This is a genomic window from Anaerofustis sp. NSJ-163 (assembly GCF_024135845.1).
In the GTDB taxonomy this organism is placed as follows: domain Bacteria; phylum Bacillota; class Clostridia; order Eubacteriales; family Anaerofustaceae; genus Anaerofustis; species Anaerofustis butyriciformans.
This window is the reverse complement of sequence record NZ_JAMYJV010000004.1, coordinates 1-57,671: the sequence shown is the minus strand read 5'-3', so window position 1 is coordinate 57,671 and position 57,671 is coordinate 1. Positions and strand designations below refer to the sequence as shown.

Here is a 57,671-nt window from a genome sequence, read left to right as displayed (position 1 = left end):
ATAGTATGTTGGAGCAAATGAAAGTTGTATATTTTTCTTATATGTTTTTTATGATTATAGAAATGATTTGTAAAATTCAGTATAATGATAATTTTTTTCTTGCAAAAGCAATAAGTACATATATTCTTGTTTTTAGTATTCCAATGTTTTTTTATACTTTTAAAAATATGTTTGGTGTAATGAATACTATTTTTTATTTTATTTTAGTTTTGATTTGTGTAGGTATAAGTCAAAGTTTTAGTTATAAAATTTTGCTTGATGAACAAAATGATAAAGTTAAAGTGAAATTAATAAGTATAATGAGTATTATTTTACTTGGAATAATACTTGTTTATTTTTCATATAATCCTTTAAATACACCAATTTTTATGGATATTTAAATTTTCATTAATTATTTGAAATAAAATAAAATAATGTTATAATTGAGTTACTAATATGTATATGTTTATTTCTCGAAAAGGAGGTACAATTATGAGCAAAAATATTGATGAAAACATTACTTTAAGAGAAACCTTAGAACAAGGTGATGAGTTAAATATAAGTGATAATGTGATAACTTCAATAGTAGGACTTGTTACAAGAGAAGTTGATGGTATAAGCGGTCTATATGGAGGTATAGATATTGGAGAAATATTTGGTAAAAAGAATGTTGGAAAAGGTGTAAAAACAATAATAAGTGGTAATAAAATTATTATTGATATTTCTTTAATTATAAAATACGGAGCAATAATACCTGATTTAACAGATGAAGTTAAGAAAAAAGTTAAACAATCTGTTGAATCTATGACAGGATACAATGTAATTCAAGTTAATATATATATTGAAGGATTAGAATGTTAAATATAATTTAAAGGGGTTAAATTTTGAAAAGAGACGTAGCAAGAGATTTAGTATATAAAATTATTTTTCAAATGAGTTTCCATGAAGATTTTAATGAAAGATATGAACAAATGATTACAGATAATGGTTTAAAAGGAACTCAAGGTGAGTATGCTAAAAAGACCATTAAAGGTATATTAGATAATCTTGATGAAATTGATGGAATAATAAAAGAAAATTTAAAAGGCTGGAAGTTTGAAAGACTTTCAAATCATGTAATAGCCGTTTTAAGACTTGGTGTTTTTGAAATTATGTATAATGACGATATCCCTGCGTTGGTAGGTTTAAATGAAGCCGTTGGTTTGGCTCACACATACTCAGATGAAAAAGAGGCAAGTTTTGTAAACGGGTTATTAAATAGTGTATATAAAAAAGTTAGTTAATATTTATTGACTTGTATATGAATATATTATAATATAGTATCCAATACCAGATGATATGGTTTTGGGTATAGTGAGGATTAAAATGATAGATAATGTAATTTTAACCGTCACGGATGTAAATAGATATATTAAGACTTTACTTGATTATGATGAATTATTGTCTAATTTAAAAGTAGAGGGGGAAGTTTCAAATTATAAGAGACATTCTTCCGGACATTTATATTTTTCAATAAAAGATAATAAAGGTAAAATAAATTGCGTTATGTTTCGAGCAGACACATATTCTCTGGATTTTGAGCCTAAAGATGGCATGAAAGTTATAATAGAGGGTAATGTGTCTGTTTTTGAAAAGAACGGTAATTATCAATTATATGTCCGTAGCATGAAAAAAAAGGGTATAGGAAGATTATATGAAGAATATAATAAATTACTTGAAGAGTTGAAGTTAAAAGGTTATTTTGATAACAGCATTAAGAAGCCTATACCTAGATTTATTAGTAGAGTAGCAGTTGTAACATCCAAGACGGGGGCAGCAGTAAGGGATATAATAAGCGTTATAAAAAGAAGAAATAAGAATATTGAAATAATTGTTTGTCCTGTACTTGTTCAAGGTGAGGGAAGCGGAGAAGACGTTGCTCAAATGATATACGATATAAATAGCCTTAACCTTGCTGATGTGATAATAACAGGAAGAGGTGGAGGAAGTATTGAGGAACTTTGGGCTTTTAATGAAAGAGTAGTTGCTCAAGCAGTATATGACAGTAAAATTCCTGTGGTTTCTGCCGTAGGGCATGAAACAGACTTTACAATATGTGATTTTGTGGCAGATTTTAGAGCTCCAACACCATCTGTTGCAGGTGAAATCGTAAGTGAACCGTTGGATAATATTATTTTTACAATTGATGAATATCAAAGAAAGGCTACAAACATTTTAAATAATTTAATTGATTCTTATAAACAAAGAATAGAAAATGTAATAAATAAACCTGTAATAAAAAGACCAAATGCATATATTGAAAATATGGAACAGTATGTTGATAATTTAAAAGATTCCATTGATTTATCATTTGGCAATAAAATTAGTTTTAATAAGCAAAAATTAAATTCTTTGGAAAAACTAGTTAAAACTCTTTCAGTTGAAAGTGTTATAGATAGAGGATTTGCGGTAGTTGAAAAGAATGATAACATAATTACTTCTGTCAGTGAAGCAAGTATAAACGATATTATAAAAATAAGGATGAAAGACGGTAAGTTTATTTCTACAATAAACAGTATTGAAGGTGAAAACAATGAGTGATAAAAAAACATTTGAAGAAAAATTATCAAGACTTGAAGAAATAAGTAAGTTAATGGAAGAATCCAAGATTACACTTGATAATAGTGTTAAATTATATGATGAAGCCGGAATTTTAATAAAAGAATTAAAAGAAGAACTTTTGGATGCAGAAAAGAAAGTAAAAGTATTTGTAGCAGAAAAAGACGGTGAAGCTGTTATAAAAAATTTTGAAGAGGCTTAAACATGGATATAAAGAAAGAATTAAAAGAAAAACAATTATTTGTTGAAGATATATTAAATAAATATACTATTAAAGAAGGTAAGCCTGGAATAATATTTGAAAGTTTTAATTATTCATTGTTTGTAGGTGGTAAAAGAATAAGACCTATTCTTTTGATTGAATCTTGTAAGGCTGTTGGGGGAGATATAAAAGAAGCATATCCTTTAATGGCTGCAATAGAGATGATTCATACATATTCTCTTATTCATGATGATTTACCATGTATGGATGATGATGAATTGAGAAGAGGTAAACCTACAAATCATGTTTTATACGGAGAGGCAACAGCTCTTCTTGCGGGAGATAGTTTATTAAATCTTGCTTATGAAACAATGATTAAAAATTGCAAAAAAGCAAATAATATAACAAGATATGTTGACGCAATGGAGGTTATCGCTGATGCTGCAGGCATAAACGGGATGGTTGCTGGACAGGTTATGGACATGATAAGCGAAGGAAAAGAGCCAAACGGTGAAACTCTTGATTTTATTCATGATAATAAAACAGGTGCACTTCTTAGAGCTTGTATATTAAGCGGAGCCATTATAGGAGGAGCAGATGAAGAAAAGATGGAATCTTTTAAGAAATATGCTGATTCTATAGGACTAATGTTCCAAGTTGTTGATGATATCTTAGATGTGGTATCTGATAGTGAAACTTTAGGTAAAAATGTAGGGATGGATGAGGAAAGAAACAAAATGACATATCCGTATGTTTATGGATTAGAAAAATCGTATGAAAAAGTAGAACAACTTTTAAATATTGCTCTTGAAAGTATTTCAGATTTTGATGAAAGTGCTGATTTTTTAAGAAATCTTGCAGTTTATCTATCAAGCAGAAAAAATTAATTTGAAAAGAGGAAAATTTATGAGTGAAGAAAAAAAAGATATAATAAAAAGATACACCCTTGGGGAAGAAATATTTAATTCGGTATCTCACGGTGTAGGTGTATTTTTTGCCGTTGCAGGATGTGCTGTTTTAATAGTGCTTAGTGCAATATATGCTAATATGTGGGCTGTAATAGGAAGCATTATTTACGGTATAAGTATGTTTTCTTTATATCTTGCATCTACTTTATACCATTCTTTTCAAAATTATCGTATTAAAGAAATTTTTAGGGTATTTGATCATTGTACAATCTTTTTACTTATAGCCGGTACTTATACACCTTTTACTTTGTATACTTTAAGAGATAGTATAGGACTGCCTTTATTCGCTATAATATGGTTAAGTGCAATAGTAGGTATAGTTTTAAATGCAATAAATTTAAAGAAATTTGAAAAAATATCTTTAGTTTTATATTTAATTATGGGATGGGCAGTTGTTTTTGCAATTAAACCTTTGGTTGCAGCTGTTTCACTTTTAACATTAGTTCTTTTAATTTTAGGAGGATTGATGTATACTGTTGGTGTAATATTTTATTGTTTGACTAAATATAAATATATGCATTCTATTTGGCACTTATTTGTTTTGGCAGGCACAATATTACATTATTTTGCAATTTTATTTAATATTATAGGTATGTAGGTAGAATATGGGGGCAAATAAAAATAAAGAAGATAAAAAAATAATTGCCAGAAATAAACAGGCAAATTTTGAGTATTTTGTTATAGAAAAATATGAAGCAGGCATTGAGCTTAAAGGTACGGAAGTAAAATCAATAAGAAACGGTAAAGTTAATTTAAAAGATAGTTATGCAAATGTTACTAAAGGAAATGAAATATATATAATTGGTATGCATGTAAGTCCTTATGAATTTGGTAACAGAAATAATGTCGATCCTTTAAGAGAAAGAAGGCTGCTTTTAAATAAAAGGGAAATAAGGAAAATAAAGGACTATCTTACAAAAGATGGATATACTTTAATCCCTTTAAATTTGCACTTTAGTAAAAGTTATGTTAAAATGGATATCGCTGTTTGTAAAGGTAAAAAGCTTTATGACAAAAGAGAAAGTCTTAAAGAAAAAGATGCGAAGCGTGATATAGCCAGAAATCTTAAAAACAGTTATAGATAAACGGGGATGCAATGGTTTCGACAGGGTTAGTGAGGTTAAATAAGCGAGTAGATGAGCTTAACATCTTTAAAATAAGCAAATTAAAAAATAAACGATAACAATAGATTATCTTTCGCTGCCTAGTTGCAGCGCGGTCGTTTATTTCTGACCTGCAAGAAATATAACGATTGTCACACTTTCGCAGGGACCTATATGTTGGGTGTCTTGACAATGTATAGTATTAATTAAGGCTCGCCTTATATAATTTTGTTTGTTTTATAGTATTAGGTTAAATTTTAAGACAAACTGCACTCGGAGAAAGTTTAATTTAGCTGGTTTTGGACGGGGGTTCGATTCCCCCCATCTCCACCAATGATAATAATATCAAGATTTATATTTTTTATTTTATATATTTTAATAATTAATTATAAAACAATGGTTTTAATCATTGTTTTTTTATTAAAAAAAAGAGATATTTTATTAAATATCTCTGGAAAAACTGTTTATGTAATTATTAAATTGTTGTAAAATCTTTTTTTCTTTTGGATTAATATAAAATTTATTTTTTATTAATGCTTTTTGTAACCTTTCATATCTATATTTCCCTGCAGTTTTAGAAATATTACATAATTGGGATAATTCTTCAGGAGAAGATATATTCATTTCTTTTAAAACGCAAAGTGGTGCTAGAATCCTTATAGCAAACATATTTGCTTCTGTTTCCATTTCGTTGTATGTTTTAGTTTTATCTTTATTGTGTTCAAGCAAAATATGCCCCAGCTCATGGGCTATTGTAAATCTATGCCTACAAGAATTATTTATGGATTTATTAAAAAAGATTATTTTTTCATCATCTTCTGTTATGCATGAAAAGCCATCTTTATAGGTTTTTGCGATATCGTTATTATTATCGTAATATCTTATTTTTATATTTAATTCCTTGCATATATGAATGATATCAACAGGAAGTTTATTTGTTTTTGTTTCTCTTAAAATATACCAAACCAGATGTTGTATACTTTTATAATTTTTTAAATCTATTTTATTCATCTTCAGTAATTAAAACAGTAGTTTCTTTTAATTTTTTTAGTTCGGATTTACTAAGAGAATTGTAACTTATTCCGTCTTCTCTTGCTATCATTTTTAAATTGTCATTTACTTTCTTTTTTCTTTTTCCAACTTCAAATTCTTCTAAGATATCATTAACATTATATATATCGCATAAATTTAAAAAAATATCAGGGTTTGGAAGTCTTTGTCCGCTTTCCCACCCGTATATTGTTTTTATTGCAACATTTATATCTCTTTTTTCCAAAAGATATTTAACTTCTTCTATTGTTAATTTATTCTTTCTTCTAAGTTCTTTTAATTTTAGTGAGATTCCTTTCTTGATCATACTGTTAACTCCTTGTTTTTCAATCATATAAAAAAGTCACTTTTTTGTCAATATTTTGTCAATAAATATTCTTCGATTTGAAGAGTATTTATTGACAAAGTTTTTGTGTAATATTATAATAAAATAAAAATTCTTCAAAACGGAGAAAAAGATGTTAAGTAAGAAATTGGATGATGGAGTAGGGAATACTGATAATGCTAGTAAAAAGTTATCAAAATATATACTGGATAATAATATTGATATTGAACAAATATGCAAAGAAACAGGTTTAAATTATAATAATGTAAAAATGAGTATTGATGAAAATAAAAAAAGTTTGGATGTAGATGAGTTTCTTGAAATATGCAGTTATATAAATAAAGATCCAAAAAATTTTAAATAAATTATGAGGGGAGAGTTTTAAATATGACAAAAGATGACATATATAATCTATATAAGATTATATATGCGATTGATGAAGATTTTCATTTTTTGTTAAAAGACGTTTTAGAACCTGACAATTTTGATATTGAAATTTTTTATTATGCTGATTATGAAAAAACACAATAATATCTAATAAATAGATATTATTGCGTTTTTTTATTTGTCAATATTTGTTTGTGTCTGATATAAATCTTCATAAGATTCTTCTTCGTCATTATTTTTAGGTATATTTTGTATTAATCCTGTACATTCAGTTGATGATATGGTTTTTGAATTGTTTAAAAAATCAGTATCGGGTGGATTTAAATCTTTTTTGTTTATTTTCATAATAACCTCCTTAATATTTATTTTCCCAAATATTAAATAAAATATTAAAAAAAGAGCCTTAAGGCTCTTTTTATTCTTCAAATTGAGAATTATAAAGGTTTGAGTAAAATCCGTTTTCTTTCATTAATTCATCATGTGTACCTTGTTCAATAATATTTCCTTCATTCATTACAAGTATTAAATCTGCGTCTTTTATTGTGGATAATCTATGTGCAATTATAAAACTTGTTCTTCCTTTTACTAAGGTATCCATGGCTTTTACAATTAATTTTTCTGTTCTTGTGTCGACGGAGCTTGTTGCTTCATCTAAAATTAAAATTTTAGGGTCTGCCAGCAATGCTCTTGCTATTGTTAGAAGTTGTTTTTGTCCGCTTGAAATATTGCTTGCTTCTTCGTTTAATATCATCTGATATCCATCAACATTTGTTTTTATAAAATGATCAACGTGAGTAGCAATTGCAGCTTGTTCTACGTCTTCATCAGTTGCGTTTAAATTACCATATCTAATGTTATTCATTACTGTATCATTATATAGCCATGTATCTTGTAAAACCATACCAAACATTTTTCTCAAATCTCTACGTTTGTAATCATTTATATTTACACCGTCAACTTTTATTGAACCGCTGTTTATATCATAAAATCTCATTAATAGTTTTACTATTGTAGTTTTGCCAGCTCCTGTAGGTCCTACTATTGCAATTTTTTGACCTGGTTTTACTTTAGAAGAAAAATCTTTAATGATAGGTTTATTCTCATCATATCCAAAATATACATGTTCAAATTCAACGCTGCCTTTAACATTATTTAGATTAACTTCTTTAGGTGCGGTTGTAGTTTCTTTTTCATCTTCTTCATCTAAGAATTCAAAAACTCTTTCAGCAGCAGCTGCTGTTTGCTGAAGTATGTTAGAAACATTTGCAAGTTGTGTTATTGGCTGAGTAAAGTTTCTTACATATTGTATAAATGCTTGTATATCACCAACTGTTATAAATCCTTTTGTTGCTCTATATCCTCCAAGGATACAAATTGCTACATATCCAAGGTTACTGATAAAGCTCATGATAGGCTGCATCATCCCTGATAAAAATTGTGATTTCCATGCTGAATGGTATAGAGTATCGTTATATTCATTGAAATCATTGATTGATTGTTTTTCTCTATTAAATGCTTTAACAATAGAGTGTCCTGAATACATTTCTTCAATATGACCATTAACGTGTCCAAGGTATTCTTGTTGACTTCTAAAATACTTTTGTGAGAAGTGTATTACAGTCATAATAAATATTGAAGAAATAGGAATGATAAGCAAAGCAATAATAGTCATTGTGATATCTATGCTTGCCATCATTATTAAAACACCTATTACCGTTGTAATACTTGTTATTATTTGTGTAAGTCCTTGGTTTAAGTTTTGGTTTATTGTATCTACATCATTTGTTATTCTTGATAAAACTTCACCTGTTTGTTGTTTGTCATAGTATTTTAAAGGCAGTGTATTTATTTTATGAGAGATATCTTTTCTTAAGTTGTAAGTTAATTCAGTTGTAACACCGGTCATGATATGTGATTGTAAATAAGAAAATATGGCAGATACTACATATAAACATACTAATATAATAAGTATTTTACCAACATATACAAAGTCGATTCCGGCTGTTGTTCCTGCAATTTTTCCCATTACTCCTTCAAATACTTTTGTAGTTGCTTTACCAAGTATTTTAGGTCCTACTATATTAAATACCGTTGAGATTACTGCAAATATAAAAACAATAAATATTTGTATTTTTTTTGTTCCGAGATAATGAAGAAGTTTTTTCATTGTTCCTTTAAAATCTCTTGCTTTTTCTCCGCCTCTCATTGCAGGCATTCCTCTCATCGGTCCTCTTTTATGATTACTCATTGTTTCTTACCTCCTCTTCTGATAATTGAGATAAGGCTATTTCTTTATATACTTCACAATTTTGCATTAATTCTTTATGTGTGCCCTTTCCTACGATTTCTCCATCGTCAAGTACTATTATCTGTTTTGCATGCATAATTGTGCTGATTCTTTGAGCAACTATAATTATTGTAGCATCTGATAATTCTTTATTTATTGCACTACGAAGATTTTTATCTGTTTTAAAATCAAGGGCAGAAAAACTATCATCAAAAATATATATTTCTGCATTTTTTACGATTGCTCTTGCTATTGATAATCTTTGTCTTTGACCTCCGGAAACGTTAGTTCCTCCAGACGCAATTTCAGTTTCAAAACCATCCGGTTTTCCTTTTATAAATTCACTTGCTTGTGCAATATCACAAGCTTTCCATAATTCCTCATCTGTTGCATTTTCTTTTCCATATTCAAGATTAGATCGTATTGTTCCTTTGAATAAGACTCCTTTTTGAGGAATGTATCCTATTTTATCTCTTAAATGTGCTTGATTAATATCTTTTATGTTTACTCCATCAATTAATATTTCACCTTTACTTGCTTCAAAAAGTCTCGGTATTAATTGTACAAGTGTTGATTTACCGCTTCCCGTAGAACCTACAATTGCGGTAGTTTCGCCTTTACTTGCGGTAAAGTTTATATTGTGAAGCACATATTCACTAGCACCCGGATAAGCGAAAGAAACGTTTTTAAATTTAACAACTCCTTTTTTGTTATCATCAAAAGGTTTTTCTTCCTTAGGGTCTTTTAGTTCTAAAGGTGTTTGTAAGACTTCATTTATTCTATTAGCAGAAACACTTGCTCTTGGAACCATAATAAACATCATTGAAATCATTAAGAACGCCATAATTATTTGCATTGCGTATTGAATAAATGCCATCATATCTCCAACTTGAAGAGTACTTGCTTCTATTTGGTTTGCGCCAACCCAAACAATAAGAAGCTGTACAAGGTTCATAACTAACATCATAAAAGGCATTAAGAACATCATGAACCTATTAACAAACAAGTTGTTTTTTGTTAGTGTTTTATTTGTGTCATCAAATCTTTTTTCTTCAAAATCCTCTGTGCCAAATGCTCTTATAACCATAAGTCCTGATAAATTTTCTCTTGCAACAAGGTTTAATTTATCTGTTAATTTTTGTATTTTTTTAAATCTTGGAAGTACGATGCTAAAGGATATCATCATAAATCCTAATATTACTATTACTGCAAGAAGAATTATCCAACTCATTGATGTGCTGGAGCTAAGGGCTTTCATTATTGCAATAACTCCCATTATAGGTGCATAACATAATATTCTAAGTCCCATTACAATAAGCATTTGAATTTGTGTGATATCATTTGTTGTTCTTGTTATAAGAGAAGATACCGCAAATTTATTAAATTCAACATTAGAAAAACTTTCAACTTTTGCAAATACATCTTTTCTTAGAGCTCTTGCAACTCCTGCTGCGGTTCTTGATGCAAGAAAACCTACAGCAATCGCACAAACGGCAGAAATAAATGCAATTAAAAGCATTTTTATTCCAATATTTAAAATGTAGGATGATTGGACATTTTCAAGATTTAGTCCTACTTGTTGATATTCACCTTTTATATAAGTACAAGCAATTTGCGATATGCTTGTTTCGGGAATGTTATCAAGTTGAGAGTTTATTTTATTTAAAAATTCATATCTGTTTTCTTTTGGCATATTTTTTATTAAAGAAAACATATCTGTATTACTTGACATCATTAAACTCATATCAGCTGTTTTATTGTCACCTTCGTTTGTATCGATATCAAATAAATTTTGTTTTTGCATTTTTTCAGGATTATCAATAAAACTTACGATAATTTCGCTTTTCCCAACTGCTAAGTCTAATGAATTAATAATATCTTTGTTTACATTGTTCTTAAGAACATATACGTTTTCTTTTTCAAGAATAGAATATTCTTTTTTGTATTTATCATAATCACTGTTTTCTTTTGTGATTTTTGAATAAATGCTGTCAAGTTGTTGTTGTTCATTTTCTTCTAAGAAAAATTTAACTTTTTCATATTCATTTTCTCTTATTACATTTGGAAGGTTGTTCTCAATGCCACCGTTTTGTATTCCGTAGTCTACTATCTTAGACATATAATCAGGTAGGGATAGTTCACAATTTGCCTGTATTAATAGAAATACAATTGAAAAAATAATAGAGAAGATGAAAGGTTTTAAATATTTTCTTAATTTAATCATTATAGGTCATTTCCTTTCTGTTTATTTTTGGATATTTCTACTATTTCTTTAAAAATATCCGTAAGTTGATTTACTTTTTCTTTCCCCAATTTTTCGATAATATTCATAAGTTCACTGAATCTGGATTCAAAGGTTTCATTAAAAATTTTTATTCCTTCTTGGGTTATTTCTACTTTGAATTTTCTTCTGTCTTTTTTATCCATTATCCTTACTACATATCCTTTTTTTTCAAGGCTGTTTAACGTTTGTGTTACTGCCGGTCTTGATAGTTTTGTCTTTTCGCTTATTGTTGAAGGTAAAACACTGTCGATATTTTTTTCTTTCTTTTGTTTAATTAAAAAAGCGAGAAGGAAAAATTCAGATTTCGGGAGTTTAATGTCACATTCCGTTTTTGAACCTAAGATTTTACCGATAGAGTGCAGATAATAAATAAATTCTTTGATTTCTTTTTTTTCAATTTTATCATGCATTTCTTTATCCTCTCTAAAATAAAAAAAGCAACAAATAGTTAAGTTGCTTAATTATTTTGTTGCTTAATTATATTACTGAAATTTTGATATGTCAATATAAAATAATTTTTATAATGAAATTTTAATAATTTGCATGTCTAAGTAAAGTTCTTATTTCTCCTATAAGATATAATGAACCTACAAAAGCATATATATTTTCACTATTTTTTTCTATTAATTCAATTGATTTTGCCGTATCAGTGATATATGATACATGGGCATTTTTATCTATTTGTTTAATTTTTTCATACATATCTTTGCTTGAAAAAGCACGGTTATTATTTGGCGTCAGAGTATAAATTTTTTCTGCTTTTGGCAAAAGTTTTTTTAATGAACTATCTATATCTTTATCTGCTAACATTCCAAAAAACAGTATTATTTTCTTATTTTTAAAATAAATATTTAAGTTATTTACAAAACTTTCAATTCCTTCTTTATTATGCCCTCCATCTAATATTATTATTGGATTTTTGGAGAAAATTTCAAATCTTCCATTAAAATGTATATTTTCTAATGCAGTTAGTATATCTTCTTTTTTTATTTTATATCCAAGTGAATAAAGTACTTCCAAAGTTTGTAAAACTGTTAATGCATTATACACTTGATTTTTACCAAGTAAAGAAAGTTTGAATTCATTCATATTAAAAGGGTTTGTTTTTTTATATTTAATTTTGCTTCCGTCAAAACTGCTTTCTATTAATTCAATATCTTCTTTTTTGGGTAAATAAAAAGAAGTATTTTTTTCTTTAGATATTTTTATAAGCTCATCTACAGCTTCTCTATCGGAAGGATATATTACGACATTTGAATTTTCTTTTATGATTCCGCCTTTTTCATATGCTATCTTTTTTAAGGTATTTCCAAGTTGCTCAACATGGTCAAAACTTATTGATGCTATAACACTTATTAGAGGATTGTTTATAACGTTTGTAGCATCTAATCTACCTCCAAGCCCTACTTCAAGTATAACTATATCAACATCTTTTTCTTTGAAGTAAAGAAGGGCTGCTGCAGTTATTATTTCAAATTCTGTAGGATGAGGGAAATTATTTTTTATCATTTTATCTATTTTATCTTTAACTACTGATACGTAATATGCTATATCCACATTTGAAATGTCTATACCGTTTATTTTTATTCTTTCATTAAACTTTTCCAAAAAAGGTGAAGTGTATAGACCTGTTTTGTATCCAGACTTTGATAAAACTGCATTTAACATTGTTGAAATAGAGCCTTTTCCGTTTGTTCCTGCTATGTGAATTACCTTTAAATCATCTTGAGGGGTTCCTATAAGTCTAAGTAATTCATTGATATTATCAAGTCCAAGTACAGATCCGAATTTATTTGTAGAATGTATAAAATTTATTGCTTGTTCGTAGTTCAATTTGTATCTCCTTAATATAAAAACTTGATTAAAATTATATCATATTTTTGAAAAAAATCGGGAGTAATATATAATATTTTGAAATATTCAGAAAATTGTATCATTTTACTTGACAAAAGAAAATAGTAAGGGTAAGATAATAACAATTATTAATATATTTTTATATTAATTAAAAAAATTAGTTAGGGGTATAGACAATGAAAAAGACAATGAAAAAAGCTGCTGCTTTACTTTTGTCTGCAACAATGCTTGTAGGATTTAGTGCATGTGGAGGAAGCAGCGCAGAAAATTCAGACACAATTAAAATAGGGGTTAACTATGAATTGTCAGGTGACGTTGCAACATACGGACAATCTTGTACAAAAGGCATTGAAATGGCCGTTAATGAAGTAAACGAAGCTGGCGGAATTAATGGTAAAAAAGTTGAAATTGTTAAAATTGATAACAAATCAGATAACAATGAAGCTATGAGTGCTGCAACAAAACTTGCAAGTAAAGAAGGCGTAAGTGTTATGATTGGACCTGCTACTTCAGGTGCTTTCAAAGCAACAATCGCAGCTGCAAATCAATATAAAGTTCCTGCAATTACATGTTCAGGTACATCAGATGATATTACAGTAGATTCAAACGGAAATGTACAAGAGTACATATTTAGATTATGTTATACAGACTCATTACAAGGTAGTAAAATGGCTGAATTTGCAACTAAAAAATTAAATGCAAAATCAGCAATCGTTTTAGCTGATACATCAAATGATTATTCAAACGGACTTGCAAAAGCATTTGAATCAGAATTTAAAGCAAACGGAGGAACAATCGTATCAACAGAAACATTTACAGCTCAAGATAAAGATTTCTCTCCTGTACTTACAAAAATCAAAGATAAAAAAGCTGATGTAATTTACTTACCAGGTTATTACACAGAATGTTCTTTAATTATCAAACAAGCAAGAGAATTAGGTATTGATTTACCAATCTTAGGTGCTGATGGATATGATTCTCCAACAATGCTTGAAACAGCAGGTGCCGAAGCACTTGAAAATGTATATTATACAAATCATTATGCAGTAGATGATGAATCAGAAGTTGTTCAAAATTTCGTAAAAGCTTATAAAGCTGCAAATAACGATGAAAATCCTGGTGCTTTTGAAACATTAGGTTATGATGCAGGTAAACTTGCTTGCGATGCAATCGCTAGAGCGGGAAGTGCTGACCCTCAAAAAGTTTCTGAAGCTTTAGCTGCAACAAAAGATTTCCAAGCTGTAACAGGTACTTTAAGTATTGATGAAAAACATAATCCTGTAAAAGAAACAGTAGTACTTGAATTTAAAGATGGAAATGCTGTATTCAATACAAAACTTTAATTGAATAAAATATTTGAAATTTATTAACAAATAAAATAAATTTTGGTAAAGTGGTGAGAAAAACTCACCACTTTACTGCAGTTTTAAGGATATGATTAAAACAATATATGAATATAATATGGTTTTAACAATATTTTTAAAATAATAAAGATACTGGGGGTACATAATTTGGAACAATTTATTCAGCAAATTATCAATGGGATTTCCATTGGTAGTATTTATGCCTTGATTGCGCTTGGATATACTATGGTTTACGGAATTATAAACCTTATTAACTTTGCGCATGGAGATATTTTAATGATAGGAGGATATGTAGGATTTTTCTGTTCATATACGCTAGGAATAGGCTTTATACCTGCAACTATTATTGCAGTTATAATTTGTTCTATACTTGGAGTTGTAATTGAAAGAGTTGCATATAGACCACTAAGACATGCACCAAGAATTACACTTCTTATTACAGCTATTGGTGTAAGTTTCTTGCTTGAATATGCAATGATGTATTTTGTAGGTCCGGATGTTAGAACATATCCTTCAGGATTTTTTGGACTTGGTTACATTAATTTAGGCGGGATTTCAATTCCAAGTGACAAATTAATGGTTACATTGATTACACTAGTATTAATGGTTTTATTACAGTTATTAATTAGTAAGACAAAAATGGGTAAATCAATGAGAGCTGTTTCATCTGATCCAGATGCTGCTCAACTAATGGGTGTAAGTGTAGATAAAGCAATTTCATTCACATTCCTTATTGGTTCTGCTTTAGCAGCTGTTGCCGGTGTAATGTATGGTGCTATGTTTACTGTAAATCCATTATCAGGTATGACACCTGGTTTAAAAGCTTTTATCGCTGCCGTATTTGGTGGTATAGGAAGTATACCGGGAGCTATCGTTGGTGGTGTATCACTTGGACTAATTGAAACTTTGGTTAGTGGTTATCTTTCAAGTGCATATAAAGATGCGGTTGCCTTCGCAATCCTTATAATTATTCTTATTGTTAAACCGTCAGGTTTACTTGGAAAGAATAGAAAGGAAAAAGTATAGGAGGTAACGTTTAATATGAAAAAGATTTTAGATATGTTTAAAAAGCAAGATCCAAGTAAGATACTTGGATTAAAAGGAAATATTCCTACTGTAATAGCTTTTGTTGCTGCATATATAATAATAAAGTTATTAATTTTTGTTGGAATTATTTCTCCATTCTATGAAACTATTGTATTAAAACTTTGTATAGATATTATTTTAGCTCTTGGTCTAAACTTAATTACAGGTATTACAGGACAGTTCTCATTAGGGCATGCGGGATTTATGGCAATAGGTGCATATACAAGTGCTCTTATGACTCTTAGAATGTCAGATAGCATTGTTATGGTTATCCTTGCGTTAATTTTAGGCGGAATTTTATCAGGATTTTTAGGATTTTTAATTGGTATTCCAACTCTTCGTTTAAGAGGTGACTACCTTGCAATTGCTACATTAGGTCTTGGTGAAATTATCAGAATTGTTATTCAAAACGTAGACCAAACTATCCTTGGTGGAGCTGCCGGATTGTCTTCAATCCCTTTATATTCTTCACTTGAAGTATGTTTTATATGTATGTTTATTTGTTATTTTGTAATAACAAATGTTTTAAAATCATCATATGGTAGAGCATGCGTATCTGTAAGAGAAGATGAAATAGCGGCTGAATCAATGGGTGTAAATGTAACTAAAGCAAAAATTCTTGCTTTTATTATAGGAACATTCTTTGCAGGTGTTGCGGGAGCATTATATTCGGGTTATGTAGGCGTTATTCAACCAAAGAACTTTGGTTTCATGAAGTCAATTGATATTTTAATGATTGTTGTACTTGGCGGACTAGGAAATATTAATGGAACAATTATTGCAGCATTTGTTTTAAATATTATTTCTTTTGCTCTTCAAGACTTCTCAGAAATCAGAATGATTTTATATGCGATTATGTTAATTGCCATAATGCTTATTAAATCAGGTGAAACTCCTTTCTTTGTTAAATTAAGAGAAATGTTTTCTGTTGAAAAGTTTAAAAATAAAATAAGAAAGAATAAAGATGTAGTGGGGGAATAGTTTATGGCAATATTAAAAATTGAAGACTTAAGTAAAAGTTTTGGCGGCTTAAAAGCTGTTTCTCATGTAAATATAAATGTTGAAAAAGGTGAATTAATAGGTCTAATAGGACCTAATGGGGCAGGAAAAACTACAATATTTAACTTGCTTACAGGTGTGTATACTCCAACATCAGGTAAAATTGAATTAAAAAATGATAAAACTGGAGATACAATTTTAATTAACGGTTTAAAGCCTTATATAACAAGTAGCTTTGGTATAAGCAGAACTTTTCAAAATATCAGATTATTTAATGAACTTAGCGTACTTGATAATTTAAGAATTGCAATGCATAAAAGAGTAAAATATAATATTTTCTCTGCTATTTTTAGAACTAAAGCATACAGAGAATGTGAAACTATTTTTTATGAAAATGCAATGAATATTCTTGAATTTGTTGGTCTTGCAGATAAAAGAGATGAACTTGCTCAAAATCTTCCTTATGGAGAACAAAGAAAACTTGAAATTGCAAGAGCTGTTGCTACAGGGGCAAGTGTAATATTCCTTGATGAACCTGCAGCGGGAATGAATCCAAGTGAAACAGATGAACTTAGAATTTTAATAGAAAATTTGAGAAAGAAATATGAATTAACAGTTATCTTAATTGAACATGATATGAAATTCGTTATGGAAATATGCGAAAGAATATATGTTTTAGACTTTGGTACGATTATTGCTGAAGGGAAACCGGAAGAAATAAAAAATAACGAAAAAGTAATTAAAGCATATTTAGGGGAGGAAGTATAGAATGTTTTTTAAAATTGAAAATTTAAATGTACATTATGGTGCTATTCATGCCCTAAAAGATGTTTCTTTGGAAGTTAACGAAGGAGAAATTGTAACTTTAATCGGTTCAAATGGTGCCGGAAAGACATCTACTTTGAGAACAATATCAGGTCTTGTTCCAAAAACAAGCGGAAATATTGAATTTATGGGAGAAAGTCTTGATAATGTAAAAGCTACGGATATCGTAAAAAGAGGTATTTCTCATGTTCCTGAGGGAAGAAGAATCTTTGCTGATATGACTGTTTATGAAAATCTTGAAATGGGTGCTTATTTAAGAAGAGACAAAGATAGTATAAAAAAAGATATTCTAGAAATATACAATAAGTTCCCAAGACTAAAGGAAAGAAAAAATCAGCTTGCCGGAACACTTAGCGGCGGAGAACAACAAATGCTTGCTATTTCAAGAGCATTAATGTCCAGACCTAAGTTTTTACTTTTAGATGAACCTTCAATGGGGCTTGCACCTGTTATCGTTCAAGATATTTTTAAATTAATTAAACAAATAAATAAAGAAGGTACCACAATATTCTTGGTAGAACAAAATGCAAATATGGCACTTTCAATATCAAATAGAGCATATATACTTGAAACAGGTGAAGTTGTTATGAGCGGAGACGCAAAAGAATTACTTCAATCAGATGATGTAAGAAAAGCATATTTAGGTGGCTAAAATATAAAAGTGAAATTAACTTCCCATTAAGTTTTTTAATGGGAAGTTTTTGCAAATATAAGATGTATTTATTTTGTTAAATTATATAAAAATTCTGAAAATTCTTAATAATTTAGTTTAAATACTTGTACTTTTTTGATAAAATTTATATAATTAAAAAATCAATAAAAAAAATAATAATAAATAATAATAAATAATTAGATAGAAGAGGATGATGCGGTATGAAATTAACAGGTTCTGAAATTGTAGCAGAAGTATTATTAGAGCATGGGGTAGATACGGTGTTTGGTTACCCGGGAGGTGCAGCTTTAAATATTTACGATGTATTATATAAATATAGTGATAAAATTAAGCACGTCCTTACGGCACATGAACAAGGTGCAGCACATGCAGCAGATGGATATTACAGAGCAACAGGTAAAACAGGCGTTGTTATTGCAACAAGCGGTCCTGGGGCAACAAATCTTGTAACAGGTATTGCTACAGCATTTATGGATAGTATTCCTATGGTTGCCATTACAGCTAATGTTCCGGATAATTTAATTGGCAGAGATTCTTTCCAAGAAATTTGCATAACAGGAGTTACTTTACCTATAACAAAACATAACTTTTTTGTTAATAGAGTAGAAGATTTAGAAGATGCTTTAAGAGAAGCTTTTAGAATTGCCAATAGCGGAAGAAAGGGACCTGTACTAGTTGATATTACAAAGGATGTAACAGCAAATTTGGTTGAGTATAAAAAAGAAGGACCACTTCCTTTATATGAAAATCCTATTGCAACAGATAAAGAAGTTGAAGAAGTTGCAAAAATGATTAATAATTCAGAAAAACCGGTTATATATTTTGGTGGAGGTATAGTTGCATCTGATTCAATAGCAGAATTAAACGAGTTACTTGAAAAAGGTGACATACCTGCAACTAATACTTTAATGGCAACAGGTGTTCTTGGATACAACAATAAAAGAAGACTTGGAATGATTGGTATGCACGGAACTGTTGCTGCAAATAAAGCTATATATAATGCGGATTTGGTTTTAGCTCTTGGAACTAGGTTTAGTGACAGAGTTGCACTTAATCCAAACAAATTTGCAAGCAATGCAAAAAAAATACAAGTTGACATTGATAAAAGCGAAATTAACAAAAATGTTTTTGTACATAAGAGCATAATAAGTGATGTAAAAAATTTCTTACAAAGATTAATTCCTTTAATTGAAAAGAAATCAAGAAAAGAATGGTTGGATACAACATTAAAATGGAGTAAAACTCCTGTAGAAGATACATATTACAAAGGTAACTTACATCCTGGTGATATTGTAATGACAAGTTGCGGTATGATGGATAAGAAACCTATTTTTGTTACTGATGTAGGTCAACATCAAATGTGGGCTGCACAATATTTAAAAAATGTAAAACCGGTTAAATTTTTAACAAGTGGCGGACTTGGAACTATGGGATATAGTTATGGTGCTGCCATTGGTGCCCAAGTAGGATGTCCTGATAAAAGAATAGTTCAATTTGTAGGAGATGGTTCTTTCCATATGTGCTTAAATGAAGCATGTACGGCTGTTAGTCAAAATTTACCTATTATAACAATTATTATGAATAATGGCGTTCTTGGTATGGTTTATCAATGGCAAACAGTATTTTATGATAAAAGATACTCTCAAACTGTATTAAACAGAAAAACAGACTTTGTTAAATTAGCTGAAGCTTTTGGTTTAAAAGGTTATAAAGCAGAAACATTAGAAGAATTTGAAGATGTATTTGAAGAAGCTTTAAAACAAGATGGTCCTGTATGGATTGATTGTAGAATAGAAGAGCTTGAAAGAGTTCTACCTATGATTCCTAATGGTGGAACCATTGATGATATGATAATAAATTAAAATAAGGAGAATGTAAGATGGCTGATAGAAAAGAAGTTGTAAGTATTTTAGTTGACAATCAATCTAATGTTTTAACTAGAATTGTAAGTTTGTATGGAAGAAGAGGTTTTAATATTGATTCGTTAACTGTTTCAGCGACAAATCATCCTAATATTTCAAGAATTACGATTGTTTTTAACGGTAGTGATCAATCTTTATATCAAATTATTACTCAAACACAAAAACTTGAAGTTGTAAGAGATATATTTGTTTTAGATGCAAGCAATTCTCTTTACAGAGAACTTTTACTTGTGAAAATTAAAACAGATAAAACAGAAAGAACATCACTTAAAGAAATTGTTGATATATACAGAGGTAAAATAATCGATTTATCTAAAGAAAGCATGATTATTGAATTAACAGGTGCTCCTGAAAAATTAGATGGATTTATGAAAATGATAGATTGTTATGATGTTGTAGAAGTTTGTAGAACAGGTATAACAGGAATTTCAAGAGATTTAAGAGAAATACATTAATAAATAAACGACAAAGGGAGAAGACAATGAAGTTAAGAAGCGAAAATGTAACAAAAGGCTTAGAAAAGGCGCCTGCTAGAAGTCTTTTCTATGCAATGGGATATACAAAAGAAGAGTTAAATAGACCTCTTATAGGGGTAGTAAACGCAAAAAGTGAAATTGTTCCGGGTCACATTCATTTAGATAAAGTTACGGAAGCTGTAAAAGCCGGAATAAGAATGGCAGGGGGAACACCTATAGAAGTTCCTTCAATTGGTGTTTGTGACGGTATAGCAATGGGACATGCAGGAATGAGATATTCTCTTCCAAGTAGAGAGTTAATTGCAGACAGTGTTGAAACAATGGCAATTGCTCATTGCTTTGATGGTCTTGTATTGGTTCCTAACTGTGATAAAATCGTTCCTGGAATGATTATGGCAGCTGTAAGATTAAATATACCAACAGTTGTATGTTCAGGTGGTCCTATGATGTCAGGACTTGTAAAAGGAGAAGAAACTTCTTTATCTAAGATGTTTGAAGCAGTAGGAGCAAGAAAAGCAGATTTAATAAATGATGATGAACTTTTAGAATATGAAGAAAATACTTGTCCTGGATGTGGTTCATGTTCTGGTATGTATACAGCAAACAGTATGAACTGTCTTGCTGAAGCTATTGGGATTGCTTTACCTGGAAACGGAACAATTCCTGCTGTTGAAAGCGGAAGAATAAGACTTGCTAAAAAAGCAGGTATGGCAATCATGAATTTAGTTGAAAAAGATATTAAAGCAAGAGATATTATCAATGAAAAATCAATAAGAAATGCACTTGCTTGTGATATGGCACTTGGTTGTTCTTCAAACAGTGTACTTCATTTGTTGGCAATAGCAAATGAGGCAGGTGTTGAATTAAACCTTGAAATATTCAATGAATTTAGTGCAAAAGTTCCAAACTTATGTCATCTTGCACCAGCAGGCGGAACTCATATGCATGATTTAAACAGAGCCGGTGGATTAATGGCTGTTTTACATGAACTTGATAAAAAAGGATTAGTTGATAAATCATTAATCACAGCAAACGGTAAAACAGTTGGTGAAAATATTGAAGGTCATGAAATTAAAGATATTAACTTAATTAAAACAGTGGCTTGTCCATATAGCGAAACAGGCGGTATCGCAGTTATGTGGGGTAATATCGCTCAAGAAGGTTGCGTTGTAAAGAGAAGTGCTGTTGATGAAAGCATGCTTAAACATAGCGGTCCGGCAAGAGTATTTAATAGTGAAGAAGAAGCTATTGATGCAATATATAATGGAAAAATCGTTGATGGTGATGTTGTTGTTATCAGATACGAAGGACCTAAGGGTGGACCAGGTATGAGAGAGATGTTAAATCCTACAAGTGCACTTGCAGGAATGGGACTTGATAAAACAGTTGCATTAATAACTGATGGAAGATTCTCTGGAGCATCAAGAGGTGCTTCAATAGGTCATGTTTGTCCTGAAGCTTTTGCGGGTGGAAACATAGGTTTAATTGAAGAAGGGGATATTATTGAAATTGATATACCAGCATCTAAGATTAATGCTAAAGTAAGTGATGAAGAATTTGATAAAAGAAGAGAAGCTTACGTTTGTCCGAAAGAACCTGTTAAAAGCGGATGGCTTGCAAGATATCAAAGAAATGTGTCTTCAGCAAGCAAAGGTGCTGTAATGAAATAAGAAATTAAATTAAAAAGAGATATATTTGATATATCTCTTTTTTTTATTATACTTTTAAATTTTTTAAAATTAAGAGCAAAAAAAGAAACCATTTAGGTTTCTTTTTTTATACTCTTTCACTTACTATTCTAAATCCGTTTTCTGTAAGTTCTTTTTCAATTTCTTTTGCTTGTTCGCTGTCTTTTGTTTCCATTGTAATCTTAATGAAACAACTGTTTATAGGCATTTCAGGATCTCCATTGTCGTATTGAACTCCTACAACGTTTGCTCCACATTTGCTTATTATGTTACTTACTCCAACAAGTTGTCCAGGTTTATCAGTAAGAGCAATTGTAAGAGCACTTTTTCTTCCGCTCATTACAAGACCTCTGTCAATTACTCTGTTTAAAATGTTAACATCGATATTACCACCGCTTACGATACAAACAACATTCTTGTTTTTAAGTGGAATTTTATTAAACATTGCTGCGGCAACAGATACGGCTCCTGCGCCCTCTGCAACAAGTTTTTGTTTTTCCATTAATGTTAGTATTGCTGCTGCTATTTCATCTTCTGTTACAGTTATAATTTCATCTACATATTCGCTTACTAATTCGTATGTTAAATCTCCAGGTTCCTTAACTGCAATACCATCTGCAAATGTATTTACTGTTTCTGTTGCTTGTCTTTGATGTTCTTTTACAGATTTATACATACTTGGAGCACCTGCAGCTTGTACGCCATATATTTTGCATTCACGTTTTAGGTGTTTTATGGCATAAGCAACACCACTTATAAGTCCGCCACCTCCGATAGGAATTACAACTGCGTCTACATTTGCAAGTTGGTCTAAAATTTCAAGTCCGATTGTTCCTTGACCTGCTATTACATCTTCATCATTAAAAGGATGAATGAAAGTATAGCCTTCTTCTTTTTGTAGTTCTAATGCCTTATTGTAAGCATCATCATAAGTATCACTTACAAGACAAACTTTTGCACCATAGCTTTTTGTTGCTTCTACTTTGCTTATTGGTGCGCCATCAGGCATACATATAATGCAAGGTATATTGCTTTTTTCGCTGGCTAACGCAACGCCTTGTGCGTGGTTTCCCGCAGAGCAAGCTATAATGCCTTTTTCCTTTTCTTCATCTTTTAATTGGCTTATTTTATAATAGGCACCTCTAATTTTGAAGCTACCTGTTGTTTGTAAATTTTCTGTTTTTAAATATATATTATTTTTGTCACTAAGAGCGGGTGCAATAATTAAGTCTGTTTTCCTTATTACATCTTTTAGTGTAAATGCTGCATGATAAACTTTATCTAATGTTAACATTTTAACCCTCCTTATAAATAAAAATCTATTAAATTACATTATATATTATTTTCTGAAAATTTCAAATATTTTTAATTAAATATTTAAAAAAGAAAAATTTAGTGATATACTCTTATTATATTTTTTTATAGGAGAAGAAAAATGCAACACACATTAAAAGGTTTAAATGAAAAACTGGATTCATTGGCAGTTTTTAGAAATATTTTAAATACAGATGTTATAAAAAATTTAAGAATATTATTAGATACTATTCTTGAATATGAAGATGATGAATCAATGGTATTCGCATATAGTGAATTTGTTTCATGTCTTTATAATTATGATTTTGATTTTTCAAAATACATATTTAATTTTATATTAAATGATGAAAATTTTTATATAAAAGCTAAGGCTGCAGGTAAGAATGTTCCTGATTTTATAGAAAACTGTGTTGATGAAGAATTAAATATTCTTGATGATTTAAGTAAGTTAACACCTATTGAAATAAAAGAGTTTATTTCTTATGATGGTTTCCTACCAGCATGGGAAAATACTATGCTTGATTTAAAAGAAAAATATAAGGAAAAAGTAAATTCTTTAACTGTTACGGGTTATGGAATATATGCAAAATATACGGCTTTTGTTCTTGATGACGATAAAATAGTTCCTGTAAAATATCCTGATTCTCAAAGACTTGAAGATTTATTTGGTTATGAAAGAGAAAGAGATTTGATAATTAAAAATACTAAAGCTCTTCTTGACGGTACAGGTGCAAGTAATATGCTTTTATATGGTGATGCCGGAACAGGAAAAAGTTCAAGTGTAAAAGCAGTCTGCAATCATTTTAAAAATGACGGTTTGAGACTTCTTGAAATAAAGAAAAATCAGTTATATAAAATACCTAATATAGTAGATGAGCTTGCGGCAAATCCATTAAAATTTGTTATATTTATTGATGATTTAAGTTTTACCGGTAATGACGACAATTTTTCGGCTCTTAAAGCTATATTGGAAGGCGGGGTATCTGCTCTTGGCAATAATGTTGCTATTTATGCAACAAGCAACAGACGTCATTTGGTTAAAGAAACAATGTCAGAAAGACAAGGCGATGAAATTCATAGAAATGATACACTTCAAGAAACAATGAGTCTTTCTGCGAGATTTGGACTTACCATAACTTTCCAAAAACCTGATAAAAAAGCATATTTGAATATAGTTGAAAATCTTGCTAAACAATACGGCGTAGAGATGGATTTTGATGAGTTATTTACAAAGGCTGAGGCTTTTGCAATAAGACACGGTGGAAGGAGTGCAAGAACTGCAAAACAATTTGTAGAGCTTGTAAAAATAGGAATATAAAAAATACCCTTATGGGTATTTTTTATTTATGAATTATATAATCAACTGGAATGTCATATTCATTATAAGGTACCTTTTCAATTATTTGCTCATTAAAGCATACTCCTATTTTTAATGCATTTAATTCTTTGTTTGCAAAAAATTTATCGTAATATCCTCCGCCGTATCCTATTCTGTAATTATCTTTTGCGAATACTATTCCTGGAGTTATTACAATGTCTAAAATATTTGGATTTGTAATTCTTATAAATTCTTTCTTTGGTTCGAGGATTCCATAAAATCCTTTTTCAAGCTCATCAAAGGATTTAAGTTTAGAAATATTCATTATTTTATTTTTGCTATCTATTATTGGTATATATATGTTTTTATTATTTTTTAACATATATTTAATAAATTTATGTGTATCAACTTCATTTTTAAAACTCACGAAACACATAATATTTTTAGAATTTTTAATATCTTTATTATTTATTAATTCTTCAAATATTAATTTGTTTTTTTCTTCTCTACTATGTAGGTCTTTCAATTTAAGTTGAATTTTTTCTCTTAAATCTTTTTTATTCATTTTTACTCCTTGTAATTTCCTCTTAATAATTCTATTTCTTTTTTATACCCATCCATATCGTTTGGGGTTTCCAAAAAGAATGGTAAATGCTTTAATGCGGGATGATTAACAAATCTTATTATTGGTTCTAATTTTAAAAAGCCTTCTCCGATTTTGGCATGTCTGTCTTTATTTGTATTGAAGTCATTTAATGTATCATTTAAGTGAATTGCTTTTAATCTATCAAGTCCAATGATTTTATCAAAATCGGTTAAAACTTTATCTAAATTATTTACAATATCATAACCTGCGCAGTAAACATGACAAGTATCCAAACATACTCCCATTTTATCTTTCAAGTTTACTCTGTCAATGATTTCTCTTAGTTCCTCAAAACTTCTCCCAATTTCGCTGCCTTTTCCTGACATTGTTTCAAGTAAAATAAATGTATCGTCATCTTCCTTTATACATTCATTTAAAATATCGGTAATTCTTGTTATTCCTATTTCAACGTTATCTGTTGTGTAGCTTCCAGGATGAAAGTTATATAATTTTGAAGGGATTTGATTCATTATATCTAAATCCATTCTAAATATTTCTTTTGCAGCTTCTCTTACATCTTCTTTTGCTGATGCCATATTTAGAGTGTATGGAGCATGGGCAAGTATTGGGGCAAAATTATTATCTTGTATTATTTTTGTTAAATCTTCAACATCTTTTTCGTTTAAATCTTTTGATTTTCCTCCTCTTGGATTTCTTGTAAAAAACTGAAATGTATTTGCGCTTATTTTTAAAGCTTCTTCTCCTGCTTTTTTATATCCTTTTGCTATTGATATGTGTGGTCCTATATTTAACATTTTTTTCTCCTAAAAATTTTATTATATTTAAGTATAAGAAATTTATAATAAAAATCAAACAATTATTATAAAATTAATGTGGTTTTATTTTAAATAAGTAATTATAGGAATTTAAATTATTTGAATATTCTGTAATTTTTTGATATAATGTTATAAGTATATTTAATTGGGAGGTACGCTGTTTTGAAGTTATCAGAAGAACAAAAAAAAGTTTGTAATAACATAATAGAATATTATGATAATAACCCATCGAATTTGCTTCAGATTTTACTAAAAATTCAAAGACAAATTCCTGGGAGATTTATAAACTTGGATACAGCTGAGTATATAGCAAGCAAGATGAACATTCCTCTTAGCAACGTATCAGAAGTTGTAACATATTTTGATGCGTTAAGCACTGAAAAAAGAGGTAAATACATACTTGGTTTATGTAATGCAACTGCTTGCAGTTTAAACGGTAAAGATGAAATAAGAGAAATTTTTGAAAGAGAACTTGGTATTAAAGCAGGTCAAACTACTGAAGATGGTTTGTTTACATTGGAATTGGTTCCTTGCTTTGGTGCTTGCGACATTGCTCCTGCCGTTAGGGTAAATGACAATGTTGTTGGAAAATTAAATGAAAAGAAAGTTAAAGCTTTAATTGCTAAATTAAGGGAGGCTAAATAATGGGACAAGTAAAATATATTTCTAAAGATTATGGAACATATGATGCCTTCAATATTGATGAATATATAAAAAGAGGCGGTTTTAGCGGACTTAAAAAAGCTATTGAACAAGGATATGAAAAGACTACAGATGATGTAGCTAAAAGCAGACTTCAAGGAAGAGGTGGTGCAAACTATCCTACAGGGAAAAAACTTGCTCAGGCAAGAGAAGCTGTTGGAGATGAAGAAAGATATGTTCTTTGTAATGCAGATGAAGGAGAACCGGGAACATTTAAAGATAAGTATTTACTTAAAAACGGTATATATAAAGTAATCGAAGGTATTATAATTGCAGCTTATTGTGCAGGAGCAAATACCGGACATATTTATGTAAGAGAAGAGTATACTTTCATGCATAAAGATATTGAATATGCAATAAAACAAGTTTATGATAAAGGATTTTTAGGTAAAGATATTTTATCAAGTGGTTTTAATTTTGAATTATCTCTTTTCTCAGGCGGTGGCTCTTATGTTTGTGGGGAAGGTTTCGCAATGTGCGAAAGTATCGAAGGAAAGAGCGGAAGACCTAGAAGTAAACCACCTTATGTAAAACAATGTGGTTTACATAGTAAACCTACTCTTGTAATAAATGTTGAGACAGTCAGTGTAATAGCTACATTAATGCAAAACGGATATGAAACAGTATTAAAATACGGTGTTGAAGACTGCCCTGGAACAAAGATGATAAGTGTAAGCGGAAAGGTTAAAAATCCTGGTGTTTATGAAGTTGAGTTTGGTACAACCGTTCAAAATATTATAAAAATCGCAGGTGGAATAAGAAACGATAAACAACCTAAATTCGTACAACTTGGGGGTGCCAGCGGAACTATAGTACCTTATGAAAAACTTAATATTCCTTATACATATTCGGGAATGAAGCAAGTAAAAGGAAGTATTGGTTCAGGGGCTATTGTAGTCGGAGATGAAGATGATAGTGTAATTGATTATTTATCTGTTGTTGAAGATTTCTTCTATCATGAAAGCTGCGGTAAATGTGTTCCATGTAGAGAAGGTAATAGACAGCTTAAGATGATTATGGATAGATTCAAGAAAAAAGAAGGCACTTTAAAAGATTTAAAAAACTATGTAAGAATAGTTAATGCTTTGGATGCGTCATTATGCGGAAGCGGTAGAACTCAGATTACACCGTTTATCAGTGCATATACTTATTTTTCTGATGAATTTAAGGGTGCGCTTAAAGGGGAGGAATAGAAGTGATAAATTTAACTATTGATAATAAACCAGTAAGTGTAAAAGAAGGTACAACAATTTTAGATGCAGCAAAACAAGCCGGTATTGAAATTCCTACACTTTGTTATTTGAAAGATGTAAATAAACCTGCTTCATGCAGGATGTGTATGGTTGATGTATCAGGCAGACTTTCTCCTTCATGTGTAACACCTGTATGGGAAGGTATGGATGTAAAGACTCAGACAAAAAAATTGAGAAATATAAGAAAAACTATACTTGAATTAACTCTTGCAAATCATAATTGCGATTGTACAATATGCGATAAAAGCGGTAATTGCAAATTACAAACTTTAGCAAATACATATTTGACAGGTCCAAGTGATTTTGAAACTTGTTTTGAAAAAGGTTTTGATGATTCTTCAAACTGTGTAACAAGAGATTATAGCAAATGTATTAAATGCGGAAGATGTGTAAGTATTTGTAAAGATAAAGTTGGTGCAAAAGCTATTTCTTTTGTAAACAGAAGTGACAGTACAACTGTATCCACTCCTTTTGATATTCCTGTAATAAACAGCGATTGTATAGGATGTGGTCAATGTATTTCAGTTTGTCCGACAGGTGCATTGGTAGAAAAAGGAACAACTGAAGAATTATATTATTTGTTAGGTGAAGATACTTATTACAATATTTGCTTATTGTCATATGGCACATATGAATCTTTATCAAAAGGTTTAGGTGTGGATGATGCACTTATTAAAGCAAAAGTTGTTGATGTTTTAAATAAACTTGGTTTTAGCGAAGTAATTGATTATGAAGAATATTTAATAAAAGAAATGAATGCTATTGCATATATTTTAAAAGAAAATATGGCTGAAGGAAAATCTTTAATATATGCTTGTTCACCTGGAATAAGAAAAGAAATAGAAGACGCTTATCCTGAAGCTGATAATTACTTTGTAAATCTTCCAAAAATAAGAAAAGATATCAACATGAAATTTAAAGAAGATTACTTAGATAGAAACATAGATAAAGATGTTCATTTAACAAGAGTTGAAAATTGTACTGCTTTCTTAAATGAAAATGAAGAAACAAGCGGTATTGATATTTCAATTACTACAAATCAACTTGTTAACTTAATTAAAACAAGCTGTATTGATTTAAATAAAGCAAATAACAAGCCTCTTGATACTCTTGATTATACAGGAATATTTAATCCTTATTTCTTAAGTGTAAATACAGCATATGCTATTATAAGACTTGGAGATAAGTCTTCAATAAAGAATGATAAAGGTAACATAAAGGAATTTTCATTTGAATTGTCAGATGGTAAAGAAATAAAATGTGCTGTTGTAAATGGATTAAAACAGTCTAAAGAAGAAGTTGAAAAGATTATAAATAAAGAAAGCGAATACGATTTTGTATGTGTTATTCCTTGTGAAGGCGGATGTGTTAACGGTGGAGGAAGACCAGTAGACGTTAAGTAGTTTAAATAATAAAATAAAAAGATTATTCATATATATGAATAATCTTTTTTTATTTGGAGGGAAAATATGCAAATTCATTTTTTAAGAGAAAATGAAAATATTGATGATTTAAGTATATTATATTCGGTAGAAAAAAATAAAATAATGGAAGCAAATAAATTTAGAGGGGATAAGCTAAGAGATAAGCAAGTAATTATCCCCTGTGATGATTTTTATTATTTTAAAAAGTATGAAGAGAGTATAGAAAGTATACTTAGTAAATTTGATATAGCAAAAGAAGAATTATATTCTTTAAATAAAAGTCCATTATGCTTTAAAGACGGAGGAATAAGGTTAAAATTAAAGCAAAAGAAAAAAAATATAAAAGTGTATTCTTTGGTAGATTTAACAATGGGAAGTAATAGTTTTATCGAAGCAGACTTGGAAAATTCCTATGTAAGTTCTTTTATGGGATATAATGTAGCTTATGATGATAATGATGATATTGAAGATTTTTATTTGAAGAAAATATCAGAAATAGAAAATAAGGAGGTCAGTTTAATTATTCATAATAAAGTTTTTTATTCTGTTAAAACTTTCATGCAATATATAGATTTGAAATTTGATAAAAAATATTATAAAGAAGTAAATATTTATTATGACATCACTAAAGTAGATTTTGATGAATTAATTGCAAATATTAATCATTCTTATTTTAAATTTAATATTGTTTTAGATATATATTTATTAAATAAAGTATTAGAGAATGAAGATATTGTGAAAAAGATAAATGATAACTTTAATAAACTTTTTATTTTACCTACATATATAAGCGATAAAAAGAGTTTATCCTATGATGAATATAAAAAGTTTATAGAAAAAATAAATGTTTTTAAAAGGGATAAAATTGCAGTAGGACTTAATTTAAATGATTATGATAATATAAATTTAATTGAGCTTATGAAAATAATTAATTTGATTTATAACAAAGATATACCTTCTTTGATAATATATTCTTGTTCAAACAGATTCTTTCAAATAAGTTATATTTTAAATCATTTTTTTATAATAAATAGTTAAATAATATATTTTGATATTTGAGTAAAATATATTATAATAATATGGAATATACTGAATTTAAAAATATTTCTAACATAAGATACAAAAAAAGGAGATTTTATGGAAGGGTTAATATATAAAATAGATAAATATTCTACTCAAAATGGTCCTGGTTTTAGAACTGTTGTATATATGAAAGGATCATCTTTAAATATCCCATGGGGAGAACATCCTGAAGCTTTAAGTAAAAATATTGAAATGCTTTATGACAAAGAAAAATGCAATATGTGCTATAAATGTATAGAAGCATGTAATGAAAGAATGCTTGCAGAAGAAGAAAACAGAGTTTTTGAATGCACAAAATGCGGTAAATGTGTAGATGCTTGTCCAATGGGAGCAAGAAAACTTATAGGTGAGAAAATTTCTGTTGAGGAATTGATTGAAAGAATAATTCCGGAAATACAGTATTATAAAGCAAGCGGAGGCGGAGTTACTTTTGCCGGTGGTGAACCTATGCTTCAAGAAGAATTTTTACTTGAGGTTATAAAAAAACTTAAAGAAAAAGATATTAATGTAGCTGTTTCCACAAGCGGTTTCATAGATTATAAAATAATGGAAAAATTTATTCCTTATGTTGATTATTTTATTTATCACTTTAATTTGGTAAATAAAAAAGTACATGAAAAATATACTGGACAAAGTAATGAAATAATAATTGAAAATTTAAAGAAAGTATGTTTTATGTCTAAAGTTATTATTTCAATTACGTTTATTAATGAAGTAAATTGCAATATGAACGAATTAAAACAAATTGTCGGCTTTATGTCTAAATTAGAACTGTATGGAATTGTAATAAAAGGATATAGTAATAAAAATGAACATATGTATCGTTTGCTTGGAAAAGAGCAGAAATATACATTCCATCGCCCGGAAAAGAAAACATTAACCAATATCGGTAATTTATTTTCAAGACTTTGTGATAATATACAAGTTGTTTCTTAAAATATGACAAAGTAGTATAAATTTATTCCATAGCTTACTTGTTTTTTATAATGGGAAATATATATAATATGTATATGATTAATGTATAATTAAAGCTAAATTTTTATATTTATACATTTGAATATTAAAAATAAAAAGAATATTAGCAGAGATTATAGTTATATCATTACAGGTTGTCAAAATGAATTTCTTTTACTATTCTTTTTATTTTCTTTTAAATTTAATTAGGAGATAGGGGATTATGGCTAAGAGTGAAAATTATAAGATTTTTGAAAAAAGATTAAAGGGAATGAATTTTAAAAGAAAAAGACTTGTATTAATTGAACAACTTGAAATGTGCGACGAAGAAATTATGAACGAAAAAAGAGCAATTGAAAAAGAATTATCATTTTTTGAAAGTGCACTTGATTCTTTGGAAGAGATGGATAGAAATATTATTGAGTCTAATTATTTTGAAAAAATGAGTATGGTTAAAATTGCACAGGAAACTAATTATGATGCAAGTGTATGTTCTAGGAAAAAGGTAAAAGCAGTTAAGCATCTTATGTATCTTATGACGGGAATAAAAGAAGATTAAAAGAAGGTTTATCCTTCTTTTTTTAATCTTCCATGTTTAAAAGAGTATTTGCAATATTATCAAAAATTTCAAGAGCAGCTCCCGAACCATATCCTCCGTTTTCAATAAATACTGTCATTGAATATTTAGGGTTATTATATGGAAAATATCCGCTAAACCAGGCGTGAGGAGTTTCTTTTGTATTTTCTGCGGTTCCTGTTTTCCCTGCAAGTCCACCATAATTATCAAGAGAATTATTCTTTGCAGTTCCTTTTGTACATACCATTCTTAGAGCTTTCTGTAGGGTTTTTATGGTGTTATCACTAAGCTTCATATCAAATATCGTATTTTCTTTTATTTCTTTTATTTCTCCATTTTGAGATGTTACACTTTCCACAATATATGGGTAATTGGTTTTTCCTCCGTTTGCTATGGCTGACATTATTGTATTCATCATTAGAGGTGTCGCTTGAACGTTTCCTTGTCCCAATGCAAGATTAAACGTATCTAGGTTGTTGTATATATTATCTGGAACAAATGAATAATAGTCATTATATTCCAATATAAAGTTTTTGTTTTTATTTGTTTTATCATTGACGCTTCCAAATCCAAGTTCTTTTGCATAATCTATAATTTTATTTGAAGTAATGTTTCCGTTTTTATCTTTTATATTTAATCTTGTTGCAAGAGTATAAAAAACTTCATTGCATGATTTTGCAAAACCATCTAAAACTGTTAATTTCCCATGCCCCTTTCCTTCGTTACAATATCTTGTTACTCCGTCAATATTTATTTTACCGCTGCAATTAAACTCTTCATCTAAATCAACTACATTATTTTCAAGTGCAAGAGCTAATGTTAAAATTTTAAATACACTTCCGGGCTGATATGAAAGTACGTTTTTATTTAAGGTTTCATCGCTTGAATACATTGTAATTATTTCACCGGTTGTGATGTCTGTTATTACTACACTGGCACCTTTTAAGTTGTTTTTTGTTAAATATTCTTTTACATAAGATTCTGTATATTTTTGCACATGATAATCTATTGTTGTATTAATATTATAACCTTCGTTTATATGGTCGTTAACTGCTAAATAATTATTTTGGTTTATTGTTTGTCCCGTTGCATCTATTTGTGAAAGTATTTTAATTGCCTCCCCTCCGTTTAGCTGCTTATCATAATATAATTGAAGACCGCTTACTCCACTAACTGCTTGATTTGTTGTAGTTTCCTCGTTTATTTGAATATTTCCGATAAACGTTTTTCCAATGGTAAAATTTATGTTGTTTTGAATATTTAATTTTAAGTTTTCAAAAGAGCTGTTATCAGAAAAGTTTATTCCGTTTTTATCAAGTATTGCACCACGAGGATAATAAGTTTGTATAACTGTTTCGTATTGAGATGAAAGTTTATTTATGTTATCTTTATCTTGAAACATGAATGCTTTTATTACAAAAATTGTTAACAGAGTAAATAATATAATAATAAATATGGATAAAATTTTAATTCTTTCTTGTATTATTTTTTGAAACATATTATAAGTATTGCTATAATATGGTTTTTTATACTATTTTTAATGATTTTTAGAAAAAAAGTGATATAATATTTAATTATACATGACATTTAAATGTAATAAATGGGAGTTTAGATATGGAAAAACAAAGGAAGCTTGAATTAGCTACTGATTTTTATCAATTAAGCGTAAGTAACGTTTATGAAGCAAAGGGTTTTAAAGACAGAAAAGCCGTTTTTGATGTCTTTATAAGAAGAAATCCTTTTGAAGGAGGATATTCTGTTTTTGCAGGATTAGAACAAGTAATAGATTATATTAATAATTTAAAGTTTGATGATGATGACATAAAAATGTTAAAAGAAAATCATCCTGAACTAACTGATAGTTTTTTAGAATATTTAAGAAACTTTAAATTCAGCGGTGAAATATATGCAATGGAAGAAGGAGAAATATTCTTTCCTTCAGAACCTGTTTTAAGAGTAAAGACAAATTTAATTGAAGCTCAGATAATAGAAACTGCAATTTTAGCGATAATTAATCATCAAAGTTTAATTGCAACAAAAGCTTCAAGAATATGTTCTGCTGCCGGAACTTATGACCCTGTACTTGATTTTGGACTTAGAAGAGCTCATGGAACAGAAGCAGGCCTTTACGGTGCAAGAGCATGTATTATAGGCGGTTGTGTAGGAACTAGTAATGTAGAGGCTGAATATTGCTGGGATACAGTTTCTAAAGGAACTATATCTCATGCTTTTATTATGGCTTTTGATAAAGAGATAGATGCTTTTAGAGCATATGCAAAATATAATCCGGACAATTTAATACTTCTTGCGGATACTTATGATACACTTAACAGCGGTGTTAAAAATGCAATACAGGTATTTACGGAAGAAAGAGAAGCAGGAAGATTAAAAGGTGCTTATGGTATTAGACTTGACAGCGGAGATTTAACATATTTATCTGTAAAAGCAAGAGAAATGTTTGATGAAGCAGGATTTGAAAGTGCTGTTATAAGTGCATCAAATGATTTAGATGAATATATTATTTCTGATTTAAGAAATCAAGGTGCTAAGATTGGAATGTACGGAGTAGGGACAAAAATGATTACTGCAGACGGTACTAGTGCTTTGGGTGGAGTATATAAACTTGCTGCGATAGAAAGAAACGGAAAATTATCACCAAAAATAAAAGTATCTAATGATCCAATTAAGATAACAAATCCGGGATATAAGAAAGTTTTAAGATTTTATGATAATCGTACGAATATAGCTATTGCTGATTTAATAACATTAAATGATGAGGTTATAGATGAAACAAAACCTTTAACAATATACCATCCTGTTCATACATGGAAGAAAAGAACTTTGGAAAATTTTCATGTAAAAGAATTGTTAAAACCTATTTTTGTTGATGGGAAACAGGTTTATGAGTCTCCAAAATTATCTGAAATAAGGGAAAATCATTTAGTTGCCAAGAGTACATTCTGGCCAGAATATTTAAGACTTATTAATCCAAGCGAATATCACGTAGATATTTCTGATAATTTATTTGACATTAAAAAAGACTTACTTGCATCTGTGCAAAAATAATTTTTAAGGAGTATTAAATGAATAATAAAAGAAATGTAGGTATTATATTCGGTGGTAAATCCGGAGAATATGATGTCTCTTTGTTGTCTGCATATAATGTTATAAACGGAATCGACAAAGAAAAATATGATTTAACTTTGATTGGAATATCACTTGAAGGTAAATTTTATATTTACAAAGGTGATGTTGAAAAAATAAAAAACAATGAATGGATTAATGATAGCGAAAATTTAATATCTGAATTCTCACTTTTTGATGATGAAATAATTAAAAACATAGATATAATTTTCCCTGTTCTTCATGGACAAAACGGTGAAGACGGAAGAATTCAAGGTTTATTTGAAATGATGAATAAACCATATGTTGGCTGTGAAGTAATGACTTCTGCAGTTTGTATGGATAAAGATATTGCCAAAAGAGTATTTAAAAGCGTAGATATACCTGTTGTTGACGATGTTTTAGTATTTAATACGGATATTGAAAGTGATAAACTTTTAAATGAAACGATAGAAAAATGTGAAAAAAATCTTCCATATCCTATGTTTGTAAAACCTGTAAACATGGGCTCAAGTGTTGGTATTTCAAAAGCAAAGGATAGACAAGGTTTAATAGATGCTCTTAAAAAAGCCGTTCAGTTTGATACAAAAATATTGGTTGAAAAGGCAATTAATGCAAGAGAGATAGAAGTTGCTGTTCTTGGGAATTCTCATCCAGAGGCTTCTTATCCGGGTGAAATTGTTTCATGTAAAGAATTTTACGATTATGAAGCAAAATATTTATCAGGTGATGACAGCAGAATAGATATACCTGCAAAGGTTAGCGATGATATTATAGAAAAAATAAGAACTTATGCCGTTAGGGCTTTTAAAGCTGTTGGAGGAAGCGGTTTATCCAGAGTAGATTTCTTCCTTGATAAAGATAACGGTAATTTATACTTAAATGAAGTTAATACACTTCCCGGTTTTACAAATATAAGCATGTATGCAAAAATGTGGGACTATATGGGAGTTAAATATTCTGATTTAATAGATAAGCTTATTGATTTAGGTTTTGAAAGATATGAAATAAAACATAAACTAACAATAAAAGAATAATAGGAGAAGGTAATGTTCGGAAAGAAAACAAGAGAAAAAGAAATTATAGCATTAGTAAAAGATTCAATAAATAAATGTATAGATGAAAAATTAATAGAAATAAGTAAAGAAGATATTCCATCTATAAAAGTGGAAGTACCAAGAGAAGAAAAATTTGGTGATTTTAGTGTTAATACTGCAATGCAACTTGCAAAAAAGGCAAGATGTAATCCTAGACTTATTGCCGAAAATATTGTAAAAAATATTGATACAAAAGATTCATATGTAAAAGATATTTCAATCGCAGGTGCTGGATTTATTAACTTTACATTAGACAATAAATGGTTATATGATGAAATGGAAAAAGTAATTTCATTAAAAGAAAAATACGGTAAAATCGTTGAAGAAAATCCGAAAACTGTTGATGTTGAATATGTAAGTGCAAATCCAACTGGTCCTCTTCATATAGGAAATGCAAGAGGTGGCGCAATAGGTGATGTTATAAGTAATATTTTTACTTGGGCAGGATATAAAGTAACAAAAGAATTTTATTTGAATGATGCCGGAAATCAAATTATAAAATTTGGTCAATCTTTACAAGCAAGATATTTACAGGCTTTAGGACATGATGTTGAGTTTCCTGAAGATGGTTATAAGGGTGACGATATAATTGAACTTGCCAAAATGCATATTGAATTATATGGAAATAAACTTGAAAACGTTGATGAAGAAGAAAGACAACATGAACTTGTTGAATTTGCTCTTGACAAGAATGTTACCAATATGGTTAATGACCTTAAAAATTATGGTATAAATTATGATGTATTTTTCAGTGAAAAAACACTTCATAATTCAGGTGCAATAACTGATGTTATTGATAAAATGAAAGAAATGGGAAGTGTATATGAAAAAGATGATGCAGTATGGTTCAAAGGTACTGATTACGGACTTGAAAAAGATGAAGTTTTAATAAGACAAAATGGGGTACCTACTTATTATGCTGCTGATATTGCATATCACTATGATAAATTGGTAAAAAGAAATATTGATTATGCAATAAACGTATGGGGCGCAGACCATCATGGACATGTTGCAAGACTTAAAAAAGCTATGGTTGCTCTTGGAGTAAGTGAAGATAGATTAGAAGTAATTTTAATGCAGCTTGTTCATCTTGTTAAAGGTGATGAACAAGTTAGAATGTCTAAGAGAAAAGGTAATATTTTTACATTATCTGACCTGGTTGATGAAGTAGGAAAAGATGCTGCAAGATTTATTTTTAACTACAATAAACCAAATACACATATGGATTTCGACCTTGATCTTGCTATTAAAAAATCAAGTGACAATCCTGTATTTTACGTTCAATATGCACATGCAAGAATTTGCAGTATTATAAGAAATATCAATAAAGAAGTAAAAATAGAAAACTTTGATTTACTTGATAAAAAAGAAGAATTAAACTTACTTAAAGTTATTGCAAACTTTAGTGATGAAATCATAAAAGCAAGCAAAGATTTAGATCCAAGTAAAATAACAAAATATGCTATGGATTTAGCTTCTGCTTTCCATTCATTCTATAATGCTCATAGAGTAATTGTAGATGATGAAAAACTGCTTAATGCGAGACTTGCTTTGGTTGTTGCAACAAGAGAAGTATTAAGTAATACTTTAAGTATCTTAGGTGTAAGTGCTCCTGAAAAAATGTAGGAGAGAGAAAATGATAGAAAAAAGTGTTGTTGATATAATCGCTGACATCAAAAAAGAAGAGAATTCAAAGATTGATGAAGAAAAACCTTTATATCACAAAAACTGCGGTGAGACGCTTATTGAAGCTCTCTCATTGAAGTATGAAATAGATATAGATACTAAAGCTTTTAAAATGCTTGCTCCTTACGGGTTTGGTCTTAATAGCGGCAAAACCTGTGGAGCTTTTGCAGGCGGGATTGCTGCTATTGGATTAATGTTTACGGAGGATAAACCATCCACTAACGATAAAATGAAAGAAATTGTGAAAAAATGGGTTGAAATATATACCAAAAGATTTGGCTCAATAGACTGTGAATATATAAGACCAAGACATAAAGATCCTGTAAGAGGTTGTCTAAAGGTGCAAGAAGAAGCCGGGAAACTTTTTGAAGAATTTATAAAAGAATATATTTAAAAAAGCACTGCAAAGCAGTGCTTTTGTTTTACCAAATATGAAGTAAATGTTGTATTAATAAACTTACAAATGCTATTCCTACCCAACAGCAGGCTCCCATAAATATAGGTTTTGCTCCTGATTTGATAAGTTTAACGATATGTGTATTTAGTCCAATTGCTGACATAGCCATTACTATAAAGAATTTACTTAACTCTTTTATTGGGTCTGTTATTGTAGGAGATAAGTTAAATACAGTTGTGATTACGGCAGCAAGTACAAAGTAAAGAATAAAGAAAGGGAAAATTTTCTTTATGTTTACTTTATTTCCACCTTCATTTTTTTCTCTTTTTGTTCTTACAAAAGCAAGTACCAAGGTTATGGGTATAATAGCAAGAGTTCTTGTTAATTTAACTATTGTTGCTTCAGCAAGAGTATTGCTTCCATGAATTCCATCCCAAGCAGATGCTGCAGCCGTAACTGAAGATGTATCATTTATAGCTGTACCGGCAAATAAACCAAAACCTTCGTTTGAAAGTCCGAGCATTGAACCAAGTGCAGGGAATATTAAAGCTGCAATTACATTAAATAAGAATATAACGGAAATTGCTTGTGCTATTTCTTCATCATCAGCATCTATTACAGGTGCAGTTGCTGCTATTGCAGAACCACCGCATATTGACGAGCCAACACCTACAAGTGTAGATATTTTTGATGGTATTTTTAATAATTTACATAATACGTATGAAATAATAAGTGATGTTGAAATTGTAGCTATGATGATAGGTAAAGATTGTTTACCTTTCATTAAAATATCAGTTAAATTCATACCAAAGCCAAGTAAAATAACGGCATATTGAAGTATTTTTTTTGATGTAAATGTAATACCGGGTTGAAGAGTTGATTTATCTTTAATAAATAATGTTATAACCATTCCCGCAATAATTGCAAATACAGGTCCACCAACAACAGGAACAAGTTTTCCAAGATACCAAGCAGGGATTGATATTATAAGACATAAAATTAAACCTTTGATGTTTTGTTTTATAAATTCCATAATTTCTCCTTTATTAAATTTAATACTTATGTATTCTATCATCTTTTATAAATAATTTAAAATTATAAATATTTATTTATATATAAAAATATGTTATAATGTGTAAAATAGATTTAAAAGGAGAACTGTAATGTTAGATTTTAGGGTAGATACTTTTTTAGAAGTTTGTAAATGCATGAATATAACAAAGGCTTCAAAAAATCTTAATATTACTCAACCTGCCGTAACTCAACATATAAAATACCTTGAAAAAAGTTATGGAGTAAAGTTATTTGGGTATAAATCAAAAAAACTATATCTTACAAGAGAGGGAGAGGTATTTTTAAACTACATTACAACTCTCAAACATGATGATTTAAAACTTAGAAATGAAATATCTCATATAGATAATAAGAGTAAATTTATTATTTTTGGTGCTACGTTAACTGTAGGTGAATATTTAATGCCGGATAAATTGGATAAATATTTAAAGTTATATCCGAACACAAATATCAAGATGATTGTTGGAAATACTGATAAACTACTTAAATACTTAAATGACGGTAAAATAGATTTTGCAATTATTGAAGGGTATTTTCCTAAAAGTGAATATGAATATATTACGATATTGAATGAAAATTATGTAGGTGTATGCAGCTGTTTAAGTGATTTAAAAGATAAAGAACTTTTTCTTGAAGACTTGCTTGATTATAGACTTATAATAAGAGAAAAAGGTTCCGGAAGCAGAGAACTTATTGAAAGATACTTAGAGAGTAAAAGTGTTTTAGTTTCTGATTTTAAAAATAAAATGGAAATAAACAGCATTGATATAATAAAAAATTTCATAAAAAAAAATATGGGAATAACTTTTTTATATGAACTTGCAGTAGAAAAAGAATTAAAAAGTGAAGAGTTTTGTAAACTCAATATAAAAGATATGAAAATAGATCATGAATTTAGCTTTATTTGGAGAAAAAACAGCCAATATAGAAATTATTATAATGATATATTTGATAAATTATTAAAAAAAGAATAAAATTATTTTAAGTAATATAAGGAGATAAAATATGGAAAAATCAAGAGTAGAAATAGCAGTTGAAAAATTTAAGAATGGATATAATTGTTCACAAGCGGTTGTTTGTACATATTGTGATCTGCTTGGAGTTGATGAAGCAACTGCATTTGCTTTGGCAGAGGGGTTTGGAAGCGGTATTGCAAGAACACAGGAAACTTGCGGAAGTGTTTGTGGAATGGTAATGCTGGCAGGACTTTTAAACAGTGATAAAAATCTACAAAAACCTAAAACAAAAATTCAAACTTTAAAAATTGGCAATGAACTAATGGAAAAATTTAAAGAAATGAATACTACCGTAAAATGCAAAGAATTAAAAAATATCGGTAATGATGCTCCGCCTATAAGAAGCTGTTCAGGATGTGTTAAAGATAGCGCAATGATAGTAGAAAAATATTTATTAAAAGATATGTTTGAATAAAAGAAGTCCTTTATGGACTTTTTTTATTTAACCCTACAGGTCGTATAAAGTAGTATAAATATAGTATTAGAATAAAATAAAAAGGATATCATCTTGGGATTAGGACGAAATATAGTTATATGTAGTTTCATTTATTTTTGTTTGATTTATGCTTTTCATTATAATTTTATAAAAAAAATAAATATTTATTCTTTCTCCGTAAATATATTTCCTTATTTTTGGAAAAAAACAAACGGAGGTATTTTTTATGAAAATTTATGGTTATGTGAGAGTATCAACCAAAGAACAAAATGTTGCAAGACAGTTTGAGGCTATGAGGAAGTTTCCGGTGGAAGATAAAAATATTGTTGTTGATAAATTCAGCGGAAAAGATTTTAATCGTCCTAATTACAAAAAACTCTTAAAGAAGATGGAAAAAGGAGATGTACTTGTTGTTAAAAGCATTGATAGGCTTGGAAGAAATTATGATGAAATTTTAGAACAGTGGAGACTTTTAACAAAAGAAAGACATATAGATATTGTTGTTATTGATATGCCTTTACTTGATACAAGAGAAGGACGAGATTTAACAGGTACACTTATTGCCGATATTGTACTTCAGCTTTTAAGTTATGTTGCTCAGTCCGAAAGAGAAAATATAAAACAAAGACAAAAAGAAGGGATTATGGCAGCAAAAGCAAGAGGAGTAAAGTTTGGCAGACCTAGAATACATATTCCCGATGAATTTTTTGAGTTTTATGATTTATGGCAAAATGGTAAAATATCATCAAGGAAAGCAGCAAAACATTTAAATGTGTCATATCAAACATTTATAAGGTGGACAGACAGAATGGTAAAAGGAGATTTATTTGTATAAAAAAAGCGTCTTTAAAGACGCTTTTTATTCTTCATTATTTTCTTTATCTTCTATTATAGAAACAACAGCATTTCTGTTTAATTTTACTTTTACTCCTTCAGGATCAAGTGCAATTAATATATCTTCATCATAAACTTCTAAAATAGTTCCATAAAGGCCGCTAACTGTCATTATTTTATTACCTTTTTTAATGCTATCAAGTAGTTGTTGATGTTCTTTAAATCTTTTTTGTTGTGGTTTTATTGATGAAAAATATACTACTACAAACATAACAATAATAATAACTAGCATTGCAAAAACATTATTCATTCCCATATTTTTTTCTCCTTGAATTGATTTTTAAATTATTCCATAATCACTTTCAAATTGGTGTTTGAACTCCAAAAATCTATCTTCCATAATGGCGTTTCTCATGTTTTCCATTAATTTCAAAGTAAAGTATAAATTGTGATAGCTTACTAACATACTTGCAAGAATTTCTTTGCATACAACTAAATGTCTTAAATAAGCTCTTGTATAGTTTCTACAAACATAGCAGTCACATTTGTGGTCAAGAGGTGTAAAGTCTTCTTTGTATTTTGCATTTTTTAAAGTTACTCTACCGCTGCTTGTAAGGGCTGTACCGTTTCTTGCCATTCTTGTTTGTAAAACACAGTCGAACATATCTATACCGCTTTTTACACCTTCTAATAGAGCATCAGGACTTCCTACACCCATTAAATATCTTGGTTTATCCTTTGGAAGCAGCGGAGTTGTATAATCAAGTAAGTCAAACATCATATCCATAGGTTCCCCTACGCTAAGACCTCCGATTGCATATCCAGAAAAATCAAGATCAATAAGCTGTGTTGCAGATTCTTTTCTTAAATCTTTAAACATTCCACCTTGTATAATTCCAAAAAGTCCTTGTTTTTCTGTGTTCTTATGAGCCTCTTTACATCTTTTTGCCCATCTCGTAGTCATTTCAAGAGAGTTTTTTGTATAAGTTTTATCTGCTCCATAATGTACGCATTCATCAAAAGCCATCATTATATCAGAGCCTAAATTATTTTGAATTGCCATAGATTTTTCAGGTGTAATAAAGTGTCTGCTTCCATCAATATGACTTCTGAATGTAACACCTTCTTCTGTTATATCGTTTGTTTTACTTAAAGAAAAAACTTGAAATCCGCCACTATCTGTAAGAATTGGTCTATCCCAGTTCATAAACTTATGAAGACCACCAGCTTTTTTTACTATATCATCTCCTGGTCTTAAATATAAGTGATATGTGTTTCCTAATATTATTTTTGCATCTATTTCTTTTAAACTTTCCGGAAGCATTGCTTTAACTGTAGCTCTTGTTCCTACAGGCATAAAAATAGGAGTAGGTATTTCTCCGTGAGGAGTTATTACTTTACCAACTCTTGCACCGCTTCTTTTATCTGCTTTTATTAGTTCATATTTAATTGCGCTCATATTTTATAGTTCATCCTTCTTGTTATATCCGAGAGAATTTAAAATGTTTGGTTTATCTCTCCATTCGTCTTTTACTTTAACCCATAATTTTAAATTAACTTTACAATCAAGCATTTGTTCAATTTCTTTTCTTGATTCACTGCCAATTTTCTTTAGCATATTACCGCCTTTACCAATGATAATTCTTTTATGATTTTCTCTTTCAGTATATATGTTTGCTTCAATATCATAAATTTCCTTATCGTCTCTTTTTTTCATCTGCATTACTTCAACGGCAGTTCCATGAGGTATTTCTTCTTTAAGAGATCTTAATATTTTTTCTCTAATAAGTTCACTTACAACAAATCTTTCACTTCTGTCTGTTACCATGTCTTCAGGGAAGTACATAGGTCCATAAGGTAGATATTTTTCTATTATTGTAACTAAAGTATCGATATTTTCTCCTTTAAAAGCACTTATAGGAACAATATCTTTTATAAAGTCATATTTTTCATATAGTTTTATTTTTACAAGAATATCTTCTTTTTTTATTTTATCGATTTTATTTATTACCAAAACTACCGGTGTTTTTTCATTTTTTAATTTTTCAAGTAAAAATTCATCGCCTTTTCCTATATTTAAGTCTTCCTCAACAAGGAAAAGAATTAAATCTACTTCTTTAAAAGATTCACCTGCAACTTCTACCATATAATCAGATAGTTTGCTTTTAGGTTTATGAAAGCCCGGTGTATCTATAAAAACCATTTGAGATGTATTTGTAGTTCTTATACATCTAATATTGTTTCTTGTTGTTTGAGGTCTGTTTGATATTATTGATATCTTTTGACCTATTAGTGTATTGAGAAGTGTTGATTTTCCTACATTTGTTCTTCCTATAATTGATATAAATCCACTTTTATAATTATTGTTCATTTTTCTTATCCCCATATTAAATGTATTATTTTAGGTATATATAGAGCTATACCCATTATTACAGCCATAAATGCTCCGATTAATACGGCACATGCTGCTGAATCTTTTGATCTTTTTGCGTTTTCATTCATTTCTTTTGTTGCACAGTTAACAGCTTCTTCTATTGCCGTATTTACAGCTTCAAGTATTATTACAAGGAAAATTATAAATCCAAGTAATAACCATTCATAGTAAGAAAATTTTAATAAAATTGCTCCTATGATTGCAAGAAGGGCACATGTACAATGAATTTTAAAGTTTTGTTGTGTTTTAAAATTATATTCAACTCCATGAAATGCATATTTAAAACTTTTTATTAATCTTTTTATGTTTTTTTTCATTTCTTCTCCTTAATCTCTTGTAAGATTTAGTTTTTTCATAACTTCTTCTTCATGAAATCTCATTTCTTTTTTTTCTTCGTCATCCATATGGTCATATCCTAAAAGATGTAAAATTGAATGAACTGTCAAGTAGCAAATTTCTCTGTCAGTACTGTGTCCAAATTCTACGGCTTGTTGTTTAGCTTTATCTATGCATAAAACAACATCGCCTAAGATTACAACTTCATCTTCAAAACCTTCTTCATCCATAGGAAAAGAAAGTACATCTGTTTCTTTATCAATATTTCTGTAATATTTGTTAAGCTCTTTTATTTCTTCACCGTCAACTATTGATACACTTACTTGAGATGGTTTTGTAAAATTTTCGTTTTTAAGTGTTTCGTTTATTGCATTTTCTATTTTTTCGTAAGTTTCCTTAGAAATTTCTTCTTTACTTCTATTATCAAAAAGTACTTCTGTTTCTATCATTACTTTACCTCATTTTCTTGATTTATTTTTTCTTGTCCTGGGTATTGAACTCTTTCATGATAAACACCTGTAAGGACTCTTAAAAATGCTTTTTTTATTGTATCAATATCCTTCATTTTTAGTGGAGAATCATCTAATTGATGGTCTGTTATTTTTTTATCAATTATTTTATCAATCATTTCTTTTATTTTTTCTTTATTCCCTGTATCCATACTTTTTACCGCAGCTTCAACTCCATCTGCAAGTAAAACAACGGAAGTTTCTATTGTTGTTGGTCTTGGACCTTCATAAGAATAAGATTTTAAATCAGGTTCATATCCTCTATCTTTTTCTTTTACATAGAAATACTGTATTAAAGTATCACCATGATGAGTTTTTATGAATTCAATAATTTCATCAGGCAACTTATATTTATTTGCCAAATATACACCGTCTCTTACATGGTTTTTTATAATCCTTACGGAAACATTTGGGTCTAAATGGTCGTGAGGATTGTTACCGTTTTGTTGATTTTCGCTGAAGAAAAGCGGTTTTTCACTTTTTCCTATATCGTGATAGTAAGCACCGACCCTGGCTAAAAGTCCGTTTGCTCCTATATCGTTGCAAGCTTCTTGAGCGAGGTTACCTACAAGAAGCGAGTGGTGATAGGTTCCTGGTGCGCCTGTTATAAGCTTTCTTATAAGTTCGTTTGTAGGACTTGACAGTTCAAGAAGTTTAAATGGTGTTAAAATATCAAATATATATTCCCAGAAAAGCATCATTCCAAGAGAGACCATTCCTGATAATAGTCCGTTTATGCCTGCATATAATATGTTATAAAACATACTTATTCCAAGTGTATTTTCAAGTACGCTGTTTATTAAAACTATAATCATATTTGATATAGAGACAATTAAAGCAGCTTTATATATTTTGCTTCTTTCTTGAACTCTTTGCATATATAGTATTCCTACAAAACCTGATAATAGAAGGAATATTAAAGCTTCTGTATTAATATCTAAAGTTACTGCTAATAGAAGGGTTATAAATACATTTGTATTTATTGCTATTCTTGGACCTATTAATATGCATAAAGTCATACTCATTATTGAGATGGGTATTAAATATATATTAAATAAACTTGCAATTTGTGATAATACTATCATTAATAAGAACTGACTTGCTATTAAAGCTAAAAGTTTATTGTTGTTATATATATGATTATGAAATATCTTTAAATAAAGAGTATATATAACCATTAAAAGTAAAATCATGGAGGCAAGACCTATTGTGGTTTTATAGTCATCAAATAAACTGATTCTTATCATTGAGCCTTCTTGTAAAACGTCTATTTGATTTTGGGTTATAGTATCACCTTTTTTAATGATTACTTCACCGGGTTCATAGGTAATATCTTCAACTGTATTTTTTGCATTAAGCTTAGCTTGCTCGGTTGCCTCTTCATTAAGAACCATATTTGCTTTTAATGCATTTTTACATACATTAATGCATGCTGTGCTTACATCAGCATTGAAAGATGAATTTTTAAAATAATTGTTTATTTTTTTATAATAAGTATTCATTTCATCGGATACTACTTCATCGTTATAAATGTTTTCTATTAAAGATATTATTTCATTTTTTATATTATCTCTTGTATTTTTATCTTGATTTATTAATGTTTGATAAGTTTCTTTTGTTAAATCAATTCCAGTTTTGCTGTTGTATACATCTATTGAGCTTTTAGTTAAATCATCTGATTTTATATCTTCAAGTTCTTTAAATAATGTGTTTATGTTTTTTGTTACCGAATCTTTAGTTCCCGGTATATAGTCATATACGTTTGGAGTTTGTTCAACGGCTTGTTCTTTTAAGCTGTTTGTAAGTTTTGTGTTAATAATTTTTCTTGGCGCAATAATATCCTCCGTAGCAACTTGTCCAACTTCTACATCGTATCTATGCGGTATAGCACTAATAAAAGATAGGAAAAAAGTTAAAATAAAGAAAATTATTGCTATGGATAATTTTACTTTTTTATTTGTTTTTACATTTTCAAAAAAAGCTGATATCTTAGTCTCTTTGTTTTTTTGTTTCATATTCTTCATAGGCTTCAATAATTCTTTGTACCAAAGGATTTCTTACGACATCTCTCTTTGTTAAATGTACAAAATCTACTCCTTCGACTTTGTTTAAAATTCTTTCTGCGTATAAAAGACCTGATTTTTTTCCACTTGGTAAATCAACTTGTGTTACATCTCCGGTTACGACTGCTTTTGATCCTTCTCCAAGTCTTGTAAGGAACATCTTCATTTGTTCTCTTGTTGTATTTTGAGCTTCGTCAAGAATAATGAAAGAGTCGTTTAAAGTTCTTCCTCTCATATATGCAAGAGGCGCTATTTCTATATTACCTCTGCTTACGTTTCTTTCATATGATTCGCTGCCCATTATATCAAATAATGCATCATATAAAGGTTTTAAATAAGGATCAATTTTTTCTTTTAAATCTCCCGGAAGAAAACCAAGACTTTCTCCTGCTTCAACAGCGGGTCTTGTCAATATTATTCTTGAAACATCACCGTTTTTTAATGCTTTTACAGCAAGAGCGACTGCAAGATAAGTTTTTCCTGTTCCTGCAGGACCTATGGAAAATACAATATCATTTCTTTTGGTTGCATTTATAAATGCACTTTGACCTATTGTTTTTGTCTTAATTGGCTTACCTTTAAATGTATAACATATTACTTGGTCAAAATTTCCAATGTCTTTTTTTTCTTCATCAATTAAATTTAGAAGATAATTAAAAGTATGATCATTTATTGCTGAGTTATCTTGTATTCTCTTTATCATACAGCTTAAGAGTTCTTTTGCTTTTGACAGATTTTTTTCATTATCACTGTTTATGTTTATTTTATTATCTCTTAATGTAATTTTAACAGAGAATTTTTCTTCAATCTCCATTAAATATTTGTCGTTGCTTCCAAACAGAGTAAGGTTGTCAAATTCGTCGCTTGGAATGTCGATTTTTGCAGTGAATTTTTCCAAATTATTCTCCTTATTGTTTTTTTATTTCTTTTTCTTCTACAATATTTTCTTTTAATTTTATTTTTGCAGTAATACTGTAGTAGTTATCTTTTGATACATCAATATTTAAATATATATCAATTATGTTATCTTTGTCAATATTTTGGGTTTTATTTAAATATTCGATGACATCATTTTCAATTTGTTCTTTATTTTTCTTCTTTAAATTCTTTATATTATACCACTTTGTTGTTGTTTGCTCTATAGGTAGAGGGATAAAAAGTAACTTAGTTTTTTTCTTTTCTTCTTTTATTTGGATATATGATTTGTCTTTGATAGTTTTTTTATAATTAAAGTTTCTATTTTTAAAAGAATAAGTGACTTCTTTTTCATACTCGTCATCTTCTTGTATTAAATATGGGTTGATTTTGATGTTGTTATAAGTGTATTTGCTTGTTATAAACACATCGCCCATAGCATGTATATAATAAGAAACCATATCACCGTCTTTTCCCTCGTAGCTTATTTCTCCACTTATAAGTAAGTCTCCCTTTTTTACTTTATCACCCTTTTTAACTTTTGTTATACCATTATAAGCAATAATACTTTCTATTTTTCCGCTTTTTGCAGCCACTATATCTACTGCTTTTGATTTATCAAATTGTTTTATTGGAGAATTTTTTTCGGTTAGTTTTATTATAGCTTTTGTTCCTTTATATTCTATTGTTACATCTGAAAGTGTATTATATGTGTTTAGAAGTTTTTTTGATATTTGTTTTTTATCTATACCATATTTATAGCATCCTTCTTTAAATCCTATATCTGTGAGAGTAGCAATAATACTGTTTGTATCAATATTTTTACTGCCTTCTATTTCTATATCCCATATGAAGAAAGAAAAAGAAAACATTACAATAAAAATTAAAAAGACACTAAAAATAAATATTTTTCTTTTTTGTAGTGTCTTTAGCAATGTATTTTTTCCGTATTCTTTTTTTATTTCAATTATATAATGAGCTTTTTTCGCTATTTTTTCTGCGCTCTTTATTTCAGATAACATTATTTTAAATGTTACGGTTGTTTTGTCTGATTTTTTTATATCCCATACGGATATATTGTTTATATTTAATAAATTTATTATTTTTTCGGGATTAAGCCCTTTTATTTCTACTAAATAATAACCCATTAAATAATGATAAAATCTTAAAATAAACATTTTGTTCTCCTATATTATATATTCGATTGAATCTATTTCTCCTTCGATTATTAATTCTTCACTGATTAATGTTGATAATAGTAAATCTTTACCTTTAATTGATAATAAACCTGAAGTTGAATTTATTCTTATATTTTCACTACTATAATAAATAATTCCTTTATGGTTTATTATGTTTATTTTCTCATTTCCGAGAATCTCTATATTTAGTTTTTCAAGTAAAATATCTTCCGGAAGTTGAAGAGATTTTGTTATTTTTTCTTTTGTGTTATTAAATATTTTTTTCATACTAATATATATGACGATATTTTGATATTATGAAAATATGTCATTTGCATTATGTAAAAAATTATTTTGTGATATAATAAATATATACAAGGGAGGGGTTAAAATGAGTGATTATAAAATAACATGTTGTTCTACTGCAGACATGAGTTATGAGTTCTTTAAACAAAACGATATCCCTTTAGCCTATTTCCATTATATTTTAGATGGTAAAGAATATAAGGATGATTTAGGAAAGACGATACCATTTGATGAATTTTATAAAAAAATTGAGCAGGGTGCCATGCCTACGACTTCTCAAATAAGCCCTGAAGAATATATAGAGCTTTTTGAAAGTATATTAAAAAAAGATATGGATATTTTGCATATAAGTTTATCAAGCGGTATTTCCGGAACAATTAATTCTGCAAATATTGCCAAAAAGACGCTTGAAGAAAAATATCCAAATAGAAAAATCTATGTTATAGATTCTCTTGGTGCTTCAAGCGGATATGGTTTACTTGTTACATTAGCAAATGAAAAGAAGAAAGAAGGGAAAAGTATTGATGAAGTTGCAAAATGGGTATTGGATAACAGATTAAATATACATCATTGGTTTTTCTCAACTGATTTAACAAGCTATTTTAGAGGAGGAAGAATATCGAGAACATCTGCTATATTTGGTACAGCTCTTAAAATTTGTCCATTATTAAATATGAGTTATGATGGAAAACTTATTCCAAGAAATAAATACAGAGGAAAGAAAAAAGTAATTGAAGAAATTGTTAAAAGAATGGAACAGCATGCAAAAGATGGTCTTGATTATAGCGGAAAATGTTACATATCAAATTCTGCATGTTTTGAAGATGCAAAAGCCGTAGCAGATAAAATTGAACAAAAGTTTAAAAATTTAGATGGGAAAGTAGTTATAAATAGTGTCGGAACAACAATAGGTTCTCATACTGGTCCCGGTACGGTTGCTTTGTTCTTTGTAGGAGATAAAAGAGAAGATTAAAAGCCGATATATATCGGCTTTTTTATTTTTAAATAAAATGTTAAAATATAAAATATATTATATATGAAACAAGGAGGATGTTTATGTTATATACATATCCTGATTATTATAAAAAATTTTATTGCCTTATGGATAAATGCCCTAAAAGCTGTTGTGAAGGGTGGCAGATTGTAATTGATGAAAATACAATTGAGAAATATATATCTTGTGAAGGTTCTTTTGGAAATAGACTTAAGAATTCTGTTGATTTTGATAAAGGGATTTATAAACAATATAATAAAAGATGTGCATTTTTAAATGAAGATAATCTTTGCGATATACATATAGAAGCAGGGAGAGGAATGATGTGTGATACATGTAAAAATTATCCATATCATACAGAAGAGTTTGAAAATGAGATGGAGATGTCTCTCGCTTTGTCTTGTCCTATGGTTGCTAAAATGGTTTTAAGTAACAAAAATAAAGTTTCATTTATAACAGTAGAAGATGATAAAGAAGATGTTGAAGATGATGATTTTGATTTCTTTTTATATTCAGCCTTAGAGCAAAGCAGGAAAGTAATATTAGAAATAATTCAAAACAGAAATGAAGATATATTTATTAGAATAAATAAGGTATTTATTCTTTGTGAAAAAATACAGGAATGCATAGATGAAAATAATATTTTTAATATAGAAAATATCTTAGTTGAATACGAAGAAAAATTTAAAAACGAAGAAATAGAAACAATATATGAAAAATGGATAAATAAAGACAATGCAAAAAAAATACTAAGATTATTAAATGAGTTTGAACTTTTAGATGAGAAATGGAATGAGGATAAAGAAAGATGGAATAAACTTATTTGTGAAAAAAATATTGATTTAAGTTTTGAAGTCAATTCACAAATACAGCTTGAACAAATATTAGTATATTTTATATATGTATATTTTTCTGGTGGAGTTTATGACTATGATATCATTTCTAAAATTGGTATTTCTGTTTTAAGTACATATATTTGGGATATTATTTGTAAGCTACAAAAATCAATATTAAAAGATAGGTTTTGTGAAAATGATAAAGTAGAACTTGCATGGAGATATTCAAGAGAGCTTGAACATTCTGATATAAATATAGAAAGAATGGAAGAAATTATTAACAAATACAATTTGATTAACATATATTTATAAAATTATTTTGTAATTAATGTAAAATTATTTTTATTGTATGTTATAATTCCTTCTTTTTTCATTTTTGATAATTCTCTTGATAACGCACTTCTGTCAACTGCCAAGAAGTTCGCCATTTCTTCTCTTGAAAAAGGTATTTTAAAAGAATTGTTATTTGCACTTATAGCTTGTTGAGATAAAAATGTCATGACTTTTTCTCTTATGGTTCTTTTTGACAGAAGTTCGTTTTTTCTATTTAGCATTAACGTTTTTGTGCTTATTATATTCATAAGGTTTTTTATAAATATAAAGTTTCTTGTTTTGTTTATTATTTCATTTACATTAATAAATAATATTGTTGAATCTTCATTTGATATAACACTTACATTTAAAGGTATATTATTTTTTAAAGAAAATATTTCTGCAAAAATATTCCCCTTAGATAAAGTTGAAATTATATTTTTATTTCCCCAAAAGTCTTCACTAATAACGCTGATTTCTCCTTTTAAAATAATTCCTGTATTAGATGTGAAGTCACCTGCTTTTAAAATATATTCATCTTTTTGATATGATTTTATATATGATTGGTCTATTATTTCATTTATTTCTTTTTCTTGTACATTGTTGAATAAAGGTATTTTTTTTAATTTTTCATATAAATTTTTCATAAAAATCCTTTCTTGTTGCATTTGCAACGTATATTTTATATACATTATATTATAATGCCATTAAATAATCAATTTATAATTTTGGAGGGAAATAATGATTAGAAAAATTATTAAAATAGATGAAGAAAAATGTAATGGCTGCGGACTATGCGCAAAGGCTTGTCATGAAGGAGCAATAGGGATGGTTAACGGAAAAGCAAAATTACTTAGAGATGATTATTGTGACGGGCTTGGAGATTGCCTTCCAGTTTGTCCAACAGGTGCAATATCATTTGAAGAAAGAGAAGCATTGGCTTATGATGAAAAAGCTGTTATGGAAAATCAAAAGAAAAAAAACAATCTTCCTTGTGGATGTCCTGGAAGTTCTTCAAAAGCAATAAATAGGAAAGAAAATGAATTAGATGAATCAAAAAATAAAAATGAATATGTAAATGTTAATAGTAAATTATCACAGTGGCCTGTCCAAATTAAATTAGCTCCTGTTAATGCTCCTTATTTTGAAAATGCAAAACTTCTTATTGCAGCAGATTGTAGTGCTTACGCATATGGTAACTTTCATAATGAGTTTATAAAAGATCATATAACACTTATAGGTTGTCCTAAATTGGATAGTGTTGATTATAGTGAAAAACTTACAGCCATTATAAAAGAAAATAATATAAGAAGTGTTAAAGTTGTAAGAATGGAAGTTCCTTGCTGCGGAGGAATTGAAAATGCAGTAAAAAAAGCAATTTTTGAAAGCGGGAAATTTATTCCATGGCAAGTTGTTACTATTTCCACAGATGGTAAAATTATAGATGAGATATAAAAGAGCTTTAATGCTCTTTTTTTATATATATCATTGTAGTTACAATTTTTTTATGATATATTTTTAAAGAAACCAAAATATATTGGAGTAAATGTAATGAGAAGAAAAAGACGCAGAAGAAATAGTTCTTTAAGGAATTTGTTTTTTGTTATTATTGTTTTTATAATATTACTTGGATTGCTTTTGGGGGGCATAGCCTTTTTTATTTCTAACTATTTATCTAGTGAACATTCTAATGTAAGTAATAGTGCTTCATATTCAACTGAAGAAAAACAAAATGGTATAGTTGAGTTTTTTAACAATCTTTTGGGGAAAGAGAATGAAGATGAAAAGTTTAAAGATAAAAACATATATATAAGCAATATAGAAGATGGTCAGACTTTTTCAAAAGGTTCAACAATAAAATTACAATTAAAGGCAAAAGACATATTTGAAGAGGGAAATACAAATATTTTTTTGGGAATATATGATATAAAAAATGAAACATATGCTTATAATAAAACAATAAATAATGTAACAGGGGAAATAAGTCAGGAAATCGTAGTGGAAACCGGAAATTTAAAACCCGGAGAATACTATATAGATGCAATTATAAGTGATATAAATAAAGATGATATAGATTTGGTTGATAGTGGATGTGTTTATAGTGTTACAATAAATATAGAATAAGGCTGGTAATAACCAGTCTTTTTTTATAAAACTACAAATTATTTGAAACCCATTTTATAAACTTTGTATGAGGTGACAAATATGAAGTTATTAAAGGGATTTTTTGTTTTATTTTTTTGTTTTTGTAATTTAATTTTTGGTTTGTTTAGTTTTATATCTTTTATGAACAATACATTTGTAGATGAAATGAATTACATATTTTTAATTTGTTTTGCTGTTAGTGTAATATTAACATTAGTAAGTGTAAAAAAATATGTAAAATAATAGAAAAATACTGGATTATTTTAAATTAAAGGTATAAAATATATTTTGTTAAGTGTTTTTTTTTAGTTTTAAATATTATATAAAAAAAATCGTTGAAATGCCGATTTTTATTGACATTTCAAGTTTTTTTTGATAAACTTTTTAGGCTGACTGTGAAAAGGAGTTGAAAAAATGCTTAATGAAATACCTAAATCACAATATGTGGTTGGCACAAAACAGACTTTAAAAGCTGTTGAACAAAATGAAGCTTTGAAAGTGTTTTTGGCTAAGGACACAGATGCGGCAATAAAAGACAAAATAGTTAATATTTGTCAAAAAAACGATGTGACTATAGAATATGTAGCCACAAAAAAAGAATTAGGTAAAGCATGCAACATAAGCATAGATGCTGCTGTTGCTTGTATATTAAAAATTTGAGGAAGGAGGAATAAGGTTTAATGCCAACAGTTAATCAATTAGTTAGAAAAGGTAGAAAAGACTTAGTTTACAAAACTAAATCTCCTGCTCTTAAATCTAATCCTCAAAAAAGAGGAGTGTGCACAGTTGTAAGAACTGCTACACCTAAAAAACCAAACTCAGCTATGAGAAAAATTGCCAGAGTTAGACTTGTTAACGGTATGGAAGTAACAGCTTACATTCCAGGTATCGGTCATAACTTACAAGAACATAGCGTTGTTATGGTTAAAGGTGGTAGAGTAAGAGACTTACCAGGTGTACGTTATAAGATTATTAGAGGAGCACTTGATACTCAAGGAGTTGCTGACAGAAAACAATCTAGAAGTAAATACGGTGCTAAGAAATAATTTATAATGTGTGTAACTATAAGGCAAGCCTTATACCTATATATCTAATATATAGAGCACAACGATAAATTTTTACTTATCGAGTACCAATGAAAAAATTTAAATTATTAGGAGGGAAGTACAGTGCCAAGAAAAGGTCCAGTACCAAAAAGAGAAGTGCTACCTGATCCAATGTATAATTCAGTTTTAGTAACTAAGTTATTAAACAACGTTATGCTTGATGGAAAAAAAGGTGTAGCTCAAAAAATTGTATACGGTGCTTTTGACATCGTAGCAGAAAAAACAGGAAAAGAACCATTAGAAGCTTTTGAAGAAGCTTTAAATAATATCATGCCTTCACTTGAAGTTAAAGCCAGAAGAGTTGGTGGTGCAACATACCAAGTTCCAATGGATATCAGACCTGATAGAAGACAAACATTAGGTCTAAGATGGCTTGTAACTTACACAAGAGCCAGAGGCGAAAAAACAATGAAAGAAAGATTAGCTGCTGAAATTATTGATGCTATCAATAACACAGGGGCTTCAGTTAAAAAGAAAGACGATACTCATAAAATGGCAGAAGCTAATAAAGCATTCGCTCATTTTAAATGGTAAGGTGAATAAAAGATGGCAAGAGAGTTTAGTTTAGATAAAGTTAGAAATATCGGAATTATGGCTCATATCGATGCTGGTAAAACTACAACTACTGAAAGAATCTTGTACTATACAGGTAAAATCCACAAAATTGGGGAAACTCATGAAGGTGGAGCTCAAATGGACTGGATGGAACAAGAACAAGAAAGAGGTATTACAATTACTTCTGCAGCTACAACATGTCATTGGAAAGGTCATGAAATTAACATCATCGACACACCAGGACACGTTGACTTTACAGTAGAAGTTCAACGTTCACTAAGAGTACTTGACGGCTCTGTTGCAGTTTTCTGTGCTAAAGGTGGGGTTGAACCTCAAAGTGAAACAGTATGGAGACAAGCTGACAAATATAACGTACCAAGAATCGCATTTGTAAATAAAATGGATATCATGGGTGCTGATTTCTACAATGTAGTAAAAATGATCAGCGAAAGACTTGGAGCAAATCCTGTTCCAATTCAATTACCTATTGGTAAAGAAGAAGATTTCGTAGGTATTGTTGACTTGGTTAAAATGAAAGCATTTATTTATCATGATGACCAAGGTAATGATATTGAAGAAACAGATATTCCTGAAGATATGATGGATTTAGCTGAAGAATACAGAGAAAAATTATTAGAAGAAATCTCTGTAAACAGCGAAGAAATTATGGAAAAATACCTTGAAGGAGAAGAAATAACAGAAAAAGAAATTATTGCTTCTTTAAGACAAGGTGTTCTAAATCTTGATTTTATACCTGTATTATGCGGTACAGCATTCAAAAACAAAGGTGTTCAAATGTTAATTGATGCTATCGTTAACTTAATGCCTTCTCCACTTGATGTACCAGCTATGATTGGACATGATCCAAAAACAGGTGAAGAAATGGAAAGACATCCTAAAGATGATGATCCATTCTCAGCATTAGCATTTAAAATTATGGCTGACCCATTTGTTGGTAAATTAGCATTTACAAGAGTTTACTCTGGAACACTTCAAAGTGGTTCATATGTATATAACTCAACAAAAGGTAAAAAAGAAAGAGTTGGTCGTATTTTAAGAATGCATGCGAACGACAGAAAGCAAATTGAAGAAATCAGAACTGGTGATATCGTTGCTTTAGTTGGTTTAAAAGATACAACAACAGGTGATACTTTATGTGCTGAAAATGCTCCTGTATTACTTGAATCAATCGAATTCCCAGATCCAGTTATTTCTGTAGCTATTGAACCAAAAACAAAAGCAGGTCAAGAAAAAATGATCGCTGCTTTAGTAAAATTAGCAGAAGAAGACCCAACATTCAGATTTAAGACAGATGATGAAACTGGTCAAACAATTATTGAAGGTATGGGTGAACTTCATCTTGAAATTATCGTTGATAGACTTCTTAGAGAATTTAAAGTTGAAGCTAATGTTGGTAAACCACAAGTTGCATTCAAAGAAGCAATTACTAAACCAGCAAGAGCTGACTACAAATATGCTAAACAATCAGGTGGTAGAGGTCAATACGGTCATGTTGTTATTGAAATCGAACCAAATGAAGAAGGTAAAGGTTATGAATTCACTAGCGAAATCGTTGGTGGTGCAATTCCTAAAGAATATATCGAACCTGTTAGCAAAGGTATCCAAGGAGCTATGGAAAATGGTATCCTTGCAGGATATGAAGTTATTGATGTTAAAGTAAGATTAGTAGACGGTTCTTACCATGATGTCGACTCTTCTGAAATGGCCTTCAAATTGGCTGGTTCTATGGCATTTAAAGAAGCTATGGCTAAAGCAGGCCCTGTTTTAGTTGAACCTATCTTTAAAATTGAAGTTGTTGTTCCTGAAGAATACCTTGGAGATGTTATGGGTGACTTAACAGCAAGAAGAGGTAAGATTGAAGGTATGGAACTTCATAATGGTGTTCAAACTCTTAGAGGTTTTGTTCCATTATCAGAAATGTTCCAATACACAACAGACCTTAGAAGTAAAACTCAAGGTAGAGGAACTCATACTTTGACATTCTCTCATTATGAGCCAGCACCTCAAAGTATGTTAGATAAACTTAAAAACGAATAATATACAATTAATGATAGATTAAGGAGAATAAAAATGGCAAGAGAAAAATACGAAAGAACTAAACCACATGTAAATATTGGTACAATCGGTCACGTAGACCACGGAAAAACAACATTAACAGCAGCAATCACAAAAGTACTACAC

Annotated in this window: 64 protein-coding genes and 1 other RNA gene (1 of these 65 running past the window's edge); 43 read left to right on the top strand and 22 right to left on the bottom strand. The window is 29.1% G+C overall.

Annotated features, from left to right (window positions below):
- The 9 genes from M6G78_RS06525 to ssrA form a co-directional block, all read left to right on the top strand.
- A protein-coding gene (locus M6G78_RS06525; protein ID WP_253229947.1) for a DUF6512 family protein crosses the window boundary here: on the top strand, positions 1-380 show its 3' portion. The gene continues 121 nt to the left of window position 1, outside the view; only the last 380 of its 501 coding nucleotides appear in the window; its start codon lies off the left edge, out of view; its stop codon occupies positions 378-380.
- A 91-nt stretch (positions 381-471) separates the two neighbouring features.
- Positions 472-840 carry an Asp23/Gls24 family envelope stress response protein gene (locus M6G78_RS06520; protein WP_253229946.1) on the top strand — a complete coding sequence of 123 codons (369 nt, stop codon included), beginning with the start codon at positions 472-474 and terminating at the stop codon, positions 838-840.
- A 23-nt stretch (positions 841-863) separates the two neighbouring features.
- Positions 864-1,262: a transcription antitermination factor NusB gene (gene nusB, locus M6G78_RS06515; RefSeq protein ID WP_253229945.1), complete on the top strand. Its 399-nt coding sequence runs from the start codon at positions 864-866 to the stop codon at positions 1,260-1,262.
- Between the two features lie 82 nt (positions 1,263-1,344).
- Complete coding sequence (xseA, locus tag M6G78_RS06510; protein ID WP_253229944.1) at positions 1,345-2,559, top strand: exodeoxyribonuclease VII large subunit; 1,215 nt, start codon at positions 1,345-1,347, stop codon at positions 2,557-2,559.
- On the top strand, positions 2,552-2,779 hold the full coding sequence (gene xseB / locus M6G78_RS06505) for an exodeoxyribonuclease VII small subunit (protein WP_253229943.1): 228 nt from the start codon (positions 2,552-2,554) through the stop codon (positions 2,777-2,779). The genes xseA and xseB overlap by 8 nt, the downstream gene beginning before the upstream one ends.
- A gap of 2 nt (positions 2,780-2,781) precedes the next feature.
- The gene (locus M6G78_RS06500; RefSeq protein WP_253229942.1) at positions 2,782-3,666 is read left to right on the top strand and encodes a polyprenyl synthetase family protein; all 885 of its coding nucleotides are present in this window, start codon (positions 2,782-2,784) and stop codon (positions 3,664-3,666) included.
- Positions 3,667-3,685: 19 nt separating this feature from the next.
- Positions 3,686-4,345 carry a hemolysin III family protein gene (locus M6G78_RS06495; RefSeq protein WP_253229941.1) on the top strand — a complete coding sequence of 220 codons (660 nt, stop codon included), beginning with the start codon at positions 3,686-3,688 and terminating at the stop codon, positions 4,343-4,345.
- A 7-nt stretch (positions 4,346-4,352) separates the two neighbouring features.
- Positions 4,353-4,832, top strand: coding sequence for an SsrA-binding protein SmpB (gene smpB / locus M6G78_RS06490; RefSeq protein WP_138269704.1), 480 nt, complete (start codon positions 4,353-4,355; stop codon positions 4,830-4,832).
- Positions 4,833-4,834: 2 nt separating this feature from the next.
- Positions 4,835-5,183, top strand: a transfer-messenger RNA (tmRNA) gene (gene ssrA, locus M6G78_RS06485).
- Positions 5,184-5,291: 108 nt separating this feature from the next.
- On the opposite strand, the gene M6G78_RS06480 is transcribed toward ssrA, so the two are convergent.
- The gene (locus M6G78_RS06480; RefSeq protein ID WP_138269703.1) at positions 5,292-5,861 is read right to left on the bottom strand and encodes an ImmA/IrrE family metallo-endopeptidase; all 570 of its coding nucleotides are present in this window, start codon (positions 5,859-5,861) and stop codon (positions 5,292-5,294) included.
- Positions 5,854-6,207 (bottom strand): helix-turn-helix domain-containing protein, encoded by a 354-nt coding sequence (locus tag M6G78_RS06475; protein ID WP_253229940.1) that lies wholly within the window; start codon positions 6,205-6,207, stop codon positions 5,854-5,856. The genes M6G78_RS06480 and M6G78_RS06475 overlap by 8 nt, the downstream gene beginning before the upstream one ends.
- A 151-nt stretch (positions 6,208-6,358) precedes the next feature.
- Here M6G78_RS06475 and M6G78_RS06470 point away from each other — a divergent pair, with 151 nt between their 5' ends.
- Both M6G78_RS06470 and M6G78_RS06465 read left to right on the top strand, forming a co-directional pair.
- Positions 6,359-6,589 (top strand): hypothetical protein, encoded by a 231-nt coding sequence (locus M6G78_RS06470; protein WP_253229939.1) that lies wholly within the window; start codon positions 6,359-6,361, stop codon positions 6,587-6,589.
- A gap of 23 nt (positions 6,590-6,612) precedes the next feature.
- Entirely contained in the window at positions 6,613-6,756 is a 144-nt protein-coding gene (locus M6G78_RS06465; RefSeq protein ID WP_253229938.1) for a hypothetical protein, read from the top strand.
- 30 nt (positions 6,757-6,786) lie between these two features.
- On the opposite strand, the gene M6G78_RS06460 is transcribed toward M6G78_RS06465, so the two are convergent.
- The 5 genes from M6G78_RS06460 to M6G78_RS06440 all read right to left on the bottom strand — a co-directional run bounded on the left by M6G78_RS06460 (position 6,787) and on the right by M6G78_RS06440 (position 13,016).
- Positions 6,787-6,957: a hypothetical protein gene (locus M6G78_RS06460; protein WP_171020645.1), complete on the bottom strand. Its 171-nt coding sequence runs from the start codon at positions 6,955-6,957 to the stop codon at positions 6,787-6,789.
- 70 nt (positions 6,958-7,027) lie between these two features.
- The gene (locus M6G78_RS06455; protein WP_138269365.1) at positions 7,028-8,860 is read right to left on the bottom strand and encodes an ABC transporter ATP-binding protein; all 1,833 of its coding nucleotides are present in this window, start codon (positions 8,858-8,860) and stop codon (positions 7,028-7,030) included.
- Positions 8,853-11,123: an ABC transporter ATP-binding protein gene (locus M6G78_RS06450; RefSeq protein WP_253229937.1), complete on the bottom strand. Its 2,271-nt coding sequence runs from the start codon at positions 11,121-11,123 to the stop codon at positions 8,853-8,855. Before M6G78_RS06450 ends, M6G78_RS06455 begins: the two co-directional genes overlap by 8 nt.
- On the bottom strand, positions 11,123-11,593 hold the full coding sequence (locus M6G78_RS06445; protein ID WP_253229936.1) for a MarR family winged helix-turn-helix transcriptional regulator: 471 nt from the start codon (positions 11,591-11,593) through the stop codon (positions 11,123-11,125). The genes M6G78_RS06450 and M6G78_RS06445 overlap by 1 nt, the downstream gene beginning before the upstream one ends.
- A 121-nt stretch (positions 11,594-11,714) precedes the next feature.
- The gene (locus M6G78_RS06440) at positions 11,715-13,016 is read right to left on the bottom strand and encodes a folylpolyglutamate synthase/dihydrofolate synthase family protein (RefSeq protein ID WP_171020646.1); all 1,302 of its coding nucleotides are present in this window, start codon (positions 13,014-13,016) and stop codon (positions 11,715-11,717) included.
- Between the two features lie 197 nt (positions 13,017-13,213).
- Here M6G78_RS06440 and M6G78_RS06435 point away from each other — a divergent pair, with 197 nt between their 5' ends.
- The 8 genes from M6G78_RS06435 (at position 13,214) to ilvD (ending at position 22,052) form a co-directional block, all read left to right on the top strand.
- Positions 13,214-14,380 (top strand): ABC transporter substrate-binding protein, encoded by a 1,167-nt coding sequence (locus M6G78_RS06435; RefSeq protein ID WP_171020647.1) that lies wholly within the window; start codon positions 13,214-13,216, stop codon positions 14,378-14,380.
- A gap of 168 nt (positions 14,381-14,548) precedes the next feature.
- Complete coding sequence (locus M6G78_RS06430) at positions 14,549-15,427, top strand: branched-chain amino acid ABC transporter permease (RefSeq protein WP_138269369.1); 879 nt, start codon at positions 14,549-14,551, stop codon at positions 15,425-15,427.
- A 15-nt stretch (positions 15,428-15,442) separates the two neighbouring features.
- Complete coding sequence (locus tag M6G78_RS06425) at positions 15,443-16,468, top strand: branched-chain amino acid ABC transporter permease (RefSeq protein WP_243112238.1); 1,026 nt, start codon at positions 15,443-15,445, stop codon at positions 16,466-16,468.
- 3 nt (positions 16,469-16,471) lie between these two features.
- Entirely contained in the window at positions 16,472-17,254 is a 783-nt protein-coding gene (locus M6G78_RS06420) for an ABC transporter ATP-binding protein (protein ID WP_138269370.1), read from the top strand.
- Position 17,255: 1 nt separating this feature from the next.
- A complete protein-coding gene (locus tag M6G78_RS06415; RefSeq protein WP_138269371.1) occupies positions 17,256-17,963 on the top strand; it encodes an ABC transporter ATP-binding protein in 708 nt (235 codons plus the stop codon).
- Between the two features lie 221 nt (positions 17,964-18,184).
- Complete coding sequence (gene ilvB / locus M6G78_RS06410; protein WP_253229935.1) at positions 18,185-19,846, top strand: biosynthetic-type acetolactate synthase large subunit; 1,662 nt, start codon at positions 18,185-18,187, stop codon at positions 19,844-19,846.
- A 17-nt stretch (positions 19,847-19,863) separates the two neighbouring features.
- Positions 19,864-20,361: an acetolactate synthase small subunit gene (gene ilvN / locus M6G78_RS06405; protein ID WP_253229934.1), complete on the top strand. Its 498-nt coding sequence runs from the start codon at positions 19,864-19,866 to the stop codon at positions 20,359-20,361.
- A gap of 26 nt (positions 20,362-20,387) precedes the next feature.
- Positions 20,388-22,052, top strand: a complete 1,665-nt coding sequence (gene ilvD, locus M6G78_RS06400; protein ID WP_138269374.1) for a dihydroxy-acid dehydratase — start codon at positions 20,388-20,390, stop codon at positions 22,050-22,052.
- 106 nt (positions 22,053-22,158) lie between these two features.
- On the opposite strand, the gene ilvA is transcribed toward ilvD, so the two are convergent.
- On the bottom strand, positions 22,159-23,364 hold the full coding sequence (gene ilvA, locus M6G78_RS06395; protein ID WP_253229933.1) for a threonine ammonia-lyase: 1,206 nt from the start codon (positions 23,362-23,364) through the stop codon (positions 22,159-22,161).
- 141 nt (positions 23,365-23,505) lie between these two features.
- Between ilvA and M6G78_RS06390 the strand changes: the two genes are divergently transcribed.
- Positions 23,506-24,702 carry an ATP-binding protein gene (locus tag M6G78_RS06390; protein ID WP_138269376.1) on the top strand — a complete coding sequence of 399 codons (1,197 nt, stop codon included), beginning with the start codon at positions 23,506-23,508 and terminating at the stop codon, positions 24,700-24,702.
- Positions 24,703-24,724: 22 nt separating this feature from the next.
- On the opposite strand, the gene M6G78_RS06385 is transcribed toward M6G78_RS06390, so the two are convergent.
- Both M6G78_RS06385 and M6G78_RS06380 read right to left on the bottom strand, forming a co-directional pair.
- A complete protein-coding gene (locus tag M6G78_RS06385; RefSeq protein WP_138269377.1) occupies positions 24,725-25,267 on the bottom strand; it encodes a 5-formyltetrahydrofolate cyclo-ligase in 543 nt (180 codons plus the stop codon).
- 2 nt (positions 25,268-25,269) lie between these two features.
- Complete coding sequence (locus tag M6G78_RS06380; RefSeq protein ID WP_253229932.1) at positions 25,270-26,103, bottom strand: deoxyribonuclease IV; 834 nt, start codon at positions 26,101-26,103, stop codon at positions 25,270-25,272.
- 183 nt (positions 26,104-26,286) lie between these two features.
- Here M6G78_RS06380 and M6G78_RS06375 point away from each other — a divergent pair, with 183 nt between their 5' ends.
- The 6 genes from M6G78_RS06375 to M6G78_RS06350 all read left to right on the top strand — a co-directional run bounded on the left by M6G78_RS06375 (position 26,287) and on the right by M6G78_RS06350 (position 32,099).
- Positions 26,287-26,769: an NAD(P)H-dependent oxidoreductase subunit E gene (locus M6G78_RS06375; protein WP_253229931.1), complete on the top strand. Its 483-nt coding sequence runs from the start codon at positions 26,287-26,289 to the stop codon at positions 26,767-26,769.
- Entirely contained in the window at positions 26,769-28,019 is a 1,251-nt protein-coding gene (locus tag M6G78_RS06370) for an NADH-quinone oxidoreductase subunit F (protein ID WP_253229930.1), read from the top strand. Before M6G78_RS06375 ends, M6G78_RS06370 begins: the two co-directional genes overlap by 1 nt.
- A gap of 2 nt (positions 28,020-28,021) precedes the next feature.
- Positions 28,022-29,482 (top strand): [Fe-Fe] hydrogenase large subunit C-terminal domain-containing protein, encoded by a 1,461-nt coding sequence (locus tag M6G78_RS06365; protein WP_253229929.1) that lies wholly within the window; start codon positions 28,022-28,024, stop codon positions 29,480-29,482.
- Positions 29,483-29,548: 66 nt separating this feature from the next.
- A complete protein-coding gene (locus M6G78_RS06360) occupies positions 29,549-30,541 on the top strand; it encodes a hypothetical protein (protein WP_253229928.1) in 993 nt (330 codons plus the stop codon).
- Positions 30,542-30,640: 99 nt separating this feature from the next.
- Positions 30,641-31,522 (top strand): glycyl-radical enzyme activating protein, encoded by an 882-nt coding sequence (locus M6G78_RS06355; protein ID WP_253229927.1) that lies wholly within the window; start codon positions 30,641-30,643, stop codon positions 31,520-31,522.
- Between the two features lie 241 nt (positions 31,523-31,763).
- A complete protein-coding gene (locus M6G78_RS06350) occupies positions 31,764-32,099 on the top strand; it encodes a hypothetical protein (protein WP_253229926.1) in 336 nt (111 codons plus the stop codon).
- 22 nt (positions 32,100-32,121) lie between these two features.
- Here the strand turns inward: M6G78_RS06350 and M6G78_RS06345 are convergent, their stop codons facing one another.
- A complete protein-coding gene (locus tag M6G78_RS06345; RefSeq protein WP_253229925.1) occupies positions 32,122-33,519 on the bottom strand; it encodes a penicillin-binding protein 2 in 1,398 nt (465 codons plus the stop codon).
- 212 nt (positions 33,520-33,731) lie between these two features.
- On the opposite strand from M6G78_RS06345, the gene M6G78_RS06340 reads away from it, so the two are divergent.
- From M6G78_RS06340 to M6G78_RS06325, 4 genes are read left to right on the top strand one after another with little or no spacing between them, the layout of a single operon-like run.
- The gene (locus M6G78_RS06340; protein ID WP_253229924.1) at positions 33,732-35,183 is read left to right on the top strand and encodes a nicotinate phosphoribosyltransferase; all 1,452 of its coding nucleotides are present in this window, start codon (positions 33,732-33,734) and stop codon (positions 35,181-35,183) included.
- A 17-nt stretch (positions 35,184-35,200) separates the two neighbouring features.
- Complete coding sequence (locus tag M6G78_RS06335) at positions 35,201-36,277, top strand: D-alanine--D-alanine ligase family protein (RefSeq protein ID WP_253229923.1); 1,077 nt, start codon at positions 35,201-35,203, stop codon at positions 36,275-36,277.
- A gap of 12 nt (positions 36,278-36,289) precedes the next feature.
- Entirely contained in the window at positions 36,290-37,963 is a 1,674-nt protein-coding gene (gene argS / locus M6G78_RS06330) for an arginine--tRNA ligase (protein ID WP_253229922.1), read from the top strand.
- Between the two features lie 10 nt (positions 37,964-37,973).
- On the top strand, positions 37,974-38,417 hold the full coding sequence (locus M6G78_RS06325; protein WP_253229921.1) for a C-GCAxxG-C-C family protein: 444 nt from the start codon (positions 37,974-37,976) through the stop codon (positions 38,415-38,417).
- Positions 38,418-38,445: 28 nt separating this feature from the next.
- Here the strand turns inward: M6G78_RS06325 and M6G78_RS06320 are convergent, their stop codons facing one another.
- Positions 38,446-39,453 carry a YeiH family protein gene (locus tag M6G78_RS06320; protein ID WP_138269445.1) on the bottom strand — a complete coding sequence of 336 codons (1,008 nt, stop codon included), beginning with the start codon at positions 39,451-39,453 and terminating at the stop codon, positions 38,446-38,448.
- 130 nt (positions 39,454-39,583) lie between these two features.
- On the opposite strand from M6G78_RS06320, the gene M6G78_RS06315 reads away from it, so the two are divergent.
- The 3 genes from M6G78_RS06315 to M6G78_RS06305 all read left to right on the top strand — a co-directional run bounded on the left by M6G78_RS06315 (position 39,584) and on the right by M6G78_RS06305 (position 41,781).
- Positions 39,584-40,468, top strand: coding sequence for a LysR substrate-binding domain-containing protein (locus M6G78_RS06315; RefSeq protein WP_253229920.1), 885 nt, complete (start codon positions 39,584-39,586; stop codon positions 40,466-40,468).
- A gap of 31 nt (positions 40,469-40,499) precedes the next feature.
- On the top strand, positions 40,500-40,925 hold the full coding sequence (locus M6G78_RS06310; protein ID WP_138269447.1) for a C-GCAxxG-C-C family protein: 426 nt from the start codon (positions 40,500-40,502) through the stop codon (positions 40,923-40,925).
- A gap of 247 nt (positions 40,926-41,172) precedes the next feature.
- Positions 41,173-41,781, top strand: coding sequence for a recombinase family protein (locus M6G78_RS06305; RefSeq protein WP_138269448.1), 609 nt, complete (start codon positions 41,173-41,175; stop codon positions 41,779-41,781).
- Positions 41,782-41,805: 24 nt separating this feature from the next.
- Here M6G78_RS06305 and yajC read toward each other — a convergent pair whose 3' ends face one another.
- From yajC to yqfC, 9 genes are all read right to left on the bottom strand, one after another.
- Positions 41,806-42,096 (bottom strand): preprotein translocase subunit YajC, encoded by a 291-nt coding sequence (gene yajC / locus M6G78_RS06300; RefSeq protein ID WP_138269449.1) that lies wholly within the window; start codon positions 42,094-42,096, stop codon positions 41,806-41,808.
- Positions 42,097-42,120: 24 nt separating this feature from the next.
- A complete protein-coding gene (tgt, locus tag M6G78_RS06295) occupies positions 42,121-43,239 on the bottom strand; it encodes a tRNA guanosine(34) transglycosylase Tgt (protein WP_253229919.1) in 1,119 nt (372 codons plus the stop codon).
- Positions 43,240-43,242: 3 nt separating this feature from the next.
- Positions 43,243-44,151 (bottom strand): GTPase Era, encoded by a 909-nt coding sequence (era, locus tag M6G78_RS06290; protein WP_253229918.1) that lies wholly within the window; start codon positions 44,149-44,151, stop codon positions 43,243-43,245.
- Between the two features lie 5 nt (positions 44,152-44,156).
- On the bottom strand, positions 44,157-44,531 hold the full coding sequence (locus M6G78_RS06285) for a diacylglycerol kinase family protein (RefSeq protein ID WP_253229917.1): 375 nt from the start codon (positions 44,529-44,531) through the stop codon (positions 44,157-44,159).
- Positions 44,532-44,540: 9 nt separating this feature from the next.
- Positions 44,541-44,999 carry an rRNA maturation RNase YbeY gene (ybeY, locus tag M6G78_RS06280; RefSeq protein ID WP_253229916.1) on the bottom strand — a complete coding sequence of 153 codons (459 nt, stop codon included), beginning with the start codon at positions 44,997-44,999 and terminating at the stop codon, positions 44,541-44,543.
- Positions 44,999-47,074, bottom strand: coding sequence for an HD family phosphohydrolase (locus tag M6G78_RS06275; RefSeq protein ID WP_171020657.1), 2,076 nt, complete (start codon positions 47,072-47,074; stop codon positions 44,999-45,001). The genes ybeY and M6G78_RS06275 overlap by 1 nt, the downstream gene beginning before the upstream one ends.
- A complete protein-coding gene (locus M6G78_RS06270; RefSeq protein ID WP_371922831.1) occupies positions 47,049-47,936 on the bottom strand; it encodes a PhoH family protein in 888 nt (295 codons plus the stop codon). The genes M6G78_RS06275 and M6G78_RS06270 overlap by 26 nt, the downstream gene beginning before the upstream one ends.
- Before the next feature lie 94 nt (positions 47,937-48,030).
- Positions 48,031-49,215 (bottom strand): sporulation protein YqfD, encoded by a 1,185-nt coding sequence (locus tag M6G78_RS06265; protein ID WP_253229915.1) that lies wholly within the window; start codon positions 49,213-49,215, stop codon positions 48,031-48,033.
- 9 nt (positions 49,216-49,224) lie between these two features.
- A complete protein-coding gene (gene yqfC, locus M6G78_RS06260; RefSeq protein ID WP_253229914.1) occupies positions 49,225-49,503 on the bottom strand; it encodes a sporulation protein YqfC in 279 nt (92 codons plus the stop codon).
- A gap of 103 nt (positions 49,504-49,606) precedes the next feature.
- Between yqfC and M6G78_RS06255 the strand changes: the two genes are divergently transcribed.
- Both M6G78_RS06255 and fliB read left to right on the top strand, forming a co-directional pair.
- Positions 49,607-50,494, top strand: a complete 888-nt coding sequence (locus tag M6G78_RS06255) for a DegV family protein (RefSeq protein ID WP_138269663.1) — start codon at positions 49,607-49,609, stop codon at positions 50,492-50,494.
- A gap of 83 nt (positions 50,495-50,577) precedes the next feature.
- A complete protein-coding gene (gene fliB, locus M6G78_RS06250; protein ID WP_253229913.1) occupies positions 50,578-51,663 on the top strand; it encodes a flagellin lysine-N-methylase in 1,086 nt (361 codons plus the stop codon).
- A 2-nt stretch (positions 51,664-51,665) separates the two neighbouring features.
- Here fliB and M6G78_RS06245 read toward each other — a convergent pair whose 3' ends face one another.
- Complete coding sequence (locus tag M6G78_RS06245; protein ID WP_171020674.1) at positions 51,666-52,310, bottom strand: Crp/Fnr family transcriptional regulator; 645 nt, start codon at positions 52,308-52,310, stop codon at positions 51,666-51,668.
- Between the two features lie 94 nt (positions 52,311-52,404).
- Between M6G78_RS06245 and M6G78_RS06240 the strand changes: the two genes are divergently transcribed.
- The 8 genes from M6G78_RS06240 to M6G78_RS06205 all read left to right on the top strand — a co-directional run.
- Positions 52,405-53,118 (top strand): 4Fe-4S binding protein, encoded by a 714-nt coding sequence (locus M6G78_RS06240; RefSeq protein ID WP_253229912.1) that lies wholly within the window; start codon positions 52,405-52,407, stop codon positions 53,116-53,118.
- Between the two features lie 96 nt (positions 53,119-53,214).
- Positions 53,215-53,787: a hypothetical protein gene (locus M6G78_RS06235; protein WP_253229911.1), complete on the top strand. Its 573-nt coding sequence runs from the start codon at positions 53,215-53,217 to the stop codon at positions 53,785-53,787.
- A gap of 81 nt (positions 53,788-53,868) precedes the next feature.
- The gene (locus M6G78_RS06230) at positions 53,869-54,051 is read left to right on the top strand and encodes a hypothetical protein (protein ID WP_253229910.1); all 183 of its coding nucleotides are present in this window, start codon (positions 53,869-53,871) and stop codon (positions 54,049-54,051) included.
- Positions 54,052-54,222: 171 nt separating this feature from the next.
- Entirely contained in the window at positions 54,223-54,468 is a 246-nt protein-coding gene (locus M6G78_RS06225; protein ID WP_253229909.1) for a ribosomal L7Ae/L30e/S12e/Gadd45 family protein, read from the top strand.
- A gap of 20 nt (positions 54,469-54,488) precedes the next feature.
- The gene (rpsL, locus tag M6G78_RS06220) at positions 54,489-54,854 is read left to right on the top strand and encodes a 30S ribosomal protein S12 (protein ID WP_138269657.1); all 366 of its coding nucleotides are present in this window, start codon (positions 54,489-54,491) and stop codon (positions 54,852-54,854) included.
- Positions 54,855-54,977: 123 nt separating this feature from the next.
- Complete coding sequence (gene rpsG, locus M6G78_RS06215) at positions 54,978-55,448, top strand: 30S ribosomal protein S7 (protein ID WP_138269656.1); 471 nt, start codon at positions 54,978-54,980, stop codon at positions 55,446-55,448.
- Between the two features lie 12 nt (positions 55,449-55,460).
- Positions 55,461-57,527 (top strand): elongation factor G, encoded by a 2,067-nt coding sequence (gene fusA / locus M6G78_RS06210; protein ID WP_253229908.1) that lies wholly within the window; start codon positions 55,461-55,463, stop codon positions 57,525-57,527.
- A 33-nt stretch (positions 57,528-57,560) separates the two neighbouring features.
- The coding region (locus M6G78_RS06205; RefSeq protein WP_253230043.1) for a GTP-binding protein at positions 57,561-57,671 on the top strand (111 nt) is incomplete at its 3' end.

Excerpts from the sequence above, each read along its gene's own strand:
- ilvD (WP_138269374.1), top strand. The coding sequence starts at position 20,388 with ATGAAGTTAAGAAGCGAAAATGTAACAAAAGGCTTAGAAAAGGCGCCT.
- M6G78_RS06265 (WP_253229915.1), bottom strand. The coding sequence starts at position 49,215 with ATGTTTATTTTAAGATTTTATCATTATTTAATGGGTTATTATTTAGTA.
- M6G78_RS06495 (WP_253229941.1), top strand. The coding sequence starts at position 3,686 with ATGAGTGAAGAAAAAAAAGATATAATAAAAAGATACACCCTTGGGGAA.
- M6G78_RS06285 (WP_253229917.1), bottom strand. The coding sequence starts at position 44,531 with ATGAAAAAAAACATAAAAAGATTAATAAAAAGTTTTAAATATGCATTT.
- M6G78_RS06460 (WP_171020645.1), bottom strand. The coding sequence starts at position 6,957 with ATGAAAATAAACAAAAAAGATTTAAATCCACCCGATACTGATTTTTTA.
- ilvN (WP_253229934.1), top strand. The coding sequence starts at position 19,864 with ATGGCTGATAGAAAAGAAGTTGTAAGTATTTTAGTTGACAATCAATCT.
- M6G78_RS06320 (WP_138269445.1), bottom strand. The coding sequence starts at position 39,453 with ATGGAATTTATAAAACAAAACATCAAAGGTTTAATTTTATGTCTTATA.
- tgt (WP_253229919.1), bottom strand. The coding sequence starts at position 43,239 with ATGAGCGCAATTAAATATGAACTAATAAAAGCAGATAAAAGAAGCGGT.
- M6G78_RS06335 (WP_253229923.1), top strand. The coding sequence starts at position 35,201 with ATGAATAATAAAAGAAATGTAGGTATTATATTCGGTGGTAAATCCGGA.
- ybeY (WP_253229916.1), bottom strand. The coding sequence starts at position 44,999 with ATGATAGAAACAGAAGTACTTTTTGATAATAGAAGTAAAGAAGAAATT.
- M6G78_RS06370 (WP_253229930.1), top strand. The coding sequence starts at position 26,769 with ATGGGACAAGTAAAATATATTTCTAAAGATTATGGAACATATGATGCC.
- M6G78_RS06380 (WP_253229932.1), bottom strand. The coding sequence starts at position 26,103 with ATGTTAAATATAGGACCACACATATCAATAGCAAAAGGATATAAAAAA.
- M6G78_RS06235 (WP_253229911.1), top strand. The coding sequence starts at position 53,215 with ATGAGAAGAAAAAGACGCAGAAGAAATAGTTCTTTAAGGAATTTGTTT.
- M6G78_RS06420 (WP_138269370.1), top strand. The coding sequence starts at position 16,472 with ATGGCAATATTAAAAATTGAAGACTTAAGTAAAAGTTTTGGCGGCTTA.
- M6G78_RS06350 (WP_253229926.1), top strand. The coding sequence starts at position 31,764 with ATGGCTAAGAGTGAAAATTATAAGATTTTTGAAAAAAGATTAAAGGGA.
- fusA (WP_253229908.1), top strand. The coding sequence starts at position 55,461 with ATGGCAAGAGAGTTTAGTTTAGATAAAGTTAGAAATATCGGAATTATG.
- M6G78_RS06345 (WP_253229925.1), bottom strand. The coding sequence starts at position 33,519 with ATGTTTCAAGATAAAGATAACATAAATAAACTTTCATCTCAATACGAA.
- xseA (WP_253229944.1), top strand. The coding sequence starts at position 1,345 with ATGATAGATAATGTAATTTTAACCGTCACGGATGTAAATAGATATATT.
- argS (WP_253229922.1), top strand. The coding sequence starts at position 36,290 with ATGTTCGGAAAGAAAACAAGAGAAAAAGAAATTATAGCATTAGTAAAA.
- M6G78_RS06435 (WP_171020647.1), top strand. The coding sequence starts at position 13,214 with ATGAAAAAGACAATGAAAAAAGCTGCTGCTTTACTTTTGTCTGCAACA.
- M6G78_RS06270 (WP_371922831.1), bottom strand. The coding sequence starts at position 47,936 with ATGGAGATTGAAGAAAAATTCTCTGTTAAAATTACATTAAGAGATAAT.
- M6G78_RS06360 (WP_253229928.1), top strand. The coding sequence starts at position 29,549 with ATGCAAATTCATTTTTTAAGAGAAAATGAAAATATTGATGATTTAAGT.
- M6G78_RS06255 (WP_138269663.1), top strand. The coding sequence starts at position 49,607 with ATGAGTGATTATAAAATAACATGTTGTTCTACTGCAGACATGAGTTAT.
- M6G78_RS06240 (WP_253229912.1), top strand. The coding sequence starts at position 52,405 with ATGATTAGAAAAATTATTAAAATAGATGAAGAAAAATGTAATGGCTGC.
- M6G78_RS06315 (WP_253229920.1), top strand. The coding sequence starts at position 39,584 with ATGTTAGATTTTAGGGTAGATACTTTTTTAGAAGTTTGTAAATGCATG.
- M6G78_RS06275 (WP_171020657.1), bottom strand. The coding sequence starts at position 47,074 with ATGAAACAAAAAAACAAAGAGACTAAGATATCAGCTTTTTTTGAAAAT.
- M6G78_RS06425 (WP_243112238.1), top strand. The coding sequence starts at position 15,443 with ATGAAAAAGATTTTAGATATGTTTAAAAAGCAAGATCCAAGTAAGATA.
- M6G78_RS06445 (WP_253229936.1), bottom strand. The coding sequence starts at position 11,593 with ATGCATGATAAAATTGAAAAAAAAGAAATCAAAGAATTTATTTATTAT.
- smpB (WP_138269704.1), top strand. The coding sequence starts at position 4,353 with ATGGGGGCAAATAAAAATAAAGAAGATAAAAAAATAATTGCCAGAAAT.
- M6G78_RS06305 (WP_138269448.1), top strand. The coding sequence starts at position 41,173 with ATGAAAATTTATGGTTATGTGAGAGTATCAACCAAAGAACAAAATGTT.
- rpsL (WP_138269657.1), top strand. The coding sequence starts at position 54,489 with ATGCCAACAGTTAATCAATTAGTTAGAAAAGGTAGAAAAGACTTAGTT.
- fliB (WP_253229913.1), top strand. The coding sequence starts at position 50,578 with ATGTTATATACATATCCTGATTATTATAAAAAATTTTATTGCCTTATG.
- ilvA (WP_253229933.1), bottom strand. The coding sequence starts at position 23,364 with ATGTTAACATTAGATAAAGTTTATCATGCAGCATTTACACTAAAAGAT.
- M6G78_RS06475 (WP_253229940.1), bottom strand. The coding sequence starts at position 6,207 with ATGATCAAGAAAGGAATCTCACTAAAATTAAAAGAACTTAGAAGAAAG.
- M6G78_RS06390 (WP_138269376.1), top strand. The coding sequence starts at position 23,506 with ATGCAACACACATTAAAAGGTTTAAATGAAAAACTGGATTCATTGGCA.
- yqfC (WP_253229914.1), bottom strand. The coding sequence starts at position 49,503 with ATGAAAAAAATATTTAATAACACAAAAGAAAAAATAACAAAATCTCTT.
- M6G78_RS06225 (WP_253229909.1), top strand. The coding sequence starts at position 54,223 with ATGCTTAATGAAATACCTAAATCACAATATGTGGTTGGCACAAAACAG.
- era (WP_253229918.1), bottom strand. The coding sequence starts at position 44,151 with ATGAACAATAATTATAAAAGTGGATTTATATCAATTATAGGAAGAACA.
- M6G78_RS06245 (WP_171020674.1), bottom strand. The coding sequence starts at position 52,310 with ATGAAAAATTTATATGAAAAATTAAAAAAAATACCTTTATTCAACAAT.
- M6G78_RS06415 (WP_138269371.1), top strand. The coding sequence starts at position 17,256 with ATGTTTTTTAAAATTGAAAATTTAAATGTACATTATGGTGCTATTCAT.
- M6G78_RS06340 (WP_253229924.1), top strand. The coding sequence starts at position 33,732 with ATGGAAAAACAAAGGAAGCTTGAATTAGCTACTGATTTTTATCAATTA.
- ilvB (WP_253229935.1), top strand. The coding sequence starts at position 18,185 with ATGAAATTAACAGGTTCTGAAATTGTAGCAGAAGTATTATTAGAGCAT.
- M6G78_RS06465 (WP_253229938.1), top strand. The coding sequence starts at position 6,613 with ATGACAAAAGATGACATATATAATCTATATAAGATTATATATGCGATT.
- M6G78_RS06230 (WP_253229910.1), top strand. The coding sequence starts at position 53,869 with ATGAAGTTATTAAAGGGATTTTTTGTTTTATTTTTTTGTTTTTGTAAT.
- M6G78_RS06520 (WP_253229946.1), top strand. The coding sequence starts at position 472 with ATGAGCAAAAATATTGATGAAAACATTACTTTAAGAGAAACCTTAGAA.
- M6G78_RS06455 (WP_138269365.1), bottom strand. The coding sequence starts at position 8,860 with ATGAGTAATCATAAAAGAGGACCGATGAGAGGAATGCCTGCAATGAGA.
- M6G78_RS06480 (WP_138269703.1), bottom strand. The coding sequence starts at position 5,861 with ATGAATAAAATAGATTTAAAAAATTATAAAAGTATACAACATCTGGTT.
- M6G78_RS06470 (WP_253229939.1), top strand. The coding sequence starts at position 6,359 with ATGTTAAGTAAGAAATTGGATGATGGAGTAGGGAATACTGATAATGCT.
- M6G78_RS06310 (WP_138269447.1), top strand. The coding sequence starts at position 40,500 with ATGGAAAAATCAAGAGTAGAAATAGCAGTTGAAAAATTTAAGAATGGA.
- M6G78_RS06450 (WP_253229937.1), bottom strand. The coding sequence starts at position 11,123 with ATGATTAAATTAAGAAAATATTTAAAACCTTTCATCTTCTCTATTATT.
- M6G78_RS06325 (WP_253229921.1), top strand. The coding sequence starts at position 37,974 with ATGATAGAAAAAAGTGTTGTTGATATAATCGCTGACATCAAAAAAGAA.
- M6G78_RS06500 (WP_253229942.1), top strand. The coding sequence starts at position 2,782 with ATGGATATAAAGAAAGAATTAAAAGAAAAACAATTATTTGTTGAAGAT.
- xseB (WP_253229943.1), top strand. The coding sequence starts at position 2,552 with ATGAGTGATAAAAAAACATTTGAAGAAAAATTATCAAGACTTGAAGAA.
- yajC (WP_138269449.1), bottom strand. The coding sequence starts at position 42,096 with ATGGGAATGAATAATGTTTTTGCAATGCTAGTTATTATTATTGTTATG.
- M6G78_RS06355 (WP_253229927.1), top strand. The coding sequence starts at position 30,641 with ATGGAAGGGTTAATATATAAAATAGATAAATATTCTACTCAAAATGGT.
- M6G78_RS06385 (WP_138269377.1), bottom strand. The coding sequence starts at position 25,267 with ATGAATAAAAAAGATTTAAGAGAAAAAATTCAACTTAAATTGAAAGAC.